The organism is Haloechinothrix aidingensis (assembly GCF_013450155.1).
GTDB lineage: Bacteria > Actinomycetota > Actinomycetes > Mycobacteriales > Pseudonocardiaceae > Haloechinothrix > Haloechinothrix aidingensis.
In genome coordinates this window covers 115344-170862 of sequence record NZ_JACCKD010000007.1, presented here as the reverse complement: position 1 = coordinate 170862, position 55519 = coordinate 115344, and the positions used below count along the sequence as shown (strand labels likewise).

Below are 55519 nucleotides of genomic sequence, written 5' to 3'. Positions count from 1 at the left end.
AGTGTGTCTGCTCGTTCTCCTCGAGAAGGGCACGACCGTGCGCGAGCACCACCGGGTCGTTGTCGATGTAGACCACACGCGCGTCCGGGTTGGTGCGCTGCACGGCCTGGTGGATGTTCTCGGCCGTCGGCAGGCCGGAGCCGCAGTCGAGGAACTGGTTGATGCCGGTCTGGCGCGCCAGGAAGCGGCAGACGCGAATCAGGAACGCCCGGTTGTCCACCGCGAGCTCCTGGGCTTCCGGGGCCTTGGCCTGTACGCCGTGGAAGACCTCACGGTCGATCTGGTAGTTGTCCTTGCCCCCCAGGAAGGCGTCGTAGACGCGCGCGATACTGGCTCGCGTCGGATCAACCCCTACCGGAACGCGCTCGTCGGACTGGGATGACGTGCTAGTCATCGAACACCTCGCTAGGCTTCGTCGTATCGCAGATCACACATAGGGTAGTGGTAAGCCTACGTGCAATGTGCACCCGTACGGGAGGCTTGTCGCACGGAACGACCAACGGTCTGTGATTGGTCCATTGCTCTGCGCGTAGTACACTCCGTGGGGTTATTAGCCTGACCTGCGACGACACGAGGGTGCTATATGACTTCTTCGGCGCGCGGTGCTTCTCCTGGGGGTTCCTCCGGCGGTTCGTCCGGGTCCGAGTCCGGTGGCGCTCCGACGGCCCGGCGCATGATTCTCGGTGCGTGGCTGCGCAAGCTACGCGAGGAGATGGGTATCACCCGTGCGGCCGCAGGCGAACAGATCCGCGGTTCCGAGTCCAAGATGAGCCGCCTCGAGCTGGGCCGTGTCGGCTTCAAGAAGCGAGATGTCCTCGACCTGCTCACCGTCTACGGGGTGCATGACCCGGACGAGCGCAAGATGTACGAGGACATGGTCGACCAGTGCAACCAGCCCGGGTGGTGGCAGGGCTACACCGAGGTCATCCCGTCGTGGTTCAGCGCATACGTCGGGCTGGAGGAAGTGGCCTCGCGTATCCAGAGTTTCGAGCTGCAGTTCGTGCCCGGCCTGCTGCAGACGGAGGACTACGCGCGGGCTGTCGTCGCCAACGCGCGTAGCGGTATGACCGAAGCGGAGATCGACGAGCGCGTCGCGCTGCGCGTGCGCCGCCAGAAACTGCTGGCGCGTCCGGACGCTCCCCGGTTCTGGTGCGTGATCGACGAGTCCGTGCTGCACCGGCCGATCGGCGGCCGTAAGGTACTGCGGGGTCAGCTCGACGCGTTGCTCGAGCTGACCACGATGCCGCACATCACGCTGCAGGTGTTGCCGTACGACCGCAGCGGGCAGGCCGTGGAGGGCGCGTTCTCGTTGCTGCGGTTCGCCGAGCCCGAGCTGCCGGACGTTGCCTACGTCGAGTACCTCACCGGGGCGCACTACATCGAGCGGCTCGACGAGCTCGAGGTCTACTCTCGAGCGCTGGACCGCCTCGCCGTCGACGCCGAGACCCCGGAGCAGAGTCGCCAGATGCTGTCGAAGGTCCGCGTGCAGACCTAGTGCCCCGGGTACCCGGGTGCCCGGTGTATCGGGTGCCCGATGGATCCGGTTGGTTCGCGTGGGGTCCGTGCGGTACGGCTGCCGGCTCGTTCACCGGTCGGGCTGCCCACCACGGTGGGGTGCGGGTGTTGCCATCGGTCCCGTCGATGTTGCCGCCCGGGGTCGTGTCGGACGGCGTCGTGTCGGCGCTGATTCGCGCGGCCCGGTTACCGTACGCGCCCGGTTACTCCGGTGGGGAGAAGTACAACCTCGATCGTTGTCACCCGTCTCAGTGATTGAGGATCAGCTGCCGATTCGGCGGCTGCATGTGCATTCACATTTGCATGATCGGCTGCTACGGTCCGGCTGCAATGGAACATGCACATGCAGATGCATCCTTACTATTCGGGGAAAGTGGGGTCGTCGATGACGGCGGTTGTCAACGGCATGTCAGCTCGGGAACTGGTGGGAGTCGAGTGGCGCAAGAGCGCACGGAGCGGCGCGCAGGGTAACTGCGTGGAGTTCGCCCGGCTCGGCTCGGGCGACTTCGCGGTACGAAACTCGCGTCATCCGGAGGGACCCGCGCTGGTCTACACCCGGGAGGAGATGGTCGCGTTCCTCGCGAGTGCCAAGGATGGTGAGTTCGATGACGTTCTCGGCTGAGACCACGGCCCCGCCCGCCGAGGCGCGGGGGATGGAAGAGCGCCTGCATGAGCTGATCTCGCGGGGGTACCAGTTCGTGCACCCGACGGACGCCGAAGGCGCCGTCGTGGCCGTGGTCGGGGTGCGCGTGCACGACGACGTCGTGGACGTGGTCAAGCTGCACGCCGAGAACGATGTGCATGCCGTCCGGATGCCGGGTGACGAAGCAGACATCATGGCGCCCGACACAGTGCTGTGGCAGTCCACCGGCACGGTGCACGAGGTGCTCGACAAGCTGATCGCGCTGCCGGACGAGTACCCCTCCGGCGCCCTGGCGAGCAGCGGAGCGTCCGCGGTCAACGGTTGCTGGGTCCCGGTCGGGACGGGCACCTCGACGTGGCTGCGCAGCTCCGGCGGCGACTCCGGCGGTCGTTCCGGCCCGTCCCGCTAGCCCCGTTACCGGGGCAGGCGCACGCGTCGCGGCCTTCTCCCGCGGGGCGGCGGATGCGAACGGCTACACTGATGGTGCACGTCCGTCGTTCTCGCGGGAGCCCTGAGGTGTCACAACCCGACCCTGACGATTTGACCGTTGACCACGGACCTCGTGAGGAGTGCGGGGTATTCGGCGCGTGGGCGCCCGGCGAGGAGGTCGCCAAGCTCACCTACTACGGCCTGTACGCCCTGCAGCACCGCGGCCAGGAAGCGGCGGGCATCTCCGTCTCGGACGGCTCGCAGATCGTGGTGTACAAGGATCTCGGCCTGGTCAGCCAGGTTTTCGACGAGCAGGTGCTGTGCTCGCTGAACGGTCACGTCGCGGTCGGCCACTGCCGGTACTCCACGACCGGGGGCGGCAACTGGCAGAACGCGCAACCGACGTTCTGCACCACCGATGCCGGAAGCGGCATCACACTCGCGCACAACGGCAACCTGGTGAACACCGCGGAGCTCGCCGACCATGCGCGCGACCTGGGGTTGTTCAGGAAGGACGCCGCCACGACCGACTCCGGGGTGCTCAGCGCGTTGCTGGCGCACGCGGCAACGGACAAGGGGGTCGAGGGGGCGGCCCAGGAGCTGTTCCCGACCGTGCGCGGTGCGTTCAGCCTGGTGTTCTCGGACGAGAACACGCTCTATGCGGCGCGCGACCCGCACGGTGTGCGGCCGCTCGTGCTCGGCAGGTTGGAGCGCGGCTGGGTGGTGGCAAGCGAGACCGCCGGGCTGGACATCGTCGGCGCCTCGTTCGTGCGCGAGGTCGAGCCCGGCGAGCTGCTGGCCATCGACGCCAGCGGCCTGCGCTCCTCGCGGTTCGCCAGCCCCGAGCCGAAGGGGTGCGTCTTCGAGTACGTCTATCTCGCGCGTCCGGATACGACCATCTCGGGGCGCAGCGTGCACGCTACCCGGGTGGACATCGGGCGCAGGCTGGCCGAGGAACATCCCGCCGACGGGGATGTGGTGATCCCCGTCCCGGAGTCCGGTACGCCGGCCGCGATCGGTTACGCGCAGGCCTCCGGCATCCCGTACGGCTCGGGCCTGGTGAAGAACGCCTATGTCGGCCGCACGTTCATCGAGCCGTCCCAGACGATCCGGCAGCTCGGTATCCGGCTCAAGCTGAACCCGTTGCGCGAGGTCATCCGGGGCAAGCGGCTGATCGTGGTGGACGACTCGATCGTGCGCGGCAACACGCAGCGCGCCCTGGTGCGGATGCTGCGGGAAGCGGGCGCGGTTGAGGTGCACGTGCGGATCGCGTCCCCGCCGGTGCGCTGGCCGTGCTTCTACGGCATCGATTTCGCCTCGCGCGCGGAGCTCATCGGCAACGGTCTGGACAACGAGGGGATCCGCCGTTCGATCGGGGCCGACTCGCTCGGTTACGTTTCTCTCGAGGAGCTCATCGCCGCATCGGAGCAGCCCCGTTCCCGGCTGTGCGCGGCGTGCTTCGACGGTGAGTACCCCATCGAGATCCCCGAGGACGAGCTCATCGGCAAGCACGTGCTGGAAGGGCTCGACCCCGAGGTGGCCGACCAGGGGTCGTCGCCGGCCGCCACGCAGCAGGGCTATGGTGCGCACGACGCTGTGCAGCGTCCCTAGCGTGTCGTTGAACGGAACGGAGCATCGTGACCACCCCGCCGAACAAGGCAACGTATGCAGCAGCAGGCGTCGACATCCAGGCCGGTGACGACGCCGTTGAACTGATCAAGACACATGCGGCCCGTGCCACGCGACCGGAGGTGCACGGCGGGGTCGGCGGTTTCGCCGGCCTGTTCTCGCTCAAGCTCGACCGGTGGACCGAGCCTGTGCTGGCCTCCTCCACGGACGGGGTGGGTACCAAGATCATGGTCGCGAAGGCGATGGACAAGCACGACACGATCGGCATCGATCTCGTCGCCATGGTCGCCGACGACCTCGTCGTCACGGGTGCCGAACCGCTGTTCCTGCAGGACTACATCGCGGTCGGCAAGGTGGTACCCGGAAGGGTGGCCGACATCGTCGCCGGTATCTCCGAGGGATGCGTGCAGGCGGGATGCGCGTTGCTCGGCGGGGAGACGGCCGAGCATCCCGGGATGATGGCCGAGGACGACTACGACATCTCGGCCACCGGCGTCGGTGTGGTGGAGGCCGCGGACGTCCTCGGGCCGGATCGGGTGCGTCCCGGCGACGTCGCCATCGGGCTCGGCTCGTCCGGCCTGCACTCGAACGGGTACTCGCTGGCACGCAAGGTGCTGCTGGAGGACGCCCGCATGCCGCTGGACGGCCATGTCGAGGAGCTCGGCCGCACGCTGGGCGAGGAGCTGCTCGAGCCGACCAAGGTGTACGCGCGGGAGTGCCTTTCGCTGATCGCGGAGACGAACGTGCGCACGTTCGCGCACGTCACCGGTGGTGGCCTGGCAGCCAACCTGGCACGGGTCATGCCGAAAGGCCTGGTCGCCATCCTGGAGAGGGACAGCTGGACCCCGCAGCCGGTCTTCGGGATGATCGCGCAGCGTGGCCGCATCGATCCCGAGGAGATGGAACGCACCTTCAACATGGGGGTGGGGATGGTCGCGGTGATCGCCGCGGAGGATGTCGACCGCGCCCTCGCCGTGCTCACCGCACGGCACATCCCGGCCTGGGTGCTCGGCGACATCCGCCCCACCGAGAACTCCGACAGCGAACGCGCGGTTCTGCGCGGCGACCACCCCCGCTTCTGACCCCGTCAGGTGGGAGCCGAATGTCACGTTCGGCTCCTTCTATGGAGCGGAGGCCACCTTCGGCTCGCACATCGGTGGCGGACTTCTCGACATCACACGTGTTCCGGGGCTAACCTACTATCAGTATGTTACTGGTGGTTAGCCCGATGAGCCCCTGATGAGCGGAGCGCCGATGCCGAGCACGCAACTGGACTTCTCGGAGCGTGACCTCGAGCGGTTTCGCGAGGTGCAGCAGCTCGCGTACCGGTGTGCTGAAGAGACCGCCGCCTGGCTGGAGCCCGGTGTCACCGAGCGGCAGGCCGCAGCGGAACTGCGCCGCAGACTGATCGCAGGCGGCGTCGAGGACTTCTTCCACGTCCCGTTCGCGTGGTTCGGCGACCGCACCGCGTTTCGCGGCTTCCGGGTGCCGTTCCAGTTCTTCCCCAGCAACAGGGTGCTGCGCGAGGGCATGCCGTTCGTGCTCGACTGCGCGCCCATCATCGACGGCTACACCGCCGACATCGGCTACGGGGGCAGGGTCGGCGAGAACCGGATCTGGGACCGGCTCTGCGCCGACCTGCGTGAGTACCGCGAGCTCATCCTGCGGCTGGTGCGGGAGGGTCACGCGCTCGACGAGATCTACAAGCAGGTCGATGCCCTGATCGCGCGGCACGGTTTCGACAACCGTCACCAGGTCTACCCGGGCCGGGTGATCGGTCATCAGGTCACCCGGCAGCACGCCATCGGCCCGAAGGGTGTCACCCTGTTCGGTTTCGGTATCCGGACGCTGCAGACACTCGGACGCGAGCTGATCTCCGAGCGGCTGCACGGCCGGTCGCCGTTGTGGGCGGACAAGCACGCCTCGGCACACGCACCCACGCCGGGGTTGTGGGCGGTCGAGCCGCACATCGGTTTCCGCGATGTCGGGATCAAGTACGAGGAGCTGCTCGTGGTCACGGGAGACCCCGCCAACCCGGCCTACTGGCTCGACGACGATCTGCCGCACGTGCGGCGCTGGCAGGCGATGGAGGCCGCATGAGTAGAGGGGACCCCGGCCGTGTGGAGGCGGACCGGATCGTCGAGTCGGCCGGTGTCCGGCTCGCGGTATACGAGCACGGTGATCCGGGCAACGAGACGGTACTGCTGGTGCACGGCTACCCGGACACGCACTCGGTGTGGGACGGGGTGGCGGCGCTGCTGGCGGAGTCGTTCCACGTCGTCACCTACGACGTGCGCGGCGCGGGGCAGTCCTCGGCGCCGCGAGCGGTTCGCGACTACCGGCTGGACCTGCTGGCCGCCGACCTGTTCGCGGTGGCCGACGCGGTGAGCCCGGACGAACCGGTACATGTCGTCGCGCACGACTGGGGATCGATCCAGTCCTGGGAGGCGGTCACCGATCCCGGTGCCGAACGGCGCATCGCCTCGTTCACCTCGATCTCCGGACCGTGCCTCGACCACGTGGGCCACCAGGTGCGGCAGCGGCTGTCCCGCCCGACCCCGGGGAACCTGCGCAAGCTGGCGGGTCAGCTACTCCACTCCTGGTACATCCTGATCTTCCAGCTACCGCTACTGGCACCGGCCGTGTGGCGGCTGTGGCTGGCGCGCCGCTGGGCACGCGTGCTGGAGAAGGTGGAGGGGGTTCCGCCGACGGCCGGGCATCCGGCACCGACGCTGCGCTCGGACGCGGTCCGGGGCATCGCGCTGTACCGGGCGAACATGCTGGGACGGGTCGGTCGCGGTGCACGGGAGCGCGCGACCGGGCTTCCCGTGCAGCTCATCCAGCCGTCCGGGGACCACTACGTCACCGAGGCGCTCACCGAAGGCGTCGAACGCTGGGCGCCCCGGCTGTGGCGGCGCACGGTGCAGGCCGGGCACTGGGTCCCGCTGACGCATCCCGCGGCGATCGCGCGGATGGCCACGGAGTTCATCAGGCACATCGGCGGCGAGCCCGCGTCCAGGACCTTACGGCGCTCCCAGGTCGGTGTACGCCGGGCGCGGTTCGCCGACCACCTCGTCGTGGTGACCGGTGCGGGTAGCGGCATCGGCAGGGAAACCGCACTGTCCTTCGCCGAGGCCGGCGCCGAGGTCGTCGCCTCCGATATCGACGAGGGGGCCGCGCGGCGCACGGCCGAGCTGGTCGGGGTGCTCGGCTCCCGCGGTTACGGCTACGGCCTCGACGTGACGGACGAGAGCGCGGTGCGGGACTTCGCGGCGGAAGTGACAGCGCGGCACGGGGTGCCCGACATCGTGGTGAACAACGCCGGTATCGGGCACGGCGGCCCGTTCCTGGAGACCACCACGAAGGACTGGCACCGCGTACTCGATGTGAACCTGTGGGGCGTGATCCACGGCTGCCGGGCGTTCGGCGAACGGATGGTCGAGCGTGGCGAGGGCGGCTACATCGTCAACGTCGCATCGATGGCCGCCTACCTGCCGACGAGGGATTTGCCCGCCTACGCGACCAGCAAGGCCGCCGTGTACATGCTTTCCGACTGCCTGCGCGGCGAGCTGGACGGGCACGCGATCGGGGTGTCCACCATCTGCCCCGGCGTCGTCAGCACCAACATCACCCGTACAGCTACGTTCGCCGGAGCCGGCGAGGCGGAGCAGGGGCGCAAGCGCGACCGTGCCACCGGCCTGTACGCGCGGCGGAACTTCACACCGCGGCGGGTCGCCACCGAGATCGTGCGCGCTGTGGAGCGTGGCAAGCCGGTCGTGCCGGTGACCCCGGAGGCGAAGGTGACATACCTGCTGTCGCGGGTCTCGCCCGCGACACTGCGCGCCGCTGCCAAGCTCGAGGTCGCGTAGCCGGACGGCATAACCGGAAACCACGAAGCGGCGGACGCCGCCACCGTGGACCCCGCACGGGAGAGGGCCGCGCGGGGCCCACGCGAGCGGATCCCGTCAGCCGCCGGCAGGGAGCCCGGCCAGCGACTGTTCGAGGTCGGACTCGGACAGCTCGTTGTCGGTCATCGCGCCGGACAGGTAGGCACCGTAGGCAGGTAGGTCCAGGTGCGCGTGCCCGCACAGCGCGGTGAGAATGGCCTTGGACTCGCCGGTCTCCTTGCAGCGCAGGGCCTCCTGGATGGAGGCGGCCAGCGCATGGGTGGGTTCCGGAGCGGGGATGACCCCCTCGGTCCGGGCGAACTGCACCCCCGCCGCGAAGCATTCCCGCTGCCCGATCGCTTGCGCGCCGATCAACCCGAGCTCGTAGATGTGCGAGAGCAGCGGGGCCATGCCGTGGTAGCGCAGGCCCCCGGCGTGGATCGGGTCCGGGATGAACTCGTGACCAAGGGTGTGCATCTTGAGCAGCGGCGTGAGTCCCGCTGTGTCGCCGAAGTCGTAGGCGTAGGTCCCCCTGGTCAATGTCGGGCAGGCCGCGGGCTCGACGGCGCGGATGTCGACTCCGGACCGCCCGGCCAGCTTCTCGCGCAGGAACGGGAACGCCAGCCCGCCGAAGTTCGAGCCGCCTCCGGTGCAGCCGATGAGCACATCCGGGGTGTCCTCGGCGAGCTCGAACTGCCGCAGCGCCTCCTCCCCGATCACCGTCTGGTGCATCAGTACGTGGTTGAGCACGCTGCCGAGCGCGTACCGGGCGCCCTGGTCGGCGGCTGCCATCTCCACCGCCTCGCTGATCGCGATCCCGAGACTGCCCGTGGAGTCGGGATGTTCGGCGAGTACGGCGCGCCCCGCCCCGGTCAGCTCGGAGGGGCTGGGGTGCAGAGTCGCGCCGTAGGTCTCCATCATCAGCTTGCGGTAGGGCTTCTGGTCGTAGGACGCCCGTACCTGCCACACCTCGCAGTCCAGCCCGTAGGTGGCGCAGGCGAAGGCGAGCGCGCTGCCCCACTGCCCGGCGCCGGTCTCGGTGGTGAGCCGCGTGATGCCCTCTGCGGCGTTGTAGTACGCCTGCGGGACAGCCGTGTTGGGTTTGTGCGACCCGACGGGGCTGACCCCCTCGTACTTGTAGTAGATCCGGGCAGGCGTGCCGAGCGCCTTCTCCAGCCTGCGGGCACGGAACAGCGGGGAGGGGCGCCACAGCCGGTACACGTCGAGCACCGCACCCGGGATGTCGACGTAGCTCTGGTCGCTGACCTCCTGGGCGATGAGCTCCTGCGGGAACAGTGGCGCCAGGTCGTCCGGGCCGGCAGGCTCACCGGTCCCCGGGTGCAACGGGGGCGGCGGAGGCTCCGGCAGATCCGGGGCGATGTTGTACCACTGGGTCGGCATGTCGGTCTCGTCCAGCAGGTACTTCGTGCGACCAGGCATCGGACCTCCTCCAAATTCCGCGATCGGGTGCGAACACGGTAGCGCGTGGGGCCGTGCTGCCCAGCGAACCGTGCGGGTGCGGCTCGCGAGGGGTGCCGGCAGGGCGTTGTGTGCCGACCCCCGCCCGCACTGCGCGGCCCCGCGCTACGCTGGACACCGATGAACAGGGGGGCGCAGCGGACGCTGCCACCGGTGCACGAGTCCTGGCTGCCGCGCCAGCACGTGCTGTACCGGCCACGGCACGCGACCAGGCAGTGGCTGGCCCTTGTCTGTGCCGCCGTGTTCTTCGCCGCCCCGGTCGTGACCTACGGGCTCGGCGCCCGTGCCGCCGAGATCGAGAACCGGGAGCTGACCCCGTTCCCGAGCCCGTCGGCCGGCTGGGGATTCTTCACCGGTATGGCGCCGTGGGCGGTCGACCACCTGCCGTTCCGGGACGGGGCCATCACGGTGGCCGATACGGTCAGCAGGGGGCTGTTCGGAGAGCCACCCCCGCTCGGCGACGGATCCGAGGGCGTGCCGCTGCCCGGCGACCAGCGGCCGGACGAGGACGCGGCCGGTGAGGACGCGGCCGGGAACGAGACCGGTGGTCATGCCGCGCCCCGGGTGGTGGAAGGCACGGACGGTTGGCTCTACCTGGGACTCGAGATCGACAGCAGGTGCGATGAGCAGCACGATTTCGACGAGATGCGTGCGCGGTTGCGCCGGCTCCGCGACGGGGTCGAGGCCAGCGGCCGTGACTTCGCGCTCGTCGTCGCCCCGGACAAGCTCACCGTCGTGCCCGACCACCTGCCGGATTCCTACGCGGAGCGGGACTGTGTCACCGACGTGAACCAGGAGTTCTGGCGCCGGATCGAGGCCGAGGACTACCTTCTCGACCTGCGCGCGGAACTCGAACGGTGGGGAGAGGTTCTCGGCGTACCGGTTTACCCGCGTCTGGACTCGCACTGGGGCGACGAAGGGGGTGTGGCGATGGCGCGGGCGTTGGCCGAGGCCGTCGAACCGGGCATCAGCAGGCAATGGGAGATCGGGGTCGACGGTGGCTGGAGCGGACCGGCCGACCTGCCTCCGATGATCGGTCGCAGTGGCGAGGTGGAAGGTCGCAGCTATCGTCTCGAACCGGACGGCGAGGGTGACCGTACCCGCGAGGTCGGCGAGGATTTCCGCACGCCGCTCGACATCGGTTCCACGGCCGTGCCGGGAATGGTCGACCGGCCCGCGATGCTGCTCGGCGACTCCTTCACCATCCGTGCCCTGCCCTATCTGGCGGCCTCGTTCGCGGACCTGACCGTGCTCCATCACGACAACCTGCGCGAGGACGGCGGGCAGGCCGTCGCCGACATGCTGGTGGACAAGGAGATCGTCGCCGTGCAGATCGCCGAACGCACACTGGTCCCGGACGATCACGCGATCGTCGATCCCGACATCATCGATACCGTCACGAAGACGCTCGCAGACAACCCGATCGAATGAGTTGCGCTGTACCGGCCGCCTCCTCATCCGGATTCGGCGTTACGATCCCGTGCGCTGCGGAAGTCTCGTGAGAACCAGTCGCGGCAGCGGCTCTGCGGCATGTCATCTCCGCTCCCGGTTGTTGCGGTTCGTAACCCATTCTGTCGGGATCGTCGCCTGATGGGGTGGGAAAATACGTGTATACATCCGTTCTGTTAGTGTGCGCTCGTGCTTGCGAACCCTGGGGTGTAATACACGCTTTCACGGCTATCTGGGGGTATCGCGAGGGCACTTCATCGAAGTGCGAAACGGGGACGTTCGTCTTCGAGGATCAGCGATGACCACGAGAGGATCAGCATCAATGAGGAAACGAACGATCGCGGGTGGCAGCGCGTTGGGCGCTTCGGTCGCCGTGGCGGCGCTCGTCGTCGGCGCTGCGACGGGGTCAGCTGCCGTGGACAGGGGGACCTCGCTGGCTTTCGGCGTGCACGCGGCGCTTTCCGGCATCGATGAGCCGAGTCCGTTCGCCATCTCCACTGATGGCGGCAAGGACTCGGCGGGTGCTGAGGAGATCCCGCTGGGCGACAGCGGCGAGGTTCACGTCGAAGGCGTCATGGCAGGCGAGAACGAGGCCGCTTCCGAGGTGAGCTATGCCGAGTACGACTTCGGTGAGTCCGGCTCCATCTCGGTGACGAACCTCAAGGTCGAGTGCGCCGGTCCGGACAGCACAGCGACGGCAGACAGCTTGACGATCAATGGTGCGGACGTCGAGCTTCCTGCTCCGGGTGAGCTGAAGTACTTCACCGATCTGGAGCCGGAGTACGGGGTCGTCTTCCACGAGCAGGGCCAGGTCGCCGAGGGCGTCGACGCCGCCAACGGGCTGGCCGTCTACGACTCCGAGATGAACTACGTGTTCGCCATCGGCGGTGTCGCGTGCGGTGGGCCGGCCGAGCAGGACGATTCGGACGACGAGGACGAGTCCGACGAGCCCGATGAGCCGGAGGATGTGGTCGACCCGGAGAAGCCGCTGGACCCGAGTAAGCCGGATCCCGAGGACTCCGGGAAGCCGGAGAACACCGAGCGGACGACGGCTACCCAGCCGGTCCCGACCGAGACGAAGCTGCCCGTGACGGGCTGACGACTCGGCACCTTCAGAACTCGGGCCCGGCCGATGGACCTCGCGGCCGGGCCCGAGGTGTGTCGCCGGCCGCAGCCGGACTAGCCGGTCGGTCCGGGGCCGGAACCGGCGTCCGCCGGAACGGGCGCGCGCGGCTTCTCCCGTGCACGCACCCACCGGTCGATGGGCATCTCGAACCACCTGTGCGCCGCTTCGACGACCGCGACGAGCACGACCAACGCGACGGCGAGCGCGGCTTCGGCGCCGATCACGGGAACCAGCTGGTCGAGTACCGGGTACAGGCACAACGGGTGGAGTAAGTAGGTCGTGTAGGTACGCCGTGCCCAGGCCTTGATCACGGGTGAGGTGCTCAGCCGGTCGTGGACGCCGAGCACGAGCACGACGAGAATGATCATCAGCGCGACCAGCCTCGGGTGCGCGTCGCCGGTGTGCAGGTGTTCGCCGATGCGGTCGGCCCAGACGAAGAGCATGAAGTGCACCGTGCCGAGCGCGGTTCCCGCCACCGGACGCACCTTTCCCTGGTGAACGAGCCCGATCAGCGCCCCGATGCAGAGTACCGGCAGGTACGCGGCGATCAGCCCGAGCCGGTGGATCGCGACGTCTCCCGAACCGGTCCCCAGGGACAACCCTGCCGTCGTGATGGCCGCTGCGATCGCGAACGGCATCCATGGATGCGTACGCAGCAGCGGGGCGGTGACTCCGATGTAGAGATAGAAGACCACCTGGATCAGCAGTGTCCATGCCAGGCCGAGCAGAACGACCTCGGGTGTGGTGAAGAATCCGAACAGGGTGGCGGCGAGGATCAGGTCGGCGAGGTTCACGCTGTCCTGCCCACTCTCCGGGACGTACAGGCCGAGGTTGATCAAGCACCATGCGGCGAACGTCGTCGCGAACAGCAGCGGCAGGATCCGGCTCGCCCTGCGGCGGAGGAACAGCGGACCGGACTCCCTGCCCGCGACATGCGTGATGACGAGCCCGCTGATCAGGAAGAACGCGGCGACACCGACGAACGACAGCCGAGGGTTGAGGTTCAGCGGTGCGGTAACGTACCGGTCCACTCCTGTCGACAACCACCAGTCGTGGCCGCGGGTAGCGAACCAGTTCGCGGTGTGCGTGTAGACCACCATGAGGGACGCGAGGACGCGCAGCAGGTCCAGACCGTACATCCGGCCTCGATCGGCACCGTTCATGTTCGCACCGCCGTCATCAACCGGAACAGTCCTTCGGCCGCCGCCACGGTTCCCGCGACCGCCAGCGGAAGTGCCACCGCGAAGGCGACATCGTCGAAGGCGAACAGGATCGGGTACCCGACCACACCGATCAGCAGGAAGAGAGGGTATGTACGGTCCGCGGCCCAGCCGACGATCGTGGAACGTCCCGGCCCGGCTCCCCTCGCCAGGGACAGCAGCAGGATCAGGACCGCGTACACCGTGGTCAGCGCGTACAGCCAGCCGGCGAGCTCCGGGTAGATGCGTTCGCCCGCGATGACGACGGCGAGGCAGCCGAGGCCGGCCGGGGCGGCGGCCCATCCCGGTACGCCGCGTTCGCGGACGGTCCAGATCAGCTCGCCGAGCAGTGGGAACGACAGGTAGACGGACAGCTGCCCCAGCTCGGCGACCCAGCCCCCTGCCGTCCCGCCGGCGACGACCGCGGTGACGGCCACCGCGAGCTGGACCGCGGTGGCCGCCAGCGGAACCCGGGTCAACAACGCCGCCGTGGCCAGAACCAGCAGGCAGAACAGGGTCCCGACCACGATGACCCAGCCGAGCCCGAACAGCGTCTGCTCGCCGAGCAGGCCGTCGACCAGTGCCAGGTTGCTCAGGTACGCGCTGATCGACAGCTGCCCCGGCGCACCGTCCGTGAACGGCCGCGCACCGGCCAGGAGCAACAGCCAGCTCAACGTCGCGGCGAACGCGAAGGGAAGGTAGCCGCGCACGAGCAGCGTGGCACACGCGCGTCGTGTGCCGAGCCGCGAAACCGCGTCGGCGGCCGTGTAGCCCAGCGACAGCAGTAGTAGCGCGACGCCGAGCATGCCGAAGTCCTCGCCGATGCCGAGCGGGAAGTTCAGCCATTCACGAGCCAGCACGACCGGCCGGGGCGTCACCTGGTACCGGGACGGCCAGAGCGCGACGAGATAGCTGTAACCGACCAGCACGATCCCGAGCGCCAGCGTCAGCCGGACTCCCGGCACCGTGACGGGTGAACCGGAAACGGCCGTGCCGGACCGGCGTGCTGCTACGTCACCGGTCATGGGGCGGCAGCACCTCCATCTGGGCCGTCAGCACCTCGACGAACTTCTCCCGGGTGGCCGCGCTGTCATCACCGCGGAAGCCCACCCGCACGAGCGCGTTCCCGCTGGCGTAGTGCGCGCGACCGCCCGGCCGGGCTTCCGCCGACTCCGGCAGTACGCCTGCCATCACCTCGGCCCCGGCGTCGACGGGTACGTCGAAACCGTAGCCGCGTTGCAGCTCCCCGAGCGCGTGCGCGCCCGCGCCCGCTCGTGCCGCGTCGGGCATCCTCGCGAGCAGAACGGTCGCCTTGCCCTGGTCGAAGTTCGCCACGACCAGCCTCACTCGCTCGGCGCCCGCGCGCGCGTACTCGCGCTCTTCCTCGTCGGTGAGCATGCCGACCCCGTGCAGGTCCTCGACCGTTCGTACGCGTTCGAGGTTCTCCTGGGCGCCGCCGATCTCGGCCACCGCGAGCGGGTCGGACGGGTAGCGTCCCGCCTCCCCGGAGGACTGCGTGCCGGCGCTGCCCGCGAGCGGTAGATGCCGCCCGGATACGCACCACGAACCCAGCCCGAGCACGACGATCGCGACGAGCACGAGAACGTACGCCAGCACCGTCCGCATCGTGCCGAGCCTGTCCCCCGATACCTGCACCGTCACCCCATCGCCGGTATCAGCTCGGTCTCAACCACAGGGTGTGGAATCCGGTGGTCGCCGTCCGCGCGGTCCGGACCAGCTCCTCGTCGCTCGAGTCGACCGCGACCGGCCCGGCTTCGCTGACCACGAGCGGCGTGTACCCGAGGTCGCGGTACCCGGTGAGTACAGTGGACGGGTCGTCGCCGAGCTCGATGATCGCTTCGGGACTGAACTCGCACACGATGTCCGGGCGGTCCCGGCGCACGATGCCGGACAGCCCGGCGATCGCGCGGTGGTCCCGGCCTTGCAGGTCGAGCTTGACCAGGCTGACCGGCGCGCCGTGCACATCCTGCCTGCCGTCGAGCCGCGCGGCGGGTACGTGCGGCCGCTCCCGGCCGCCGGGCTCCTGGTCGGGTGGGTGAACCCGGTGGTCACCGCTGTTGGCTTCCGCCCCACGTACCAGCTCGACCTCCCCGTCGGCGTCCCATGCGGCGAGGTGCAGCGCCTGTACCCGTGCGGCTGTCGCATCGGGGAGGTTGACCGCGATGTTGCGCCTCAGCAACGCGAAGTTGTCCCGGTCCGCCTCGACGGCGATGACGCCGACCGCGTCGGAGCAACTCTGCAGGAGCTTGAGCGTGTGATACCCGACATGCGCGCCGATGTCCAGGAAGGCGCCGGGACGTTCCTGGATGAGCCGAGCCATCAGCTCGGCTTCGCGGACTTCCCAACTGCGGTGGTGCGTGATCCATTCCCACATCACCTCGTCACGGGGTAGCAGCAGTGCACCGGCGTCGCACACCACGACGTCGGCGCCGTCCGGTACGGGCGCGTGTACCGATCTGACGGCATCGTGTACGGCGGTGACGTCCTGCTCGACCCGCGCGAGCGTGCGTTCTTCCTGGTCCGAGCGGGTGTCGCGCTCCTGGAACATCCGGTGGGTGAGCCGCTCGTGGTCTTCCAGCCGGGCAGCGAGGCCGGTGATCGCCGGGCTCTCCGGAAGCCGGTCCAGTGTGGAGCGCAGCTCCGCGAGGTCCGACCGGAGGTCGGCGAGCGCGCGTTCGGTGTGCGGGCGCCATTCGTCCACGGCACGATGGAGCTCGCCCAGCTCGGCACGGGTGCGCGCGGAGTCCTGCAGCTCCGGCCGCATCGCCCGGGCGACCTCGTCACGGACGAGGGCCGTGAGGTCGCCGGTCCGGGTCTGGTCGGCCTCGATGACTTCGATCCTGGCCAGCAGCTCCGAGGCGGTGTTCTCGACGCCGTCGACGAGTGCGGACATCACGGTTCGCTGGTGCACATCGTAGTGGTCGATCGCGCGGATGACGGCCTTGCGCATGGCCGGTGCCAGCGGAGTGCGGGACGGGGCCGATGTGTCCGGACGCCAGTGCAGCGCTGCCTTGCCAGCACGGAGCGGGTGGAGCGGGTCGGTCGGCGCGGTGGGTGCCGTGCTGCGCTTCCGCTCGCGCCACGTCCGGTACGCGCGTTCGAGCTCGGTGCGCAGCCACTCCGCGGCGGCGGCCGGCGGGCGGGAACGCAGGATGTGCTCGCGGGCGACCTGCCCCTTCTCCCGTGCCGCGGCGGGGTCGTCCGCGACCGCGCGCATCGCCGCCGCCGCGGTGTCGAGATCGGGTTCGGCCCAGAGGGCATCGGCATGGTAGGGAAAGTTCCCCTCCCCGACACGCACCAGGCGGTACGGGACCAACCATCCCGAGCTCTCGTCGACGAACTCGGACGTTCCCGAGTAGTCGGTCGAGATCACCGGCAGGCCGTGTGCCATCGACTCGGCGAGCGTGAGCCCGAACCCTTCACTGCGGTGCAGCGAGACATAGCAGTCGCTGTCGCGGTACAGCTCGTCCATCTCGGCCCTGCTGAGGTAGCGCTCGATCAGGTCGATCCGGTGATCCTCGGCGGTCAGGACGCGAAGCCGTTCGGCGCTGTGCGGGTTGATGTCCCCGTTGATCGCCTTGATGACCAGGCGCACGTCATCGCGGTCCCGGAAGGCGCGGCCGAACGCCGAGACGACGCCCCAGGGGTTCTTCCGCTCTCCGACGCTGTTGAAGTCGAACGTGAACAGGAACGTGGTCGGCTCGCCAGGATCCCGTTCCTTCCTGGCCGGTGTGCCAGGGTCGCGCACCGGGACGGGAATCGTCCTGACCGGCACGGGTGAGTGCGCCGCGATCGCGTCCGCGCAGAACCGGCTGATCGTCCAGACCTCGTCGACCCGTTCGAAGGCGGAGTGTTGCCAGGCAGGGAAATCCTCGAGCTCCCATGCCCAGAGGCCGATGGTGTAGCGGTCGTGCTCGAGCTCGGGGTAGTTGCTCAGCAGCACCGGAGTCTGGTCCGCGTTCACCGCGAGCAGGCTGACCGGGAAGCGTGGGTGGTCGACCGTGCCGGTGTGCGTCGCCCGCGTCCGGTTCGACAGGGCGCGCTCCTCGACGACGGAGACGGACTCGACCCCCGCCGCGCTGATGGCGTCGTGCACGATCCGGCCCATCTCGCCGAGGCCGAGCTCCGCCGTGAGGTATCCGGCGATGTTCACCCCGAACGTGTCCTCGGGCGCGGCGAGATTCCGCGGTTCACCCGGCGTGGCCCACTCGGGCAGCGCGTTCTCGGCGACCCCGGACGTGGCGCACCAGGAACGGAACGCCTCCGCGTCCTGCCCGTTCGGATGCGGGAAGGCCAGCTGAAGATCGGTTCTGGACCGCCAGACGGACAGCGCGAGCCGGTGTGTGCCCGCGGCGGCTTGCGCGTTGTCCTCCGGTGAGGTCAGCCAGTGACGTAGCGCGGAGCCGGAGTCGTTGTCGAAGGCGTGCGGTGGGGGCTTCTCACCGGTGCGGTCCGCCGCGATCCAGCCCGTGCGGAAGAGCCTGCGCACTTCCGGGGTGATCGGGCTACCATCGGCGAACTCCGCGAAGCCGTACGGGACGTCTTCGCCGCTCGCCGCGTACCCGGCCCGGCGCAGCGCCCGAGCGTAGCCGTCGCACAGTTCCCGCACCACCGGGTGTTCGGAGAGCAGGACCCGTGGCCTGCGCGCGCAGTGAGCGGACAGTTGCCACGGACGATCCGGCCGGTACCCGCTGAAGTGGAAGAACCGCAGCGGGCTTCCACCCGCTGTGATGCCCTCCTCCCGGGAACGCGTCAGCGGGCGTTCGTGCAGGTTCCAGTACGCGACGTTGTATCCGGGGTCGCGGAGCACGGTGTGTGTGAACAGGGCGGGTACCTGGTCCACCCAGCGCTGGTCGGTGAACAGCTGGCGCTCGGGAGCGACGATGGCGTCGTGCCGCAGCCGCTCGGCCCAGAAGTCGAGGAAGTCCTCCGAGCCGTGTCCGGTCGCGATGAAGCCGAGGTTGAACACGCCCGTACCCATGATGACGGTCTCGTCCGGTTCCTTACCGTCCCTGGGCAGCGGGTTGACGAAGTGCGGCGTGAGCACCAGCCGGTGCCCGGCGGCGAGCCGGGCGACCTCCGGCATCGGCGCGTACACCTCGATGTCCGGGTCGAGGTAGATCACCACATCGGCCGCGCGGCACGTGGCGCGCAGCTCGCGAAGGAAGAACGGCTTCACTGCCGTGGCGAGCTCGGTCACCGAGTAGGCCGTGGCCATCCTCAGGTAGTCCTGCTCGCCGATGCCGAGGTGTTCGGGCCCGACTACCCGGTAGCCGTCCGCGCTGCGCTCACCCGCGGCCGGGTCGTGGGGCGCGAACCGGTCGATGACGGCGATGACGAACTCGTGTCCGGGGTGGTGCGCGAGGTAGGAGCGCGCGAGAACCCGTGCCGCGGGAAGGTAGTTCCGGGCCACAACGGTGCATGCCGTGACCCCGGGTGAGTGGTCCAGCGGTTCAGGCATCGGCGGGCATGGCTTCCAGGGCCGCGTCCAGCGTGTCCTCGTAGTCGTCGCGTGCGGTGGACGCGCCTTCCGTGGTCACGACCTCCAGCCGCACGATGACGTCCTCGCTGGCATAGTGGGCACGGATCTGGTTCTTGTCGTCATCGCCGTACTCGGTGGTCAGGATGCCTTCCGGCTGGTCGTCCACCTCCTCGGCGCCGTTGCCGACCTGGATCTCGCGCAGGGCCTCGGCCGCTTCGGCCGCGTCCTCCTCGCCGGCGGACTCCACGAGCAGCACGATCGCCGTACTGTCGCTCGGGAGGTGCTGGACGTTGAACCTGACGTCGCGCGCGCCCGCTTCCTCGTAGATCTCGAGCTCGTCGTCGAGCAGGTAGTTCAGCTCGGGGAGGTCGCCGAAGCCTTCGATATGGGAGTGATCCTCCGCGGAACCCGCCAGCTCGGGCAGGGCGAGCTTCTCCGGTTCCTCGGGTGGCTCCTCTGCGGGCGGTTCCGGGTCGGCGGTTCCGGCCGGACCCTCCTCGTCGCCGCCGTTACCGAGGAGGAAGAACGCGCCGATCCCGATGCCGGCGAGTACGAGCAGTGCCAGGGCGCCTGCGAGGACCGTGCCTGCGTGGCTCTTACCGTTGCCCTTGCCCGACCCCTGGAACAGCTCGGGCCCTTGCCTGACCCAGTCGGCGTCCGAGGAGGGTGCTACGGGTGGGAACTCCGAGCCACCCCATGGCGGGCTGGAGTCGTCGTCCGGAGCGTTCCACGGCGGTTGCTGTGGTGCGTACGGCTGCTGCTGGGCGTGCGGCTGGGCGAAGCCGCCGGGCGGTGAGGGCGGTTGCTGCAGCTGCCCCTGCGAGACGAACTGGGTGCGCTCGGCGCTGCTGTCCGGGGGCGGTACCGCTCGGGTCGCCTCCTGCGAGGCTTCCTTGTCCGGCTGCGGCGTCTGCCCCTGCTGCTGGGGTGTGCCGTGCGGGGATGACGCAGGGGCCTGGAACACCTGGGTCGCGTCGGACGGCGCGTCGGGGCCTGCCTGAGCCTGGTCGGTGCCGGACGGGTTCACCCCGGCCTGCTGCCCCGCGCTCGCGTGGTCGTCCTCCGGGGGCTGCGCCGCGGTCTGGGACTGCGCGGTCTGCTGCTCCCCGGTGCCGCGTGTGACCGCGGAATACAGGACCTGCTCGCGCCGCTTGGTGTAGTCGTCAGCCGAGAGTTTGCCCGACGAGTAGTCCTCGTCGAGTTTGCGCAGCTCCTCCTGCCAGGTCACGCCCTGGCACCCCCCTTCGGGATACGTAGTCCGCGGCGATGCTCCGCGCCGGTGCCGCGGCGCGAGCTGTCGCCATTGCTCATGGCGCGGCTCGGCAGGGGGTCATGCGGTCGGCCCCCACGCACGGCGTCATGAGCGGGCCCAGCACATTGTGCACCGTACGCTCCCCGGTCGTGTCGCGGAGTACCAGCTGGTAGCACGTCGGGTATCTACCCTCCTGCGCGGACTAGGACTTTCGTGTATGTTATCGGCGTTCCCGACATACGTGACCCCCGGTGTGGTCCCTGTGTGCCTCCGGGGCACACCAGCGGGAAGCCCCAGTCTGCCTGGGGTGATGAAGCACGGCGATCACGTAGCCGTAACGGTCGCCGGGCCGGTGGGGCCGGTACTGCCTGCCGGGGTGGCCGTCGCACACGACGGTGCTGCCTGCCCGGATGGTCGCCGGGTACCGCGCGAGCCGTCCCTCCGCCCGCCGGTATCATCGCCGATCTGGACTCGAAGGCTCGCGACGACCCTCCGTCACCGGCATGGTCGCCGCGCCCGCGTCGCACGTGTACGACGCACCGGCGACGGGCGTGCCGGGTGCGGGGCCGGTGGTCACCTGGCGAGGGAGGGCACGGCGTGAGCGGCACGATGACTCGTGGGGGGATCGGGAATTGAGTGGGCCGTTACCTGACGCCAGGGGGCGCATCGCGTTCATCGACATCGGCCGGACCATCGCGGCATTGCTGATCTTCTACGTGCACGTGGACGGTTTCTATGTTCGCGAGGTGTACGGTTCGACGTTGCTCGACCGGGCCCTGCAAAGCACGTTCGCGGAGCCGTTCGGCTTCGAGGAATACGACTTCGCCGCCGCGGGCCTGGGGTTCTTCTTCCTGGCCAGTGGGTTCGTGGTTACTCCGATCGTGCTGAAGATGGGTGGGGCCCGGTTCGTCTTGAATCGCGTCTTCCGCCTCTACCCGCTCATCGTCGTCACGGTCCTGCTGAGTGCGGCACTGACCGCGTTCGGCATCCGCGTCATGCTGACCGGATCGGTTCCCGACGTCACCGTGGGAACGGTTCTGCGCAATATCGCGCTCGTCAACTTCTCGACAGCACCGTACGAGCCGCTGGTCGCCGTCGCCTGGTCGCTCGCGATCGAGATCCTCTTCTACGCGACTCTGGTGCTCGTGCTTCCCGTGTTGCGACGGTGGCTCTGGTTGGCGATCGCGGTGCAGCTCGAGCTGGTGTTCATAGCCGTCCTGCTGCACAACCAACTCGGGGAAGGCTACGTGTACTTCGCCTCGCAGATGGCCTACGTGCTGGTGCCGATCATGGGGCAGGTCATCTGGGCCGGGTGGACCCGGAAGATCCCGGCCTGGGGCGCGCTCGCCTATCTCGGTGTGTCGTGGGTCCTGTACGTATGGGCGGACCCTGTCGGGAACATGCACATGAACTACGGCCTCCGTACCGAGCCGGTCGCCATCGCGGTTCTGGCGTTCCTGGTCGGGCTCGGGTTCGAGAGGCACCTACGGCAACGCCGGTTCTGGGCCGAGGGCTCCGAGCGTGTCTACTCGCTGTACCTGATCCACGGGGTCGTCGCGATATCGGTGATGCACACCCTGCACGGGACCATGCCGGTATGGCTGGTCTTCCTGGTGGGCGTGCTGGTGACGTTCGCCGCGGTCGAGGTCTCGCACCGGCTTGTCGAGCGACCCAGCCACAACCTGGGGCGCAGGCTGTCCGGCAGGCCCACGTACGGCGACCGGCGGGCCCGTGGTGGCCGGAACCGCGTGACCGGTCGGCACTCGGCAGGCGAGGTGGAGCCGGCGCGGTCACCGGACTCCGCGGCACCCGCGGAGTCCCTGCCGGGTTCGCCGGCGAACGGGACCCAGCCGGAGGCACCAGGGACACCGGAGTCGCCGCAGGCGGCACGCCACGATCACGAGGTGGACCCGACGCGCGGGTGACCGTGAGGCCGGATCGGCAGGTTATCGGCAGGTCGCTGCCCGGCCGTGCCGCGGACCGGCGGCTCGCCGCCCTACCCGAACCCTGCCTGGCGCAGGGCGTCGGCCATGCTTCCCTTGGGCGTGTCCTCTCGCCGGCCGCCCCGGCGCTGTTTGCCCCGCTGCCCGTCCTTGCCGGAGCCGCCTTGCTTTCCGCCGCCCTGCTTGCCGGGCTGCTTGCCGCTGCCCCCTCGGGATGCGGGCTTGCCGCCTGCCTCGTCGTCGAGTCGCATGGTCAGTGAGATGCGGTTGCGCGTGGTATCCACCTCGGTGACCTTGACCCGGACGACATCGCCGGACTTGACGACCTCGCGCGGGTCGGAGACGAACTCGGTGGACATCGCCGAGATGTGTACCAGCCCGTCCTGGTGCACGCCGACGTCGACGAACGCACCGAACTTGGCGACGTTGGTGACCGCCCCCTCCAGGACCATGCCCGGCTCGAGGTCGGAGATCTTCTCGACCCCTTCGGCGAACCGGGCCGTGGTGAACGCGGGCCGGGGGTCGCGTCCCGGCTTGTTCAGCTCGGTCAGGATATCGGTGACGGTGGGCAGCCCGAACCGCTCGTCGACGAACCGGTTCGGGTCGAGCGAGTTCACTGTGGACTCGTCCCCGATCAGCTCCTGGATACCGACGCCGACGGCATCCAGGATGCGGTGCACGACCGGGTAGGCCTCGGGGTGCACGCTCGACGCGTCCAGCGGGTTGTCGCCACCCGCGATGCGCAGGAAGCCCGCGCACTGCTCGAAGGCCTTCGGCCCGAGGCGGGGGACATTGGTCAGCTCCTGCCGGGAGCGGAACCGCCCTTGCTGGTTGCGGTGCTCGACGATGTTCTCGGCCAGCGAGGACCCGATTCCCGAGACGCGGGCCAGCAGCGGGGCCGAGGCGGTGTTGAGGTCGACGCCCACCGCGTTCACGCAGTCCTCCACCACGGCGTCCAGCGACCGCGACAGCGAGGACTCCGGCAGGTCGTGCTGGTACTGGCCGACACCGATGGACTTCGGCTCGATCTTGACCAGCTCGGCGAGCGGGTCCTGCAGCCTGCGCGCGATGGATGCCGCCCCGCGCAGCGAGACGTCGAGCTGACCGAGCTCGGCGGCGGCGATCGCGGACGCCGAGTACACCGATGCTCCCGCCTCGGAGACCATCGCCTTGGTCAGCCCGCGCTCGGGGTGGCGCTTGATCAGGTCGGCGGCCAGCCGGTCGGTCTCGCGGGAGGCGGTGCCGTTGCCGATGGCGACCAGCTCGACCTCGTGCGTGCGTGCCAGGCGTTCCAGCGTGGCGATCGCCTCGTCCCAGTGGTTCTGCGGCTGATGCGGGTAGATCGTGTCCGTGTCGACGACCTTGCCCGTCGGGTCGATCACCGCGACCTTCACGCCGGTGCGGTAGCCGGGGTCGAGGCCGATGGTGGCGCGCGTGCCCGCGGGTGCGGCGAGTAGCAGGTCGCGCAGGTTGCCTGCGAAAACCCGCACGGCCTCCTCCTCGGCTGCCTGCCGCAGCCGCGCGCGCAGGTCGATGCCGAGGTGCAGCAGGATCTTGGTGCGCCACGCCCAGCGCACCGTGTCGGTCAGCCACCGGTCGGCGGGCCGCCCGCGGTCGTCGATGCCGGCGCGGGCGGCGATGCGCAGCTCGTAGTCGCTCGGGCCGTCCGGTTCCTCGCCGGGCGCCTGCGGCGCCATGGTGAGGTCGAGTACGTCCTCCTTCTCCCCGCGCAGCAGTGCGAGAGTCCGGTGCGAAGGCAGCTTGGTGAAGGCCTCGGAGTACTCGAAGTAGTCGGCGAACTTCGCGCCGGACTCCTGCTTGCCCTCGCGCACCCGCGAGACCAGGTGGCCGTCCGCCCACATGCGCTCGCGCAGCTCGCCGATCAGATCGGCGTCCTCGGCGAAGCGCTCGACCAGGATGGCCCGCGCGCCGTCGAGCGCGGCCTTGGTGTCGGCGACACCCGCCTCGGCGTCCACGTAGTCCTGCGCGGTGACCTCGGGGTCGTGGCCCGGGTCACCGAGCAGGGTGTCGGCGAGCGGCTCGAGGCCCGCTTCCCGCGCGATCTGTCCCTTCGTGCGGCGCTTGGGCTTGTACGGCAGGTAGATGTCCTCCAGCCGGGCCTTGGTCTCGGCCGCGCGGATGCGCGCCTCCAGCTCGTCGTCGAGCTTGCCCTGCTCACGGATGGAGTCGAGGATCGTCGTGCGGCGGTCTTCCAGCTCACGCAGGTAACGCAGCCGCTCGTCGAGGGTGCGCAGCTGGGTGTCGTCCAGCGACCCGGTGACCTCCTTGCGGTAGCGGGCGACGAACGGGACGGTCGCCCCGTCGTCGAGCAACCCGGCCGCCGCGGCGACCTGGCGCTCGGCCACCCCCAGTTCCTCGGCGATCCGCTGGTGTATCGACGGTGTGCCCACGGTCGTCATCGATCCTCTCGCAGTCCTTCTCGCGGTCCGGCTCGCACAGGCGCGCGTTCGCGGCCGGGAACGGTATTCTCGCCGAGACCCGCACCGCCCTGTCACCTGGCCCGGCGGTTGGCGGACCGGATTCAATTGACTTAGTGACAATAAGTCGGCATCGTGTGTGTCATGAGCTACACCGAAGTCGCGTACTCCGTCGCGGACCGGGTCGCCACTATCGCGCTGAACCGTCCACAGGCACGCAACGGCTACACGATCACGATGTCCGATGAGCTGGAGGACGCCTTCAGCCGCGCCGACGCCGACCCCGACGTGCGTGTCGTCGTGTTCACCGGGGAAGGTACCGACTTCTGTGTCGGTGCCGACCTGTCCGCGGGCTCGCTCGAGGTCGCCGGCGATGACACCGGCGGCGGTGCGGCCGGTGGCGAGCAGTCCTGGCAGGAACCGGCCGGGCGCTGCTCGAGACGGATCTTCGCGAGCAACAAGCCGGTCATCGCGGCCATCCGTGGTGCGGCGGTCGGAGCGGGCTCGACGATCATCCTGCCGGCCGACTACCGCCTGGCCGCGACGGACGCGCGGTTCGGTTTCGTGTTCTCCCGCAGGGGTATCTACCCGGAAGGCGCGTCGACCTGGTTCCTGCCCCGGCTCGTCGGGCTCGGCACCGCGCTGGACTGGATGGTCTCTGGCCGGGTGTTCGGCGCCGAGGAAGCCGCCCGTGCGGGGCTGGTGCACCAGCTGCACGAGCCGGAGGATGTGCTCGACAAGGCTTACGAGCTGGCACGCGACCTCGCGGACAACACGGCCCCGGTATCGGTCGCCGTGATCAGGCAGATGCTGTACCGGATGAGCCCGCTGGACTCCCCTGGCCCGGTGCACGAGGTCGACTCCCGGCTGATCGCCGAGTGCGCGAGTGACCCGGACGCCGTGGAGGGGATCATGGCGTTCCTGCAGCGGAGGGCGCCCGAGTTCAGTGGGACCGTGGACAAGGACATCCCGGCGTGGCTGCCCTGGCGCGAGGAGCCGTGAGGTCGACGATGCGGCAAAATGGCATCTCATGAGTACCGAGACGGTCCCGCGGTGGCGGCGGCTCGAGCCGGACGAGCGGCGCGAGCAGATTCTCGAGTGCGCTATCCGCCAGTTCGGGGAGCGCCCGTACGCGGCGGTGTCCACCAGTGACGTCGCCCGTGAGGCAGGGGTGGCGCGCGGGTTGATCAACCACTACTTCGGCTCCAAGCGCGGCCTCTACCTGGAGGTGGTGCGCCGGATGGTGATCGTCTCCGACGAGCACGTGCCGAGGCTGCCTGCGGGCTCGCTGGAGGAGCAGGTCGACGCGGCCGTGGACTGGCTGCTCGGGGCGATCGGCGTGCACGGCAAGACGTGGATCGCCGTGATCGGCGCGGAAGGGGTCGGGGACGATCCCGAGGTCGAGCGGATCCTGGCCGAGGCCGACGAGCGCGCCGCGGAGTACGTGGTGCAGATGGTCGGGCTGGACGACGTGACTTCACACGGCGCGGAGCTACGGGCGCTGATCCGCGCGTTCGGCGGGATGGTCAAGGCCGCAGGCAGGGAGTGGATCAGCAAGGGCACGCTGAGCAGGGAGCAGGTGCACTTCCTGCTCAGCCAGCAGCTCGTCCATCTGACACGGGAGCTCTTCCCGCGTCTGCGTGAGCTGGGCTGAACGCCCGGCCCTACAGCCGCTCGCCCGCGCGAGCCAGCTTGCCCGCCAGGTTCGCGATCATCGCGCGCAGCAGGCGCGCCGTCAGCGCACCGGTACCCGGCAGGCGTTCGGTGAAGCTGCCGGTCCACGTGATGTCGGTTCCACCGTCGGCGCGCGGGGACAGCTGCACGTCACCGCGGTAGTCCCGCATCGGGGACGGGGTGAGGAGCACGTACCCGTGCAGCTTGTCCTGCTCGTGCGCGACGGTCTGCTCCCGCAGGCCGAGCGGCCCCAGCCCGAGCTTGCGGATGGCGCCGACACCACCTGGCGCGGGGTCGCCCTGGGTGACCAGCGATGACGTGGGCACGATCGGCTTGGCCCACTCTGACCATCGCGAACCGTCGCTGAGCAGGCCGAACAGGGTGGCCGGATCGGCACTGCTCGTGCGTCGCACCTCGTAGGTGAATGTTCGCCCAGCCATCGGGATCCTCCCGTGCTCGAATCGTGCCGTGCTTCTCGCCGGCCACCCTACGACGTACCCGCGCCGGGGTAACCGGCAGCCGGCTCCCAGCGTGCTGCCGAGGTGCGCACCTGCCGTGTGAGGATGGGACCGTGCCCACCCCGCGCGACCTACCCGCCCCGCTGTGGCTGGTGCAGTTGCTCCGTGGGAGCTCCGTTCCGGTGCCGTGGGGCCGCGCGTTACGGGCCGCGCTGGCACTGGCCGTGCCGCTGGCCGTCGCGTTCGCCGCGGACCGGCCCGAGTACGGGGTGCTCGTCTCGGTGGGCGCGCTACCGGCCGTGCTCGCCGATCGGGGCGGCTCGTACCGGCAGCGCGCGTTCCGGCTCGGGTCGGCGTCGCTCGCGGCCACGTTCGGTTTCGCTCTCGGGCTGCTGACCAAGGACGCCCCGCTGGTCTCCGCGGGGGTGGTCGTGCTGGTGGCCGCGCTGTCGGTACTTGTCAGCTCGGTCGGCGACACCGTGTCCATCGCGGGTCTGATGATGCTCGTGTTCACGGTGCTCGGCGCCGGCCAGTACCTGGAGGGAGTGGGGATACCGGCGATACTCGGCTCCTTCCTCGTGGGCATCGTCTGGAGCCTGGTGATCGGTCTGGCGGGTTGGGCGGTGCGCGGGACCAGCCCGGAACGGGCCGCGGTCGCGCAGGTGTTCGTGGAGCTGTCCGTGTTGCTGTCCGTGCGGGACGCGGCCACGGCACGGGCGGCACGGCACCAGCTCACGGTCGCCATGAACAGCGCGTACGACCAGCTGCTGTCCGCGAGGGCGCGGCTACCGCGCAGGGACGCGGCCTACCGCAGGCTGCTGACGCTGCTGTCCGAGGCGACGCCGCTCGTGGAGGCCGCGGTGGCGATGGTTGGCTCGGGTCGGCGCGCGCCTCGCCCGGTGATCGATCATCTGATGGACGTCGCGGCAGCGGTGCTCGGCGGTACCCGGCTGCCCGAGCGCCCTCCCGTGGAGGAGGGCCCGAGCCCCTCGGTAGCGGTCGGCGCGCTGTACGCGGGCCTGGCGCGGCTCGGGCACGGCGATGAGCGCGCACCCCGCCCGCCGGCCTCGCCGCGCGTGTGGCTTCGCGAGCAGCTGGCCGGTCTCACCGCCGACAGGGCCACGTGGCTCGGCGTCGCGCGGCTGGCGTTGTGCATGGCCATCGCCGAAGCACTGAGCCTGGTCATGCCGCTCGGGCACGCGCACTGGATCCCGCTGACGGTCGCGCTGGTGCTCAAGCCGGAACTGGGTTCGGTGTTCGGGCGGGCGGTGCTGCGCGGGATCGGCACGGTCGGCGGGGTCGGCCTCGGCGCGCTCGTGCTGCTCGCCTACCCGCACGGCTGGGTGCTCGCGGCGCTGGCCGCGCTGTTCGCCGCGGGCGTGGCCATCGGCAAGGCCTTCAACTACGGGATCCTCAGCGCGTGCATCACGCCGCTGATCATCATCCAGATGGACGTGCAGAACCTGGGTGAGCCCGCGCTGCTCGTCGAGCGGCTGACGCACACCCTGCTCGGCTGCGCGGTGGTGCTGGTCTTCGGGTACTGGCTGTGGCCGGGGGCGCGGCACCGGCACGCCGGGCCCGCGGCCGCCGATGCGATCGACGCGGTGCGGCGTTATGTCGACATCGGCTTGCGTAACGTCGGGCCGGATGCCGACCGGGTGGAGCGCAGGCGCGCGAGGCGGCAGGCCTACCGGGCGCTGGCGAACCTGCGCGCGGCGCTCGCGCACGTCCTGGTGGAACCGTCCCCTGCCGGGCGCCGGGCGATCGAGCTGTGGTCGGTGACCGTGGGGCTGGAGCGGGTGAGCGACGCCGTGACCGAGGTGTGTGTCAGTGCCGACCACGGCGGCGCGCGCCCGACAGAGGTCGAGATCGGCCGGCTGACCGCGGCGATCGCCGAGCTCGCCGCCGCGGTACGGCAGGGACGGGGTCCGGAACGGACGCCGTTGCCGGAGGCGCGGGAGGGCACCGCGCTCGCCGCGCTGAACCAGCAGGTCGATGCGGTACTCGACACGCTGCGGGGCGCTCACGCGTGAGCCGGGGCGTCCCGCGCGGGCAGCGCGGGTGCCGGGACGCTACACGGCAGCCGTGGCGACGGTGCCGTCCAGCGCGGTGACCCTGCCACCCTGCGCGCCGAGCGTGCGCAGGGCATGGGCGGCCTCAGGCCCGGCGAGGTCGATCCGAATCTCCGCTCGCTCGCGGGCCCGGTTCCGCGCCAGCTCGTTCGCGCCCTGGTGGCCGCTCATGATCGTCGCGCGTAGCGACCCGGTGGAGGCGAGTGCGCCACGAGCCGCGCCGAGCAGGCCGAGCGCCTCGTCGATGGCGGGTAACAGTGCCTCCCGGTTGCCTTCCGTCATCGCCGTGGTCAGCTCGGGCCGGCCGCCCGCGACCCGGGTGCCGTCGGTGTACGACCCCGCGGCCAGCGCCATCGCCAGTGGCCCGCCCTGCGCGCCGACGGTGGCCAGTACCGCGGACAGTACGTGTGGCAGGTGCGAGATGCGCGCCACCGCCGCGTCGTGTTCGGTCGCCGAGGTCGGGACCACGTGTGCGCCCGCGTCGAGGGCGAGCCGCGCGATCTCGGCCCACGGCGTGAGGTCACCGTCCGCTGTGCAGAGCACCCACGCGGCGCCGTCGAACAGCGCGGCGTCCCCTGCCGCCCAGCCGGAGCGCGTCGCCCCGGCCATCGGGTGGCCGCCGACGAACGCGGCGTCCGGCACCAGGCGGCTCACCCGCTCGGCCACCGGTCCCTTGACGCTGGTGACGTCGGTGAGCACGCAGCGTGGAGCATGCTCGGCCACCGCACCGAGTACCGCATCGATCGCTGTCAGCGGGACCGCGAGCACCACGATCGCGTCCCGCTCCGCGGCTCGCCGCAACGCCGCGTCGACGTCGGTGTGCACGTCGAACCCGTCGGCGGTGGCGGCCGCGACATCCTCGGGGGCCTCGGCCGCCCCCCACACCTTCCGGCCGGCCCGGGCTGCCGCGCGCAACACCGACCCGCCGATCAGCCCGAGCCCGACCACGCATACGTCTCGCACGCGCGTCATCCTGCCTTATACACGCGCGTCGAGCGCGAACGCCGCGTACATCGCCACGCCGTGCGGCAGCGCGGCCTCGTCGAACACCACACGGTTGGAGTGGTTCGCCGGAGCCGTGTCGAGCTCCGTTCCCGGTGGGCAGGCCCCGAGGAAGGCGAACGAGCCCGGTACGCGTTCCAGCACGTAGGAGAAGTCCTCCGCGCCCATCAGCGGCTGGGCCATCGGCTCGGCGTGCTCCGTGCCGAGTACCGCCTCCGCCAGCTCGAGGGTGCGGTCCGCCTCGGCGGAGGAGTTGACCGTCGGCGGGTAGCCGGTCTCCAACCGGACCTCGACCTCGCAGCCGTGCGCGGCGCCGACGTGCTCGCACACCCGGGCCAGCGTGTCGTGCAGCAGCTTCCTGTTGTCCGCCGAGAGGGTGCGGATCGTGCCCTCCAGCTCCGCGGACTCCGGGATGATGTTGGACGTGGTGCCTGCCGACACGCGCGTCACCGTCAGCACGGCGGGGTCGAACGGGTCGAGCTTCCTTGTCACATTCGCCTGCAGGGCGCCGACCATCTCGGCGGCCGCCGGTACCGGGTCACACGCGGCATGCGGGGCCGAGCCGTGCCCGCCCCTTCCGGTGACCAGCACCCGGAACTGGTCGGCGGCGGCGAGGATCGGGCCGGGCCGGGTGGATACCTGCCCTGACGGGGTATTGCCCTGGATGTGCAGGGCGAAGGCGCGTGCTACACGTTCTCCCGCCGCGTCGAGCACGCCGTCGTCGAGCATGTACCGCGCCCCGTGGTGCCCTTCCTCGCCTGGCTGGAACATCAGCACCACCGAGCCGGACAGCTCGTGGGAGTGCGCGGCGAGCAGCCGGGCCGCCGAGGTGAGCATCGCAACGTGGGTGTCGTGCCCGCAGGCGTGCATGGCTCCGTCGACGGTGGAGGCGAAATCCAGGTCGGTGTCCTCCCGCAGGGGTAGGGCGTCCATATCGGCACGCAGCAGGATCGCGGGCCCGGGGCGGGCTCCGCGCAGTACGGCTGTCACCCCGCTGGTGCTGTCGGCGCGGGTGATCTCCAGCGGTAGATCGGCCAGCTCGTCGAGCACGGTCTGCCGGGTGCGGGGGAGGTCGAGTCCCAGTTCGGGGCTGCGATGTATCGCGCGCCGTCCCGCGATCGTGCGATCCTGTAGTTCCACGGCTTCGCTGAGTAACCAGGCGAGGTCGCGCGGGGGGTGGGCGCGGTCGCCTTCGGAGTCTGCTCGGTCCATACGGAGTGATCTTGGCATGATTCTTGGTATTCCGGTATGCGTTCCGGCCTTGAGGGGAATACCGTGTGCGCATGGCGGAGCGAGAGCCGATCGCGGGGTTCGCGATCGCTGCCGTGCGGGAAGACGGTAACTGGCAGTGCAGCACGCTCGATCCGAGCGCGCTGACCGAACTGGACGCGGCGCTCACCGAGCTGCGCAAGGTCAGAACCAGCGGTGCCGTGCTCGGGCTACTCGCCGTCGATGACGAGTTCTTCGTCGTGATCCGCCCGTCGCCGAGCAAGATCTCCCTGTTGCTGTCCGACGCGGCTGCCGCGCTCGACTACGACATCGCGGCCGATGTGCTCGACGTGCTCCGCGTCCCGACGCCGGGAGAGGACGACGACGAGGTGTGGTCCGAGGGGGATCTGGACATCCTGGCCGACTTCGGCCTGCCCGCCGACGAGTTGGAGATGATCGCCGCCGAGATCGAGCTGTACCCGGACGAACAGCTGCAGATGATCGCCCAGCGGTGCGGGTTCGCCGACGCGCTCGGCGAGGTACTCGACCAGGACTGAGACGGGTGCGCGAGCGTGAGCACGCCGAGCTGGTGCGCGCGGCCATCGATGCCGCTCGCCAGGCTCGCCAGGAGGCCGACGTGCCGGTCGGGGCCGTGGTGTTCGCCCCGGACGGCACCGAGCTCGCTCGCGCGCGCAACGCCCGCGAGGCACTCGGCGACCCCACGGCGCACGCCGAGGTACTCGCGCTGCGCGCGGCGGCGGCGCGGTGGGGCGACGGGTGGCGGCTGAGCGGCTGCACGCTCGCGGTGACGGTCGAGCCCTGCACGATGTGTGCCGGTGCGCTGGTGCTCGCACGTGTCTCGCGGCTGGTCTTCGGGGCGTGGGAGCCCCGCACCGGGGCGGTCGGCTCTTTGTGGGACGTGGTGCGTGACCGGCGTCTCAATCACCGGCCCGAGGTCGTCGGCGGGGTGCTCGCCGGCGAGTGCTCGGCGCTGCTCGACGATTTCTTCGCTGCTCATCGGGGCGATCCCGCCACGGAGTGAAGATGTCCGTGGCGCCGTGAAATCCGTCGCTCGAGGCGCAATCGTGGAAGGTGGGCCCGAGCGGCAAGGACGCGGGCCCGTCCCAACGACAGGGAGACGCCATGGGCATCCTCGACAAGATCAGGAACAAGGCCGAGCAGGCCGCGGGCAGTGCCAAGGAGAAGGCGGGCGAGGTCGCGGGTGACGGCGACCTCGCCGACTCCGGCAAGGCGGACCGCCTCGAGGGCCAGGTGAGGGAAGCCGGCAACGAGTGGAAGGACAAGGCCGAGGACGTGGCCGGGCAAGCCAGGGACAAGGCAGGCGGTGCGGTTTCGGACGCCAAGGACAGGCTGGACGACAGGTTCGACGACGAGGACTGAACGCACCTGCAGGGGAAGCCGTTCACGCGCGAGGGGAGCCCCCCTTTCCGGAACCGGCTGAGGCGGGCAGGTAGCCTTGTCGGCGGTAGCGTGTCCGAGCGGCCTAAGGAGCTCGCCTCGAAAGCGAGTGACGGTTGACCCCGTCCGTGGGTTCGAATCCCACCGCTACCGCACGGTGAAACGCCGTCGCTCCGCACTCGTGGAGCGGCGGCGTTTTCTGCTGAGTTGATGTGGCGCTGGTCGCATCCCCCGGGGGATTGCCCTCGCGCCTGCGCGCAGGATGTAGAACGACGTTACGATCACAGGGTTATGTCGTTTCAGCGGTGAAAGCCCTCACACGCCATCGCGATACACACCGGAGTCGATGATCTGATGGAAAACAGCGAAGAAACTCGGGCCGCGCGTGGGCGTAAACCCCGGAGCACGGAAGTGACGGGTGGTTACGAGCGCACGCCCGCGCGAGCGATGCTGCGTGCGGTCGGGATGACCGACTCCGACTTCGAGAAGTCGCAGATCGGGATCGCGTCCTCGTGGAACCAGATCACGCCGTGCAACCTCTCGCTCGCCCGGCTGGCAGACGAGTCCAAGATCGGCGTGCGGGACGCGGGCGGCTTCCCGATGGAGTTCGGCACCATCTCGGTCTCCGACGGGATCTCCATGGGGCACGAGGGAATGCGCGCCTCGCTGGTGAGCCGGGAGGTGATCGCCGACTCGGTGGAATGCGTGGTGCATGCCGAGCGGCTGGACGGCACGATCCTGCTCGCCGGCTGCGACAAGTCGCTGCCGGGAATGCTGATGGCGGCCGCGCGGTTGGACCTGGCATCGGTGTTCCTCTACGCCGGTTCGACGTTGCCCGGGCACCTGGGGGACAACGACATCACCATCCAGGACGCGTTCGAAGGTGTCGGTGCCTGCGCGCTGGGCCGGATCAGCACCGATGAGCTGGAGGAGATCGAGCGGCACGCCTGCCCGGGTGAGGGAGCCTGCGGCGGGATGTTCACCGCGAACACCATGGCGGCAGCCGCCGAGGCGCTCGGTATGTCGCTGCCCGGCAGCGCGTCGCCGCCCGCCCCGGACAAGCGGCGGGACAGCTACGCGCAGAAGTCCGGCGAGGCCGTCATCGAGCTCATCAACAAGGGCATCACCGCTCGCCAGGTACTCACCAGGGAGGCCTTCGAGAACGCGATCACCGTGGTGACCGCGCTCGGCGGGTCCACGAACGCGGTCCTGCACCTGCTGGCGATCGCGCGCGAGGCGCGTGTGGACCTCGATATCGACGAGTTCAACCGGATCGGCGAGCGTACCCCGCTGCTGGCGGATGTGAAGCCCTTCGGGCGCTACGTGATGAGTGACATCGACAGCATCGGCGGTGTGCCGGTGGTGATGAAGGCGCTGCTGGACGCCGGCCTGCTGCACGGGGACGTGCTCACCGTGACGGGCAAGACGATGGCCGAGAACCTCGCGGAGATCGCCCCGCCCGACCCGGACGGCAAGATCATCGCCGCGGCGTCGTCCCCGCTGGCCGAGACGGGCGGGCTCACCATCCTGCGCGGCAGCCTCGCCCCGGAGGGGGCTGTGGTCAAGAGCGCCTCGCTGACCCAGGCTGTCACGGAGGGAACCGCGCGGGTCTTCGACGACGAGCAGGATGCCATGACGGCGGTGACCGCGGGACGGATCAACCCCGGGGACGCGGTCGTGATCCGCTACGAGGGGCCCGCGGGCGGTCCCGGGATGCGGGAGATGCTCGCGGTGACCGCGGCGATCAAGGGCGCCGGGTTGGGCTCGGACGTGCTGTTGATGACCGACGGCCGGTTCTCCGGAGCGACGCACGGGCCGTGCATCGGGCACGTGGCGCCCGAGGCCGCACACGGTGGGCCGATCGCACTGGTCGAGGACGGGGACCGCGTCCGGCTCGACCTGAACGAGCGTACGTTGGACGTGCTGGTCGACGCCGACGAGCTGGCACGGCGCAGGGAGAACTGGAAGCCGCGCGAGCCCCGCTACACCTCGGGAGTGCTTGCCAAGTACGCCAAGCTGGTTGGCTCGGCCGAGGACGGCGCCGTCTGCGGCTGACCCGCCGCGTCGGCCGTTTCGGCCCACTGTGTCGGCCCCCTCGACACCCCGAGTTGGGCCTCTCGGCACCCCGAGTGCGTTGTTCCGGCACGGCCGATGAGTTTCGTCCGGGTCCCCGGTCTATCCCTGCGAGCAAGCCGACACGGGCTTATCGCATGGGAGGATCGAGATGACTGTGACATACGACCGGGACCGCGCCGCGACGCCGCTGCTCGGCAAGCGCGCCAACATCGCGCTGTGGACCCTGCAAGTACTCGCCGCGGCGTTCTTCGCGCTGGCGGGTGCCTTCCCGAAGCTCACCGCGCATTCCTCGGCGGTCGAGGCCTTCGACCAGATCGGCCACGGTACGTGGTTCATGTACCTGGTCGGTTCCCTGGAACTGGCCGGTGCCGTCGCGCTGCTGCTCCCACTGCTGTGCGGGGTCGCGGCGCTGGCGTTCATCGGCCTGATGATCGGCGCGTTCACCTACGAGCTGGTCGTCTTCGGCGGGGGGAACGCCGTCTCGCCCCTCGTCGTGCTCGTGGTGATGGCGATCATCGCGTGGTGGCGCCGGGATCGCACCGCACGGTTGTTCGGCCTGCTCGCCGGGAGGGAAAGGGGCCGGGCGTAGCCCTCCGGTTCCCGGAGTGGCCGCCGCGACAGCGCGGCGGCGCGCCGCGCCACGCGGTACGGTCGGTACGATCGTCCAGTCACGAGCCGCGGGAGGTCAGGATGCCCGAACCGGTCGCTGCGGAGAGGACGCGCGAGATCGCCACGGTCGAGGAGTTCCTCGGTGCACTCGAGGACTTCGACCTGGAGCGCGCGCTGTCATACCTCGCCGAGGACGTGGTGTACCAGAACGTGCCGCTGCCGCCTGCCAGAGGCATCGGCGCCGTGACCAAGCAGCTGCGGCTGATGGCCCGGTACGGCACCGGATTCGAGGCGCACACGCACCGCATCGCCGCCAGCGGCGACACCGTGCTGACCGAGCGCACCGACGTGCTCATCGCGGGAAGGTGGCGCGCGCGGTTCTGGGTGTGCGGAACGTTCGAGCTGCGTGACGGGAAGATCGTGCTGTGGCGCGACTACTTCGACTGGGCCACGGTGCTGGCGTCCAGCGCGCGTGGCTGGGTCGGGGTGCTCGCGAGCGCGGTCCGTCGACGGGTGGCCAGCAGCCGCTCCTGAGGTGTCGCTCCGGCTTCTTCCCTCGTTCACCGGGGTACGCGAGGATGCGCCCAGGACGGTTGTCGAGGAAGGGACCGGGGTGTGAGCGTACGAGGTCGGCGCCTGGTGCTCGGCGGTATCGCGGTCGCGGTGCTCGCCGGCGGTGCGATCGCCCCCGCGTCCGGCAGCGTGGCCCGAGCGGGGCTGCTGACCGCCTGCTCGACGGGCGACACGGGAGTCGATCCCGGACAGGCGCGTATCGGAGACATCCAGGGAACCACCCGCCTCTCCCCGCTCGACGGTGAGCGGGCGGAGGGCGTGCCCGGCATCGTGACCGCGCGACGGTCGTTCGGCTCGAAACGCGGGTTCTGGTTCCAGGACCCGCACGGCAGCGACGACCCGCGTGCCAGCGACGGGCTGTTCGTGTTCACCGGCGACACGACTCCCGATGTGGAGCCCGGTGACGAGGTCATGGTCACCGGAACGGTGCAGGAGTACTACCCGCGGGGTGCCGACGACGGGCCGTACCCCTCGACGACCGAGCTGATCGACGCGGAATGGACGGTCGCCTCGTCCGGCAACGAGGTGCCCGAACCGGAGCTCGTCGAACCCGGCACGGTTCCGGAGGAGCTGGCGCCGGAACCGGGCGGCAACATCGAGGAGCTGGAGCTGGAACCGGACACCTACGCGCTGGACTTCTGGGAGTCCCGTGAGGGAATGCTCAGCGCCGTGCGGGACGTGCCCGTCGTGGGGCCGACGACCGAGCACGACGAGCTGTACGTCACCACGAAGCCCGAGCAGTACCCCAGCCCGCGCGGCGGGACCGTCTACACCGGCTACGACAACGACAACACGGGCGTGCTCAAGATCAAGCAGTTGATCCCGTTCAGCGAGCGGCCGTTCCCCGAGGTCGATACGGGCGACACGCTGGCAGGGGTTACCGCGGGACCGGTCAGCTACGACCGGTTCGGCGGCTACACGCTGCAGGCGACCGAGCTCGGCGAGGTGCGGCCCGGCGGGCTGGAACGGGAGGTCGCTCGTGAGCACGAAGCCGGGGAGCTCGCGGTGGCCAACTACAACGTCGAGAATTTGTCCGGAGTGGACGATCAGAAGCGCTTCGACGAGATCGCGCGGAGCGTGGTGGACAACCTCGCCACCCCGGACATCCTGACCCTCGAGGAGGTGCAGGACGACACCGGCGCGGAAGGCGAGGGGGACGGCGTCGTGGACGCGGATGTGACGCTCGGGCGTCTCGCCGACGCGATCTCCGATGCGGGTGGTCCCCGGTACCGGTGGCGGCAGATCAGCCCCGAGGAAGGCGAGGACGGCGGCCAGCCGGGCGGTAACATCCGGGTCGCGTTCCTGTACGACCCGGAACGCGTGACGTTCGTGGACCGACCCGGCGGTGACGCGACCACTCCGGTCGAGGTGGAGTCGAGCGAGGGGTCGCCGCGACTGTCGGTGTCACCGGGCCGGATCGATCCGCAGCACCAGGCATGGCGCGACAGTCGCAAGCCGCTGGTCGGCGAGTTCGATGTGGACGGTCGGACGGTCTTCGTGGTCGGTAATCACTTCAACTCCAAGCGCGCCGACCAGCCGGTTCACGGGCGGTTCCAGCCGCCGGAACGGGTGTCGGAGGAGCAGCGAGTCCAGCAGGCCGAGCTGGTCCGGGGTTTCGTCGACGAGGTGCTCGACGTGGCCGCGGATGCGAACGTGCTGGTAGCAGGCGACCTGAACGACTACGCGTTCTCCCCGGCCGTGGGTGCGCTGACGTCCGGCGTCGCGTTGGACGCGCTCATCGAGACCCTGCCCGAGAACGAGCGCTACACCACCGTGTTCGAGGGACGCTCCCAGGCACTGGATCACATGCTCCTCACCCCCGCGGCGCGCGGCGTGGACTTCGAGGTGATCCACATCAACGCGGAGTTCCGCGAGCAGTCCAGCGACCACGACCCCACGCTGGTGCGGTTCCGCCCGGCGGGCGGCGACTGACGGCGGGCTCGGTGCGGCACGCGGTACGGTGGCTGCCGGTGGCGAGGTGGCTTCTGACCGTGAGGAGTGGGCGGGAATGCCGGACGAGTTCTCGCTGGAGGCGTCCGCCGTCGAGGTGATCGCCGAGTGGCTCGGGCTGCCCCGTAGCTGGCAGCCGTTCGACATCCCGCATCGTGGCGTGACGGTGGACGAGCGGCGTGCCTATGTCGGCCACGTGTGGCAGCGGCTGCGCGAGGACGGGCTGACCGACGGCACGCGGCTCGACGGCGACGTCGAGGCCGCCCTGCGCGTGTGGACCGCGCCGGACCTGCTCGTCGTGGTACGAGCCGAGCAGGACTTCGACCCACCGCAGGTGCTGTACCGGGCGGCCGCGGGGCGCGAGCTGGGGGTGTTCTCCGAGCAGGTCGGTACGTCGATCCGGTTCGAGCTGGTGCCCGCTGAGCGGGTGATCGACCGCGTGACGGGCATGCTGCCGCCGCACAGGGCGCTGCCGGTCGAGCCGTGCTCGGTGCTGGTGGAGTCGGGCCGGCAGGTAGCGGGCGCCGAGGAGGACGCCGAGATGCCCACGGTGGCCGAGCAGGCCAGGCGGCACGACCGGCGGGACAGGGAAGGCGTGCGGGCGTTCTCCCAGTGGCCCGTGGTGCTGTGCGGCGGGTACGAGCTGTACCTGCGGGACCGCGGCAACCTCGACCGCGTCGGGACGATGCAGTTCTTCGACACCGACCACGGCCGGTACGTGATCGGTGTCGAACAGGCAGGGGACGGCACGATGCGGCTGAACTTCATCCCCTCGGACGGCTCGCACGTGGCGCGCTGGCTGCACGAGGAGGTCTCGTTCGCGCGGCGCGCCACGGGTTGACGAACCCCCGGACCGGGGCCGAGGTACCAGCCGCGAACCTGATCAGCTGCCGAAGGCGCCGACCAGCGCCTGGAGCATTCGCTCGGCGCCGTGCGGCGCGGAGACACGTAGCCGTACGGCGTCACCGGTGTCGCGGACGTCGAAGTCGAAGAACGAGCAGCAGCTCGATTCCTCCCGGACGAACTCGCGCACCAGGTGCTCGCTGCTGGGCGCGAAGGTCAGCACCGCGTGCCGGTCGTCCTCCCACTCGTATCGCGCCAGCTCGGCCACCAGCGCCCGGTCCGCTTCCTCGCGGCGCCTGGCGTCCTGCTCGCTCAGCTGGCACGTGAACGCTTCGTCGTTACTCATCCGGTGCTCCCTGTGCTGTCGTGGCGTTGCTTGTGCGGCGACGGTATTGTTTGAAGTGGACTTCAAGTCAAGGAGTGCTATGGCCGGGACGCTGTCGATCGGTGAGGTCGCCCGCCGTACCGGTGTCGCGGGTTCCGCGCTGCGCTACTACGAGCGGCTCGGGCTCATCACCGCGGAGGGACGCGACGGCAGGGGCCGGTTCTACCGGCCCGAGGTGCTCGTCCGGCTGCGGGTCATCGGCTACTTCCGGCAGGCCGGTTGCACGCTCGAGGAGATCTCCGAGCTGCTCTCCAGCGGCGACGGCTGGCATGCACTCGCGCACCGCAAGCGCGCCGACCTCGAAGCAGGGATCCGCGCGTTGCGGCAGGCACAAGAACTGATCGACGCGGCCCTGGAATGCGGCTGCGCGGACCTCGAAGGGTGCTCCGCGCATCACGATTCCACTTCCCATCCGGCGTGACGCCGCCGGCACGTGTGCGCGGCTCGGATTTGCCAAACCCGCAATGACGTTTGCTCAATTTGCGCGAGCTCCCGCATACTTCGCGTGTAGGTTGTCGCGAGGACCGGTCAGCGACGGGACTGCTGTGACGTGGTGGTGCGCGGTGGTGGCGCTGTGGGGTTGAGCGAGGCGCCGATGCCGGATCGGGAGCGGGGATGGTCATCGCGGCGCCCGGACCGGCAGAAGGGAGTCGTTGTGTCCGAACAGTTCGACCAGGCGTTCTGGGAAGAACGTTACCGCGGCCGTACCGTCGCCTGCGGTACGCAGCCCAATCCGCAGCTTGTGGCGGAAGCCGCCGAGCTGGTTCCCGGATCGGCACTCGACGCCGGCTGCGGCGAGGGAGCCGACGCCGTGTGGCTCGCGTCGCGCGGCTGGCAGGTGACCGCCGTGGACATCGCCGCTACCGCGCTGTGCCACGCGCGGGAGCACGCCGAGACCTTCGGCTTCGAGGTCACCAGCCGGATCGACTGGGTACAGGCCGATCTGACGAGTTGGACGCCCGCCGAGGAGTGCTTCGATCTCGTCTCCACCCACTACGTGCACGCGACGGCATCGCGCGGGGCGCTGTTCGACCGGCTGGCGGCATCGGTCGTACCGGGCGGAACGCTGCTCATCGTCGGCCATCACCCGTCGGATCCGACTACCGGATCGCATGCCGCCACGCCGGATGTGCACTTCACAGCCGAGGAGATCGTAGCCGAGCTCGACCCTGGTCGCTGGGACATCGTCGTCGCCGAGACCAGGACCCGATCAGCCACCGGGCACGACGGTCACGAGACGATCATTCGCGACGCCGTGCTCCGGGCGCGCAAGCGCCACCGGGATCAGTGGCCTTCGGGCTGAGCAACGAGAAGGCGCCGGGCGTCCCTGCGCGGGTTCCCGGCGCCTTCCCTGGTGAGGTGGCGGAGGATACGGGATTCGAACCCGTGAGGGTGTTACCCCTACACGATTTCCAATCGTGCGCCTTAGGCCGCTCGGCCAATCCTCCGCCGAACAGCGTACCGGAGCGGTTGAGTCGTAGGCGCAGCGGCCCGTACCCGCCGGTCGGCACAGTGGCATGCCGTGGCGGCTGGTGCGGGTGGCGACCGTTCCGCCCTGCGCCTTACGTGATGGGGGCGGCCGGGTGCTGCCACGTGGTCACCCGGCGCATGATGACGATGATCAGTGTCGCGGCGGCCAGCGTGCACGCGGCCGCGAGCGTGTCCGCCAGCGCGATCCTGCGGACGTGCTCGTCGTCCAGGTACTCCGGTACCCGTTCCAGGCTGAAGCTCAGCCGGTTGGCGAACCCCATGGCAAGGACGGAGAACCACCACCAGCCGATGATCGCGCTGCCGCCGAGTTGGGCGAGTCCTCCCCGGTGATCGTGCGGCGTAGTGGGGTCGCTTGCCCGCCACACGTCCCGGACTACCTGGTACGGGAACCACAGGTTCACGACCGGGACGAACCAGGAGCCGATGACCCAGCCGCGCGCTCGCCGATGCGTGGCCAGGCAGCGCTGTTCGGCGTTGGCGCGTGCCATCCACAACCACACGATGAACAGCACCGCTGCGGCGATGAAGGCGATGATGTACGGCACCGTGATCACCGCAAAGATCTTGTCGGCGGCTTCCAGGTCGCCGACGTCGACTCCGGCAACGTTGTCGTAGTAGTCGGCCCAGACCCGGTAGGAATTCCAGCTGGCGATGCTGTAGATGACGTCAATCAGCGCGACGATCCCGACCAGGGTCGCCGCGGCCACGAACAGCCTGCGCACGGGTCGCGGTGCAGTCGGACGTGTCGTCGTACTCGGCGGTGACGGGTGGTCGCCCGGTTCTGGCGGCATCGTTCCGGTCATAGCGTCTCCTCCCCTTCGGTACTGTTGCGAACGGCTGGAGACACTATGAGAAGCTTTTCCGAAATATGCTCACTTTTTCTGAAATGTGATGAGCATCCCCGTCTGCGCCCGTGCCGGCCATGGTGTCCCCGGTCATGCCTGCGCCAGGCGAGCAGGGTCGTGCCGCTCCTACGGGGCGGGAGACGCGTGCGCGTGATCGCTGGTCGCCACTCCTTCGCCGCCGGAGGCGGGCTTTCGTGCCGCGACCCCGAGGAACGTGCGGGCGGCGGGCCCGAGGGGCCCTGGCGTGTGGACGACCCCGAACGGTCGTGCCAGCCGCGGGGCGAACGACCGGACCTCGGCGCGCGCGCCGAACGTGCGGAACGTGCTCTCCCGGAAGCACAACAGCGACGCGATCCCGTCGAGCACGCTGGAGACCCACGTCACTCGCTCGTCGGTCTCCACGACCGGGAAGGGGTGTACCCCGGCCAGCGCGAACAGCCCGTCCAGCTCACTGCGGCGGGTGCTCCCCCTGGACGGTAGGACCATGGGCAGGCCGTCGAGAAGGGATAGCGACACCGGATCCGGGAGCGCGGTGCCCCGCGGCGACGTGAGCACGACCTCGAGGGAGCGGACGCGGTGTGCGGTGAGCCGGGGGTCGACCGGCAGGTCGACGATGCCGATATCGGCGTGCCCGGTGCGCAGCGTCTCGCTGAGCTCGTCCCGGTTGCCGCGATAGGTCACCTCGACGGGCGTTGCCGGATGGGTGCGGCGGAATCGGGGGATGACGCCGCCGATGACTGCCATGGCCAGCATCGGCGTGGCGACGACGCGCAGCGGCGGGCCGGTCGGGGTCGCGGGCTGTGCCGTCGTGCGGGGGATCGAGTCCACGGTCGCGAGCGCGGAACGGGCGAGCCGCACCACCCGGTGCCCTTCGTCGGTCAACGTGATCGTGCGTCCCGTGCGGGTGAACAGCGTGACGCGCAACTCCCGCTGGAGGGCGTGCACAGCCCGCGACAGCGCGGGCTGTGCGACGTAGACAGCAGCCGCGGCGGCGGTCATGGTGCCGTGGTCGGCGATCGCCACCAGGTACCGCAGCTGCTGCAGCGTCATAGCCGGACGATAGCGGATACGCGGCCTGCTCAGAAGAAGTGAACTATGTTCTACATGGAATCGTCAGCTGGTTCACGTTTAAGCAGCCGAGCTGCGTACTCTGATCGGTCCATCATGAATCATAAATAGATAACATGTTTCAGTTATGCGGCAGGTTCGGGCGCTCACTCCAGGCGTGCCAGCCGCAGGCGCAACCGGTAACGGTCCCGGTCGGACGCCGTCCAGTCGCCGTCCAGCGGCGTCACGGAGATGTAGTCGTCGGCGAGGGCGTTGTTGTCCGACCGGCGTACCGGGTCACGGTCGGTGTTCAGGTGCGGCAGCACCAGGTAGCAGTCCGCGCACAGGTCCGTGGCCTCGAACCGGGGCCGGACGAAGGCGGTACGGCCCGTTCGTGTGACCCGGGTTCCTTGGGGCTCGTCGGCAGCCGGGTAGTTGACGTTCAGCGTGACGTGTTCCGGCAGGAGCGCACCGTCGTCGGACGTGGCCTGGAGCCGCTCGATGAGCCGGGCGGTGTAGGCGGACGCCTCGCTGATCGAGCCGACGCTTGGCGGGCGGGTGGTCGGGTCGATCTCGACACTGGTCGCGATCGCGGGAATCGCGAGCTCGCTCGCCATCACCGTCGCCCCCACCGTGCCGGAGTGGTTGGTGACGGCCCCCGAGTTGTGCCCGGGGTTGACTCCGGAGACGACCAGGTCCGGCCGGCCGGAGTCGAACGCGTGCTGCACGCCGAACAGCACGGCATCTCCCGGGAAACCGCAGACTGCCCAGACATCGGGCTCGACCTCGCGTGCGGTGATCGTGTTGTCCTGTGTCGGTTCGCCACGGACGTAGTTGGTGGACTGCGCGGTGCCGGTGCCCGACTGCTCTTCGCAGGGCGCGACGACCGTGACGTTGTGACCCGCGCCGGCCAGAGCCTGCCGGAGCGCGTTCAGTGCCGGGTTCTGGTAGCCGTCGTCGTTGGTGAGCAGGATGTCGAGTGGTTCGTCGCTGGTGTACTCCGCGCCCGGTATGCGTTGCGTCGCGGTGTCGGCAGGGGCGGACATGGCGGGTACCGCCGGCGTCAGTGCGAGCGTCAGCAGCACGAGCATCACGAATGTCGAGCGGATTCGTCGGGTTCTCATCGCAGGGGCCTCCCAGTGTTGGTGCGGGATGGAGACGTCGTAGCGTTCATCGGATCCCGCTGTGCCCCTGCCGGTCCAAGACCGGCTCGGTATGGCGTTATGCCCGATCGGCATACCCGGCGGTCACGCGCGGCGCCCCGGTCGCACGCCGTCGCGGCGGGAGGAACGTGATATGCGGCCGGGCGCTCTCCGGCTCGTGTGTGACCGCGCAGTCGACGTCGTATACGCGCCGGACGAGGTCCTCGGTGAGTACGTCCCCCGGCGAGCCGTTCGCGACGACTTCCCCGCCGGACAGCACGAGCACGGCGTCACAGAACATCGCGGCCAGATTGAGATCGTGCAGTGCCACGACACTGGTCAGGGGTAGGTGGCTCACCAGGTCGAGCAGCTCGAGCTGGTGAGCGACGTCCAGATGGTTGGTCGGCTCGTCGAGCAGCAGCTCGGACGGTTCCTGGGCGAGCGCCCGCGCGATCTGGGTGCGCTGCCGTTCACCGCCGGACAGGCTGTGCCAACGGCGGTGTCGCAGCTCGACCAGCCCTGCGCACCGGAGCGCGTGGTCGATCGCCGGCCCGTCACCGTCCCGGGAGCCGCCCCAGGCGCTGCGGTGCGGGGTGCGTCCGAGTGCTACGACGTCCGTGACGGTCAGGTCCACCTCGGTGGAGACCTCCTGCTCGACGAACGCCACCCGCCTGGCGAGGTCACGCCTGCTGAGCCCGTTGATGTTCCGCCCGTCGAGCAGCACCGCTCCCTCGGAGGGCGCGCGCAGTCCCGCGATCAGGCGCAGCAGCGAGGACTTGCCGGAGCCGTTCGGCCCGATGAGCCCGAGCATGCCGCTGACGGGCACCTCCAGGCTCACCCGGTTCACGATCCGCGAGCCGCCCGCCCACCAGGACGCGCCGTGCACCTGGATGCTCATGAGGCCACCTTCCGTCGCGCGAGGATCGCGATGAACACGGGGACACCGACCAGTGCGGTGCCCACCCCGACCGGGATCTCCTCCGGTTCTGCCACCGTCCGCGCGAGCGTGTCCACCCATACCAGGAGCACGGCGCCGAGCACGGCGGTCACCGGCAGGAGAGCCCGGTGACCCGGACCCACGAGCATGCGGGCGGCGTGTGGCAGGACGAGCCCGACGAACCCGATCACACCGGATACTGCCACCAGCGTGGCGGTGAGCAGCGCTGTGACGGTGAGCAGCAGCCAGCGCAGGGCGCGCACGTTCACGCCCAGCGAGGCAGCGGAGTCCTGCCCGAACGCGAACGCGTCGAGCGAGCCGGCTCGCGAGAGGCAGATGACCAGCCCCACCAGGGACACGAGGCCGCTGATCGCCACATCGTCCCAGCGTGCGCCGGAGAGCGAGCCGAGCAGCCAGTACAGCACGCCCCGTGTCTGTTCCGCGTCGGCCGAGGTGATCACGATGAACGAGGTGAGGGCCGAGAACAGCTGGGTACCCGCTACACCCGCCAGGATCACCCGGCTCGTGCCGCCGCCGGACACCGTGGCCAGCACCATCACGAGCGCGAACGCGATGATCGCGCCGAGGAACGCGCCCGCGGCCAGGCCGAGCGTTCCCGCGCCCAGCCCGAGCACGATCACCAGCACGGCGCCTGTGGACGCCCCTCCGGAGATACCGAGCAGGAACGGGTCGGCCAGCGGGTTGCGCAGCAACGACTGCAGTACCGCTCCGCAGACGCCGAGCCCCGCCCCGCAGATGGCAGCCAGCAGGATGCGGGGTAACCGCAGGTCCATGACGATTCCCGTGCCGATCCGCGAGACGTCGGCGCTTCCGACCCCGAACTGCTCGCCAAGGATCGCGGCGACGTCGGCGACGGTGAGCCCTGCCGGGCCGATCGTGGCCACCACCATCATCGACAGCACGAGAGCGGGAATCCCGATGGCCACGATCCCGGCCGCCCGGCGGGTGTGTACGGCTGTGCCGTTTCCCATGGCCGGCTACCCCGGCTCAGCCGTGCAGCTCGACGAGGGTGTCCGCCAGTGACTCGATCCCGTCGACGGTGCGGATCGTGATGTTCAGCTCGGAGCCCGTCATCGGCATCCACCGCTGATCGTCCACGACGGACAGCTCGGAGACGGCGGGGTCGTTCTCCAGGAAGTCGGTTTTCGACTGGAGAGTCTGGCCCTCCCCGTCGCGGGTCAGGTCACCGAGTACGAGCAGGTCCGGGTCGCGGTCGAGAACGTCCTCCCAGTTCACCTGCGGCCACATCGAGTCGACGTCGCCGTAGGAGTTGCTGACACCGAGTTCTCTGGTCATCGCGGCAGGCGAGCCGGTGGCACCGGCCATGTACGGGGCGTCGGTCTGGGCGAACCAGAACATCACCGACGTCGACTCGGGCACGTCGGCGCGCCGGACACGGTCGACGGCATCGTCGACCCGCTGGCGTAGCTCGTCGATGAGGTCCTCGCCGCGCTCGGGAACGCCGAATATCTCGGCGACGTCGGCGATTTCGCCGTAAAGGTCCTCGAGCTCGACGGGCTCGTCCAGCTCGGCGGCCTCCGGTTCGCAGCTCGACGGGGACAGGTACGTGGGGACGCCGAGCTCTTCGAACCGCTCGCGCGGGGCGACGCGCCCGTCGGTGAACATCGCTTGGTAGGCGCCGATCACGAAGTCGGGTTCGGTGTCGAGGACGCTCTCGAACGACGGGGTGTCGTCGGCCAGCCGGGGGACCTGCTCGTTGGCCTCGGCCAGGTCCTCGCGTATCGGGTCGGTCCACGTGGCCGTGCCGACCATGCGGTCCTCCAGACCGAGGGCGAGCATGAGCTCGGTGGTTCCCTGGTTGAGGCTGACGGCGCGCTCGGGAGGCTCGTCCACGGTGACCTGCCGGTCACAGTTGCTCAGCGTGACCGGGTCGGCGCCGTTACCCGGGTCGGCTGTGCCGTCCGACGCGGTCTGGCCGGAGCAGCCCGCAAGCGTCAGGGCCGCGGTGAGCAGGGCGGCGATCGGAGCCGCCGTACGGTGGGTGCCAGGCACGCGCGTGCCTGCGCGGGCAGGAATGGGTGACATGGTGTCCTCGCTCAGGGCCCGTACGCGGGGCCCGGTCGGTGGCGGTCCGGGGCGCGGGCATGGTCCGCCCCGGGAGCCAGCAGGTCTTCGGGCTCGGGCTCATCCGGGCGAGGAACCTTCCCGGGCACGTTGTGCCCAGTGGTGCGGGTCGGACGTGCCGACCTCCTCGCCCGTTACCCCTACCGCTGCGCGTCAGCTCCGGACTTCGACCGGATTCCCTGCCCCGGTAGCGGGGGCGACTGGCTCGTGGAGGGATCCTAGTGGCCAGCCGGGTCTCGCGAGTACCCGCTGTGCCCGATGCCACGCGCTGCGGACAGCAGTACGGTGCTGTCCATGCCGGTGTCGCGGCGGGGTACTACGCTGCGCGAGTCCGGGCGGCACCGGGTGTCACGGGGGCGCCCGGCTCACGAGCCGAACCCAGGGTGGGGAGTGGTGTGGCCGAGGAACACGCATTCGTGGTCGACGACGTCGTGCTCCGGAGGGGAGATACGACCGTGCTCGACCGGGTCGCACTCCGCGTGCCCCTTGGCCGTTGCACCGCGCTGGTGGGGCGGAGCGGCTCGGGTAAGTCCACCCTGCTGCGTGTGCTGACCCGGCTGGCGGAGCCGGACACGGGCGCGGTGTATTACCGCGGCGTGCCGGTGGCCGAGTGGGACGTCCTGGAGCTGCGCAGGCGGGTGCAGCTGGTGGCACAGAACCCGGCGTTGCTCGCGGGCACCGTCGCCGAGGAGGTAACGGTCGGGGCCGGTGGGCTCGGCGAGGAGCGGATCGCGGAGCTGCTGACCCGGGTCGGTCTGGACGCCGGCCTGGCCGGCCGGGAGACGGCGGCCCTGTCCGGCGGGGAGGCGCAGCGCCTGGCGTTGGCGAGGTCGCTCGCACTGGAGCCCGATGTGCTGTTGCTGGACGAACCCACGGCGGCGCTGGACTCCGAGAGCGCGACGGCGATCGAGAACGCCGTGCTGTCTCTCGTGCGTAGCGGCGTCACCGTCCTGCTCGTCAGCCACGCCACCGAGCAGGTGCGTCGGCTCGCCGACCACGCGGCGGTGCTCGTGGCAGGCAGGGTCGCCGCCGACGGCCCACCGGGCGAGTTGACGTACCTGGAGGAGACAGCGTGAACGGGGCGGAGTTGGGCTGGGTCGAGGTGGGCACCTCGGTGCTCCTGGTGGCTGTCGCGGTGCTCGTGGCAGCGCACCAGCGACTCGGCCTGAGCAAGGACGTTCTCCTCGCCGCGCTGCGCGCCTTCGTGCAGCTCATCGCGGTGGGCATGGTCCTCGTCGTGATCTTCGAGCATGGCGGTGCGCTCGGTGCGCTCGGCTGGGTCGTGCTCATGGTGTTCATCGCCGGGCAGGTCGCCGGGCGTCGCGGCAAGGGGGTGCCGCGCGCGAGGATCATCGCGACGGTCTCGGTGGCCTCGGGCGCGGGTGTGGCGCTGGCGCTGCTGTTGCTGCTGGACGTGTTCCCCAGCAGGCCGTCGGTGATCGTGCCGATCGGCGGGATGATCGTGGCGAACTCGATGCAGGCGGTCGGGCTCGTGTTGCTGCGGCTGGCCGAGCACGTCGATTCCTCCCGCGCGGCGATCGAGGCGCGGCTGTCGTTGGGGATGGACTCGGCGGAGGCGTTCGGCCCGCATCGCCGCTCGTCCGCCCGCGCGGCGTTGCTCCCCGCGATCGACGCGACCAAGGTGGTGGGATTGATCAGCCTGCCGGGCGCGATGACCGGGTTGATCCTGGCCGGCGTGGACCCGCTGACCGCGATCCGCTATCAGATCGTGGTCATGTACATGATCCTCGGCGCGGCCGCGCTGGCCGCCGCGGTGGCCGTGCACCTCGGGCAGCGACGCCTGTTCGACCAGGCCCAGCGGCTGCGCGTGTAGCGAGGGTGTGCGGCGCCACTGGCCGCGTACCCGCCGGGAGGCTGTCCCATATGCTCGGTAGTCATGAGCAAGCACTTCGACGTCGTGGTCCTCGGAGCGGGACCCGGTGGGTATGTAGCGGCGATCCGGGCGGCGCAGCTGGGGCAGTCTGTGGCCGTCATCGAGGAGAAGTACTGGGGAGGGGTGTGCCTCAACGTCGGATGTATCCCGTCGAAGGCGCTGCTGCGCAACGCCGAGCTGGTGCACCTGTTCCAGCACGAGGCGAGCACGTTCGGGATCTCGGTGGACGGCTCCGTCCGGGTGGACTACTCGGTCGCCTACCAGCGCAGCCGCACCGTCGCCGACGGGCGGGTCAAGGGCGTGCACTACCTGATGAAGAAGAACAAGATCACGCAGTTCGAGGGCTGGGGCCGGTTTACCGGCGCGAACACGATCGAGGTCGCCACCGCCGACAGCGGTAGCGAGACGGTCTCCTTCGACAACTGCATCATCGCGACCGGAGCGGCGACGAAGCTGCTTCCCGGCACGCAGCTGTCCGAACGCGTGGTCACCTACGAGGAGCAGATCCTGGCCGAGGAGCTGCCGGAGAGCATCGTCATCGCGGGTGCGGGCGCGATCGGAGTGGAGTTCGCGTACGTGCTGCACAACTACGGCGTGCAGGTGACGATCGTGGAGTTCCTCGACCGGATGGTGCCGCTGGAGGATCCGGACGTCTCCAAGGAGCTGGCAAGGCGCTACAAGCGCATGGGTATCGAGGTGCTCACCGGAACCCGGGTGGACTCGATCGACGACTCCGGCGCGAAGGTGACGGTCACGGTCTCGCAGGACGGGCAACAGCGCACTCTCGAGACGGACAAGGTGCTGCAGGCGATCGGGTTCCAGCCCAGAGTGGACGGTTACGGGCTGGACACGCTCGGGGTGCGGCTGAGCGAGCGCGGCGCGATCGAGGTGGACGACGAGTGCCGGACCTCGGTCCCGAACATCTTCGCCATCGGTGACGTGACGGCGAAACTGATGCTGGCGCACACCGCAGAGGCGATGGGGATCGTCGCGGCCGAGACGATCGGGGGCGCCGAGACGATGGCGCTGGACTACGACATGATCCCGCGGGCCACCTACTGCCAGCCGCAGATCGCCAGCTTCGGCTACTCCGAGCAGGAGGCCCGCGAGCGCGGGCACGACATCGAGGTGGCGAAGTTCCCGTTCATGGCCAACGGCAAGGCGCACGGGCTCGGCGACACCACCGGTTTCGTGAAGCTGATCAGCGACAAGCGCCACGGCGAGCTGCTCGGCGGGCACCTGATCGGGCCGGAGGTCACCGAGTTGCTGCCGGAGCTGACCCTGGCGCAGCAGTGGGATCTGACGGTGCACGAGGTCGCGCGCAACGTGCACGCGCACCCGAGCCTGAGCGAGTCGGTGAAGGAAGCCGTCCACGGCCTGGCAGGCCACATGATCAATATGTAATTGGGCATGCCAGCCGTGTCTGGCGCGTGCATGCCGTGTTGGGCGTGCGAGCAGCCCGGGTTGGGCGTGTGGGTACGCCGTGGTGGGCTTCCGCGCCCGTAGGTACGCCCCGCCGGTCACGCTCGCCCGAAGATCGTTTCGAGTGCCTCGGGTGCCCCCTCGAAGTGCCGTGCGGTGCGGATGGCGTCGGCGACGCGCACGTGCCCGGCCGCCAGCCCGAGTACCGTCGCCGCGTCACTCGCCAGGCGCGCCTGCGCCGCTGCCGACGGCCCGAGGGTCACGGACAGCTCGTCCGTGGCCGCGTGGATGGTGATGACCTCCCCGTCCACCTCGATCTCCACGCACGCGGGCCCGCCCGAGGCGGGGCGCCTCAGTAGTGCGCGCAGGGCGACGAGGAGCCAGGACGCGTGGAACGCGTCGTCGCCGCGCCCCGCGGCCATGAGCGGTGTGCTCCAGCGGACCAGCGCCTCCACGGGTTCGCGGAGGCCGTGGCCGAAGTCGGTGAGCGCGTAGACGACGGCATCGGGGGACAGCCTGCGTTCGAGGACCCCGTGCCCTTCCAGCTCCCGCAGGCGTCGCGCGAGCAGGTTGGTGGCGATTCCCGGCAACCCGGCCCGCAGGTCGCTGTACCGGGCGGGTCCGACGAGAAGCTCCCGCACGATCAGCAGGCTCCACCGGTCACCGACGAGATCGAGCGCCCGGGCGAGGCCGCAGAACTGGCCGTAGCGTTTCGTGCTCACCCGGATCACACTACACTTGACTTTCTCAACCGAAGTTGCTTGTATCAAGCTATGGACGACCACCCCGTTGGTCCGGACAGACGCCCTCCGTGGGTCGATGCCGAGCTGTTCCCCTTCACGAGCAGATTCGTCGACGTGCAGGGCCACACCGTGCACTACATCGACGAGGGCGCGGGACCGACGTTGCTCATGCTGCACGGCAACCCGACATGGTCCTTCGTCTACCGCGAGGTGATCAGCAGGCTGTCGGATCGGTTCCGGTGCGTGGCTTGTGACTATCCCGGCTTCGGGCTCTCGACGGCCGCAAGCGGGTACGGGTACCGCCCCGAAGAGCACGCGCGCGTGGTCGCGGAGCTGATCGAGCGGCTGGATCTGCGGGACGTGACGCTGGTGATGCAGGACTGGGGAGGGCCGATCGGCGTGCATGCCGCTGCCGCGCATCCGGACCGCGTCACCGCGCTCGTCGTCGCGAACACCTGGGCATGGCCGGTCAACGGGGACGCGCACTTCGAGATCTTCTCGCGCGTGATGGGCGGCCCTGTGGGGCGCCTGGCCATCCGGCACCTGAACCTGTTCGTCAATGCCATGCTCCCTGCCGGGCACAAGCTGCGGAAGCTCTCCGGCGCGGAGATGGCCCACTACCGGGCGGCGTTGCCCGATCCCCCGGCCCGGCACGCGAGTGCCGTATTCCCCCGTGCCATCACCGCCGCGCGGGACTTCCTCGGCGCGGTCGACTCCGAGCTGACCGCGCTGCGGCATCTACCGTCGCTCGTGCTGTGGGCCGAGCGCGACATCGCGTTCCGAGCCGCGGAACGCGAGCGGTGGGAACGACGGTTGCCGAACCACACCACGGTCACGATTCCCGGTGCCGGTCACTACGTGCAGTCGGACGCACCCGGGCCGTTCGCCGACGCGATCGCCGGATGGTTCGACGGCGAGAGCCGCCGTGCCCGGTAGCGCCCGTGCACGTGCCGGGCTCACCGGTGCCGAGGAGTCAGGGACGTAGCCGATGGCGTGCACGGTTGTGGTCGGCGACTTATCGTAACCCTGTGGCGGAACACACCAATCCGACCGACCAGCGACGGCGCACGTTGCCATGGCGGCACAGCCTCCTGAACCGGAGTGTGGCGAGCGTGGCGCTCGGCCTGCTCGGCCTGATCTGGGTAGTGGCCGGCGCGTCGGCTCTGGTGACGGTTCCGCTGGCGCTGGCCGCGGTCGCCTGCGGCGTGCTCGGCTGGAGAAGCGCGCGCCAGCAGCGCTCGACCGGGCGTCGCGACGTGGCTGTCTTCGGGGCGGCCCTGGGTGTGTTGACATTGCTGTCCGTGACCTTGACCGGAACGGGCGGTTCCGAGACGGGCGATGCCGGTACCGACCCGGCCCGGCACGGGGACACGGTCCGGGTGGGCGATGTGGATGTCGCCGTCACCGACGTCGGTCCCGCCCCGGAGGAGCTGCCTGCGCCGTCGGGCTCGGACTCGAGCGTGTATCAGGTCGTAAGTTACGAGCTGACCAACTCGACCGGCAGCGAGCAGGTGTTCGACAAGAGCGTGCAATCCGTGTACGCCAACGGTGACCGGTACTCCGCCAGTACGCGGGGCACGAGCGAGCTGAACGACTCCGCGACCATGCTGACCACAGTCGAGCCCGGTGTCACCATCGAGAGCAAGGTCGCTTTCGAACTGCCCGAGACCGTGACGGTGACCGAGGTCGGGCTGTGCGACACGGTCGGCAAGGAGTGGCTCGTCGCCGTGCCGTGAGCGGTGAGCACCACAGCGGGAGTGGTTCACCACCGCGGGTCTGTGACGCTACGCGCGGACGCGACTTTCCTCCGGGACCGGGCCGGTTGATGTCCGCTTGCTCAGCTGGTCGAGCAGGGCGTTCATGCGGCGTTCGGCTCGTGCGGTTCCGGCCGTGTCGTTGACGCTGCGGGCACACCTGAGGTCGTGCCGGGCGCGCTGGATCAGCCGGTGGAGATGCGGGGTCGATACGGGAAGGTGACGGGTGGTGCTCATGCGACGCACCCCTGCGACGGGATCCGTGCCGTTGGGTTCCGGTCCCGCCGAGCGGCCTCGATGCTCGCTCGGCAGGACCGGAGGAACTGGCGGTTCGCGGCGGTGTCGGGTGACGTGTGGCAACGGGAGCAGCTCAGCGCGACCGAGCCGGTGAGCTCGTCCACCGCGATGTTCACCGGGGCGTCGCAGGATCGGCACCAGCGGTGACCCGTCACCCGGATCGCGTGCGTCGGTGACGACGCGCAGCTGTGCAGCCACCGCCGATGCAGCGGGCACGTGATGCGGTCGTGCGATGACAGTCCGGATTCCTCCTCGGCGGCGTCCTCGCGGTCCAGCGTCGTGGTCAAGCTGTCCCCGGGCAACGCGGCGAAGCGCCCGTCATGCCGCCTCGGTGGCGGGACGAGGCTGAGAGGTGGGCTGTCAGGCATGCCATGAGTCTTGCCGATTCGCGCTTACCGGGAATCCGCGATGGTACGGAGATCCCTACGTACTCTCGTCCCGGATTCGGCCTCTCGACGGCCGCGGGCGGGTACGGGTGCCGGGCGAAGAGCATGCGCGTGTGGTCATGGATCTGATCGAGTGGCTGGATCCGCGGGATGTGATGCCGGTGACGCGGGATTGGGCAAGGCCGGTTAGTGTGCATGCCGCTGCCGCGCATCCGGACCCCGTCGCCGCGCTCGCTGCCGTGGCGGTAGCGCTCCCGTGATCAGCCGGACGGGTGGGCCTCCCGGTCAGTGCTCGCCTGCCAGCGAAGTGCCCGGTCGAGCTGCTCGGGGGTCAGGCCCGCGAGACGGGCGAAGTGACTGATCGTCAGGCGCGACTGCGACCAGCGCTCGGCTGCTCGACGAGCCTTCGCCGTCCACAGCTGTTCGTCCACCCACTCCTGCCTGCCCTGCTCGACGAGCTCATCCGCGTGCTGGGGTGAGCAGGCGCAAGCGATACGGACCCCGTCCTGGGTGGGGTCGGTGGGATGAGCGCGACTGGAGTCGGGAACGGCGCGGACGTACAGGTCAGCCGGTTTCGCTTGGTGCCCGCAGCATTCGCAGCGACTCGTGTCCGGGCCGGCTTCGGTTCGCGTGTGTTCGTGAACGGTCATGATGGCGGCTCCCGGGTGCCGGATGCGGTTCGGCAGTGTCCGCCGGGGTCTGGAGCGGCCGTGACCAACGCGCGGGGAACCGAGGAACATTCCCCGCTGCGACGGCCCGTAGCCCCGATGATAGGCAGTGCGGACCGGTTTCGCACATACCGTAGCGAATGCGTGATCGAGCACTACCCGGTGCGACCGGCGAGTGTGCCGGAGGTGCACCGCGGGCGTGGGCCGCGGCCGGGGTCAGTGCTGCACGCGCTCGTGCGGCAACCTCGTGAGGGTTCCGTCGATGACCTGGTTGGCGACGGCGATGAGCTTGCTGTTGGTGCTGCGTGCGTGGGACCGCAAGGCCGCGAAGGCCACTTCCACCGAGACGCCGTTGCGTTCGGCGTACACCCCTTTCGCCTGCTCGATCAGCACCCGGCTGTCCAGCGCGGTCTGCAGTTGCTCGACCAGGACGTCACGCCGGTGGGTGGCGCGTTCGTGCAGGATCCCGATGGTCGCGGTGCTGGCGAGGGCCTGCCCGAGCTCGAGCGTGTCGGAGTCCATCCCGCCGACGCTGGTGTTGAACAGGTTGACCGCCCCGATAACGTCCTCGCGCAACCGCATGGGCAGGGCTTCGACCGCGGAGAACCCCGCGTCGCGCGCGGCAGGCGCGAAGGTGGGCCACAACGCGTCGGCTTCGCCGAGGTCCGCGCACTGCACGGGAGCGCCGCCGCGGTAGCAGTCCAGGCACGGGCCTTCCTCGTTCTGCGACTCCAGCAGCTCGAGCAGTCGTGTCTGCTCGGTGGAGGCCGCTACCGCGTTCAACGTGTCGTTGTGGTTGACGAGCACGACGCCACACGCGGTGATGTCGAGCAGTTCGGTTGTCCGGAGTGCCAACGTGTTCAGGAACTCCATGATGTCGAAGTCGACGACGAACGTGTCCGCGAGCTCGACGAAGGTGTTCCGGACGGCACGGTCTGAAGGGCTCATGGGTCTCGCTCGTCCTCTCTCGGGTCACCGCACCCAGCAGATCCGGTGGGGTCATTGTCCCGCGGCGGATGGAGTCGGCCCACCTCGCTGTCCGGCGGGAAGGCGAAGCGACGCGACACGATCCCCGCCGCCACCTCGGCGAGCAGCAGGTCCCGGGCGAACGCCTCCGCACGCAGCCTGGCCAAGGCGTCGGTCATGCTCACTCCGAGCTGCACGCTTGCCATGCCGGTCGCCTGGTGAATCCCGGCGTTCCAGCCGGTCGGTGGCTCCGGGCCGGAATCCCCGTTGCCGTCGGATGCCGCTGCCCCCTCGCCGAGCGCCAGCTGTAACGCGATGTCCGCGTACACCAGTGCGTCAGCCAGCGAGTCGTCGTCGAGTGTCCCCGCGACATCCCGGTAGATGCCGAGTACCCCGAGGCGGACAGCGCCGGCCTGGATGGGGAACGCGAACATCGCCCCGAACCCGCGTCGCGTCGCCTCGGGGGCGAGCATCGGCCAGCGTGCCAGGATGCTGTCAGCGGCGAGGTCCGGTGCGAGTACCGGCCACGGTCCGTGCAGCGCCTCGATGCCGGGTCCCTCGCCCAGCGTGGCCTGCAGCTCCTCCATCTCGGCGATGCGCGCGTCCGTCATGAACAGGCCCTCGTGCAGCGTGGCGGTGCGCCCGCTGACCGACACGGCGACGCCGCTTGCCCGCGAGGCATCCATGCAGGCCAGGCAGGCGTGGCGTAGCGAGGGCGTGGCGTCCTCGTCCCGGGCACGCGAGGAGATCGCTGCCCAGGCTCGTGCGTGGCGGCCGTCAGCCACGGGCGAATGACTCCGAGTTCCGCGCGGGGTGTCGAGAGGGCCGGGTGTCTGGCCGTGCTTGCCGGGACAGGCGCTTGGTGCGCCCGTTGGCTCGGCGCGGTGTAGCTGGCACGGTCGGCTCCGTCCGGGATCGGCCTCTGCGTCGACCGTAGCACCGTCGCGGCCGGTGTCGCTGGTCATGCACAGGTGACTCGCAGGGGATCCTGTGCCAGGCTCGCGGTATGGGCATTCCTTCAACAGCTACTGAGATCCACTTGGCATCCCGACCGGTCGG

At 69.8% G+C, this 55519-nt stretch carries 53 protein-coding genes, 2 tRNA genes and 1 riboswitch (2 of these 56 only partly in view); of the genes, 31 read left to right on the top strand and 24 right to left on the bottom strand.

Translation table 11 applies throughout. The features are described 5' to 3' along the window. Nucleotides 1–394, bottom strand: the 5' portion of a protein-coding gene (locus H0B56_RS18395) for an SAM-dependent methyltransferase (protein ID WP_180894338.1). The gene continues 443 nt to the left of window position 1, outside the view; the window shows 394 of its 837 coding nt (coding positions 1–394); it begins with the start codon at nt 392–394; its stop codon lies off the left edge, out of view. A gap of 279 nt (nt 395–673) precedes the next feature. Between H0B56_RS18395 and H0B56_RS18390 the strand changes: the two genes are divergently transcribed. From H0B56_RS18390 to H0B56_RS18360, 7 genes are all read left to right on the top strand, one after another. Then, a complete protein-coding gene (locus H0B56_RS18390) occupies nt 674–1495 on the top strand; it encodes a helix-turn-helix domain-containing protein (RefSeq protein ID WP_246361309.1) in 822 nt (273 codons plus the stop codon). Between the two features lie 405 nt (nt 1496–1900). Beyond that, nucleotides 1901–2137, top strand: coding sequence for a DUF397 domain-containing protein (locus H0B56_RS18385; protein ID WP_180894336.1), 237 nt, complete (start codon nt 1901–1903; stop codon nt 2135–2137). Beyond that, a complete protein-coding gene (locus tag H0B56_RS18380; RefSeq protein WP_180894335.1) occupies nt 2121–2567 on the top strand; it encodes a hypothetical protein in 447 nt (148 codons plus the stop codon). The genes H0B56_RS18385 and H0B56_RS18380 overlap by 17 nt, the downstream gene beginning before the upstream one ends. Before the next feature lie 71 nt (nt 2568–2638). Next, nucleotides 2639–4198 (top strand): amidophosphoribosyltransferase, encoded by a 1560-nt coding sequence (gene purF / locus H0B56_RS18375; RefSeq protein ID WP_219632922.1) that lies wholly within the window; start codon nt 2639–2641, stop codon nt 4196–4198. A 26-nt stretch (nt 4199–4224) separates the two neighbouring features. Next, nucleotides 4225–5298, top strand: coding sequence for a phosphoribosylformylglycinamidine cyclo-ligase (gene purM, locus H0B56_RS18370; protein WP_180894333.1), 1074 nt, complete (start codon nt 4225–4227; stop codon nt 5296–5298). Nucleotides 5299–5455: 157 nt separating this feature from the next. Then, nucleotides 5456–6316 (top strand): M24 family metallopeptidase, encoded by an 861-nt coding sequence (locus H0B56_RS18365; RefSeq protein WP_180894332.1) that lies wholly within the window; start codon nt 5456–5458, stop codon nt 6314–6316. Next, entirely contained in the window at nt 6313–8085 is a 1773-nt protein-coding gene (locus H0B56_RS18360) for an SDR family oxidoreductase (RefSeq protein WP_180894331.1), read from the top strand. Before H0B56_RS18365 ends, H0B56_RS18360 begins: the two co-directional genes overlap by 4 nt. Nucleotides 8086–8181: 96 nt before the next feature. Here H0B56_RS18360 and H0B56_RS18355 read toward each other — a convergent pair whose 3' ends face one another. Further along, entirely contained in the window at nt 8182–9543 is a 1362-nt protein-coding gene (locus H0B56_RS18355) for a TrpB-like pyridoxal phosphate-dependent enzyme (protein ID WP_180894330.1), read from the bottom strand. A gap of 159 nt (nt 9544–9702) precedes the next feature. On the opposite strand from H0B56_RS18355, the gene H0B56_RS18350 reads away from it, so the two are divergent. Together H0B56_RS18350 and H0B56_RS18345 are read left to right on the top strand one after the other, a co-directional pair. Beyond that, nucleotides 9703–11013 carry an alginate O-acetyltransferase AlgX-related protein gene (locus tag H0B56_RS18350; RefSeq protein WP_180894329.1) on the top strand — a complete coding sequence of 437 codons (1311 nt, stop codon included), beginning with the start codon at nt 9703–9705 and terminating at the stop codon, nt 11011–11013. Between the two features lie 340 nt (nt 11014–11353). Continuing rightward, nucleotides 11354–12130, top strand: a complete 777-nt coding sequence (locus H0B56_RS18345) for a hypothetical protein (protein WP_180894328.1) — start codon at nt 11354–11356, stop codon at nt 12128–12130. Nucleotides 12131–12210: 80 nt separating this feature from the next. Here H0B56_RS18345 and H0B56_RS18340 read toward each other — a convergent pair whose 3' ends face one another. The 5 genes from H0B56_RS18340 to H0B56_RS18320 are packed head-to-tail and all read right to left on the bottom strand — an operon-like array spanning nt 12211 to nt 20087. Continuing rightward, nucleotides 12211–13320 (bottom strand): acyltransferase family protein, encoded by a 1110-nt coding sequence (locus tag H0B56_RS18340; RefSeq protein WP_180894327.1) that lies wholly within the window; start codon nt 13318–13320, stop codon nt 12211–12213. Further along, entirely contained in the window at nt 13317–14381 is a 1065-nt protein-coding gene (locus H0B56_RS18335; RefSeq protein ID WP_180894326.1) for a hypothetical protein, read from the bottom strand. The genes H0B56_RS18340 and H0B56_RS18335 overlap by 4 nt, the downstream gene beginning before the upstream one ends. Continuing rightward, on the bottom strand, nt 14371–15018 hold the full coding sequence (locus H0B56_RS18330; RefSeq protein ID WP_180894325.1) for a hypothetical protein: 648 nt from the start codon (nt 15016–15018) through the stop codon (nt 14371–14373). The genes H0B56_RS18335 and H0B56_RS18330 overlap by 11 nt, the downstream gene beginning before the upstream one ends. A 13-nt stretch (nt 15019–15031) precedes the next feature. Further along, nucleotides 15032–18838 (bottom strand): FkbM family methyltransferase, encoded by a 3807-nt coding sequence (locus H0B56_RS18325; RefSeq protein WP_180894324.1) that lies wholly within the window; start codon nt 18836–18838, stop codon nt 15032–15034. Next, nucleotides 18831–20087, bottom strand: coding sequence for a hypothetical protein (locus H0B56_RS18320; protein WP_180894323.1), 1257 nt, complete (start codon nt 20085–20087; stop codon nt 18831–18833). Before H0B56_RS18320 ends, H0B56_RS18325 begins: the two co-directional genes overlap by 8 nt. A 656-nt stretch (nt 20088–20743) precedes the next feature. Here H0B56_RS18320 and H0B56_RS18315 point away from each other — a divergent pair. Beyond that, a complete protein-coding gene (locus H0B56_RS18315; RefSeq protein ID WP_180894322.1) occupies nt 20744–22036 on the top strand; it encodes an acyltransferase family protein in 1293 nt (430 codons plus the stop codon). 71 nt (nt 22037–22107) lie between these two features. Here H0B56_RS18315 and H0B56_RS18310 read toward each other — a convergent pair whose 3' ends face one another. After that, nucleotides 22108–24474 carry a Tex family protein gene (locus H0B56_RS18310; RefSeq protein WP_180894321.1) on the bottom strand — a complete coding sequence of 789 codons (2367 nt, stop codon included), beginning with the start codon at nt 24472–24474 and terminating at the stop codon, nt 22108–22110. A gap of 162 nt (nt 24475–24636) precedes the next feature. Here H0B56_RS18310 and H0B56_RS18305 point away from each other — a divergent pair, with 162 nt between their 5' ends. Both H0B56_RS18305 and H0B56_RS18300 read left to right on the top strand, forming a co-directional pair. Further along, nucleotides 24637–25494: an enoyl-CoA hydratase-related protein gene (locus H0B56_RS18305; protein WP_180894320.1), complete on the top strand. Its 858-nt coding sequence runs from the start codon at nt 24637–24639 to the stop codon at nt 25492–25494. A gap of 28 nt (nt 25495–25522) precedes the next feature. Beyond that, the gene (locus H0B56_RS18300; RefSeq protein WP_180894319.1) at nt 25523–26146 is read left to right on the top strand and encodes a TetR/AcrR family transcriptional regulator; all 624 of its coding nucleotides are present in this window, start codon (nt 25523–25525) and stop codon (nt 26144–26146) included. 10 nt (nt 26147–26156) lie between these two features. Here the strand turns inward: H0B56_RS18300 and H0B56_RS18295 are convergent, their stop codons facing one another. Further along, nucleotides 26157–26606 (bottom strand): SRPBCC family protein, encoded by a 450-nt coding sequence (locus H0B56_RS18295; RefSeq protein WP_180894318.1) that lies wholly within the window; start codon nt 26604–26606, stop codon nt 26157–26159. A gap of 131 nt (nt 26607–26737) precedes the next feature. Here H0B56_RS18295 and H0B56_RS23540 point away from each other — a divergent pair, with 131 nt between their 5' ends. Further along, nucleotides 26738–28657: an FUSC family protein gene (locus H0B56_RS23540; protein ID WP_180894317.1), complete on the top strand. Its 1920-nt coding sequence runs from the start codon at nt 26738–26740 to the stop codon at nt 28655–28657. Between the two features lie 39 nt (nt 28658–28696). Here H0B56_RS23540 and H0B56_RS18285 read toward each other — a convergent pair whose 3' ends face one another. Together H0B56_RS18285 and H0B56_RS18280 are read right to left on the bottom strand one after the other, a co-directional pair. Then, complete coding sequence (locus H0B56_RS18285; protein ID WP_425484548.1) at nt 28697–29644, bottom strand: prephenate dehydrogenase; 948 nt, start codon at nt 29642–29644, stop codon at nt 28697–28699. A gap of 30 nt (nt 29645–29674) precedes the next feature. Next, nucleotides 29675–30910: a M20 metallopeptidase family protein gene (locus tag H0B56_RS18280; RefSeq protein ID WP_180894315.1), complete on the bottom strand. Its 1236-nt coding sequence runs from the start codon at nt 30908–30910 to the stop codon at nt 29675–29677. A 71-nt stretch (nt 30911–30981) separates the two neighbouring features. Here H0B56_RS18280 and H0B56_RS18275 point away from each other — a divergent pair, with 71 nt between their 5' ends. From H0B56_RS18275 to H0B56_RS18235, 9 genes are all read left to right on the top strand, one after another. Beyond that, nucleotides 30982–31464 (top strand): tRNA adenosine deaminase-associated protein, encoded by a 483-nt coding sequence (locus tag H0B56_RS18275; protein ID WP_180894314.1) that lies wholly within the window; start codon nt 30982–30984, stop codon nt 31462–31464. Nucleotides 31465–31469: 5 nt separating this feature from the next. Next, a complete protein-coding gene (locus H0B56_RS18270) occupies nt 31470–31949 on the top strand; it encodes a deaminase (RefSeq protein WP_180894313.1) in 480 nt (159 codons plus the stop codon). A 101-nt stretch (nt 31950–32050) separates the two neighbouring features. Continuing rightward, a complete protein-coding gene (locus tag H0B56_RS18265) occupies nt 32051–32308 on the top strand; it encodes a CsbD family protein (protein ID WP_180894312.1) in 258 nt (85 codons plus the stop codon). Nucleotides 32309–32392: 84 nt separating this feature from the next. Beyond that, a tRNA-Ser gene (locus H0B56_RS18260) sits at nt 32393–32479 on the top strand. 201 nt (nt 32480–32680) lie between these two features. Continuing rightward, on the top strand, nt 32681–34381 hold the full coding sequence (ilvD, locus tag H0B56_RS18255) for a dihydroxy-acid dehydratase (RefSeq protein WP_180894311.1): 1701 nt from the start codon (nt 32681–32683) through the stop codon (nt 34379–34381). 169 nt (nt 34382–34550) lie between these two features. Further along, nucleotides 34551–34991: a DoxX family protein gene (locus H0B56_RS18250; RefSeq protein WP_180894310.1), complete on the top strand. Its 441-nt coding sequence runs from the start codon at nt 34551–34553 to the stop codon at nt 34989–34991. A gap of 101 nt (nt 34992–35092) precedes the next feature. After that, nucleotides 35093–35545 carry a limonene-1,2-epoxide hydrolase family protein gene (locus tag H0B56_RS18245; protein ID WP_180894309.1) on the top strand — a complete coding sequence of 151 codons (453 nt, stop codon included), beginning with the start codon at nt 35093–35095 and terminating at the stop codon, nt 35543–35545. Nucleotides 35546–35626: 81 nt separating this feature from the next. Further along, complete coding sequence (locus tag H0B56_RS18240; RefSeq protein WP_180894308.1) at nt 35627–37516, top strand: endonuclease/exonuclease/phosphatase family protein; 1890 nt, start codon at nt 35627–35629, stop codon at nt 37514–37516. Between the two features lie 46 nt (nt 37517–37562). Further along, nucleotides 37563–38375 carry an ESX secretion-associated protein EspG gene (locus H0B56_RS18235; protein ID WP_180894307.1) on the top strand — a complete coding sequence of 271 codons (813 nt, stop codon included), beginning with the start codon at nt 37563–37565 and terminating at the stop codon, nt 38373–38375. A 42-nt stretch (nt 38376–38417) separates the two neighbouring features. Here H0B56_RS18235 and H0B56_RS18230 read toward each other — a convergent pair whose 3' ends face one another. Beyond that, nucleotides 38418–38723 carry a hypothetical protein gene (locus H0B56_RS18230; protein ID WP_180894306.1) on the bottom strand — a complete coding sequence of 102 codons (306 nt, stop codon included), beginning with the start codon at nt 38721–38723 and terminating at the stop codon, nt 38418–38420. Between the two features lie 79 nt (nt 38724–38802). Between H0B56_RS18230 and H0B56_RS18225 the strand changes: the two genes are divergently transcribed. Beyond that, complete coding sequence (locus tag H0B56_RS18225; protein ID WP_180894305.1) at nt 38803–39183, top strand: MerR family transcriptional regulator; 381 nt, start codon at nt 38803–38805, stop codon at nt 39181–39183. A gap of 234 nt (nt 39184–39417) precedes the next feature. Then, nucleotides 39418–40065 carry a class I SAM-dependent methyltransferase gene (locus tag H0B56_RS18220; RefSeq protein WP_219632889.1) on the top strand — a complete coding sequence of 216 codons (648 nt, stop codon included), beginning with the start codon at nt 39418–39420 and terminating at the stop codon, nt 40063–40065. 57 nt (nt 40066–40122) lie between these two features. Here the strand turns inward: H0B56_RS18220 and H0B56_RS18215 are convergent. The 7 genes from H0B56_RS18215 to H0B56_RS18185 form a co-directional block, all read right to left on the bottom strand. After that, nucleotides 40123–40210, bottom strand: a tRNA-Ser gene (locus H0B56_RS18215). A 114-nt stretch (nt 40211–40324) separates the two neighbouring features. Next, nucleotides 40325–41056, bottom strand: coding sequence for a DUF4328 domain-containing protein (locus tag H0B56_RS18210; protein WP_180894303.1), 732 nt, complete (start codon nt 41054–41056; stop codon nt 40325–40327). Nucleotides 41057–41224: 168 nt separating this feature from the next. Continuing rightward, a complete protein-coding gene (locus H0B56_RS18205; protein ID WP_180894302.1) occupies nt 41225–42148 on the bottom strand; it encodes a LysR family transcriptional regulator in 924 nt (307 codons plus the stop codon). Nucleotides 42149–42312: 164 nt separating this feature from the next. Then, nucleotides 42313–43269 (bottom strand): 5'/3'-nucleotidase SurE, encoded by a 957-nt coding sequence (surE, locus tag H0B56_RS18200; RefSeq protein WP_180894301.1) that lies wholly within the window; start codon nt 43267–43269, stop codon nt 42313–42315. 97 nt (nt 43270–43366) lie between these two features. Beyond that, entirely contained in the window at nt 43367–44185 is an 819-nt protein-coding gene (locus H0B56_RS18195; protein WP_180894300.1) for an ABC transporter ATP-binding protein, read from the bottom strand. After that, nucleotides 44182–45216, bottom strand: a complete 1035-nt coding sequence (locus tag H0B56_RS18190; protein ID WP_180894299.1) for a FecCD family ABC transporter permease — start codon at nt 45214–45216, stop codon at nt 44182–44184. Before H0B56_RS18190 ends, H0B56_RS18195 begins: the two co-directional genes overlap by 4 nt. 16 nt (nt 45217–45232) lie before the next feature. Further along, a complete protein-coding gene (locus tag H0B56_RS18185) occupies nt 45233–46291 on the bottom strand; it encodes an ABC transporter substrate-binding protein (protein ID WP_246361308.1) in 1059 nt (352 codons plus the stop codon). A 61-nt stretch (nt 46292–46352) separates the two neighbouring features. Then, nucleotides 46353–46550: riboswitch (cobalamin riboswitch) on the bottom strand. A 175-nt stretch (nt 46551–46725) separates the two neighbouring features. Between H0B56_RS18185 and H0B56_RS18180 the strand changes: the two genes are divergently transcribed. The 3 genes from H0B56_RS18180 to lpdA all read left to right on the top strand — a co-directional run bounded on the left by H0B56_RS18180 (nt 46726) and on the right by lpdA (nt 49628). Next, nucleotides 46726–47406, top strand: a complete 681-nt coding sequence (locus H0B56_RS18180; protein WP_180894298.1) for an ATP-binding cassette domain-containing protein — start codon at nt 46726–46728, stop codon at nt 47404–47406. After that, a complete protein-coding gene (locus H0B56_RS18175) occupies nt 47403–48164 on the top strand; it encodes an ABC transporter permease (RefSeq protein WP_180894297.1) in 762 nt (253 codons plus the stop codon). Before H0B56_RS18180 ends, H0B56_RS18175 begins: the two co-directional genes overlap by 4 nt. A 63-nt stretch (nt 48165–48227) precedes the next feature. After that, nucleotides 48228–49628, top strand: coding sequence for a dihydrolipoyl dehydrogenase (gene lpdA / locus H0B56_RS18170; protein WP_180894296.1), 1401 nt, complete (start codon nt 48228–48230; stop codon nt 49626–49628). A 116-nt stretch (nt 49629–49744) separates the two neighbouring features. Here the strand turns inward: lpdA and H0B56_RS18165 are convergent, their stop codons facing one another. After that, nucleotides 49745–50368 (bottom strand): winged helix-turn-helix transcriptional regulator, encoded by a 624-nt coding sequence (locus H0B56_RS18165; protein WP_343063947.1) that lies wholly within the window; start codon nt 50366–50368, stop codon nt 49745–49747. Nucleotides 50369–50419: 51 nt separating this feature from the next. Between H0B56_RS18165 and H0B56_RS18160 the strand changes: the two genes are divergently transcribed. Next, on the top strand, nt 50420–51325 hold the full coding sequence (locus tag H0B56_RS18160; protein ID WP_180894294.1) for an alpha/beta fold hydrolase: 906 nt from the start codon (nt 50420–50422) through the stop codon (nt 51323–51325). A 92-nt stretch (nt 51326–51417) separates the two neighbouring features. Beyond that, the gene (locus H0B56_RS18155) at nt 51418–52125 is read left to right on the top strand and encodes a DUF4352 domain-containing protein (protein ID WP_180894293.1); all 708 of its coding nucleotides are present in this window, start codon (nt 51418–51420) and stop codon (nt 52123–52125) included. Between the two features lie 48 nt (nt 52126–52173). On the opposite strand, the gene H0B56_RS18150 is transcribed toward H0B56_RS18155, so the two are convergent. Continuing rightward, on the bottom strand, nt 52174–52380 hold the full coding sequence (locus H0B56_RS18150) for a hypothetical protein (protein ID WP_180894292.1): 207 nt from the start codon (nt 52378–52380) through the stop codon (nt 52174–52176). 60 nt (nt 52381–52440) lie between these two features. Between H0B56_RS18150 and H0B56_RS18145 the strand changes: the two genes are divergently transcribed. Next, nucleotides 52441–52587, top strand: coding sequence for a hypothetical protein (locus tag H0B56_RS18145; RefSeq protein WP_180894291.1), 147 nt, complete (start codon nt 52441–52443; stop codon nt 52585–52587). A 499-nt stretch (nt 52588–53086) separates the two neighbouring features. On the opposite strand, the gene H0B56_RS18140 is transcribed toward H0B56_RS18145, so the two are convergent. The 3 genes from H0B56_RS18140 to H0B56_RS18130 form a co-directional block, all read right to left on the bottom strand. Then, nucleotides 53087–53476, bottom strand: a complete 390-nt coding sequence (locus H0B56_RS18140) for a hypothetical protein (RefSeq protein WP_180894290.1) — start codon at nt 53474–53476, stop codon at nt 53087–53089. 234 nt (nt 53477–53710) lie between these two features. After that, nucleotides 53711–54442: a GAF and ANTAR domain-containing protein gene (locus tag H0B56_RS18135; RefSeq protein ID WP_180894289.1), complete on the bottom strand. Its 732-nt coding sequence runs from the start codon at nt 54440–54442 to the stop codon at nt 53711–53713. Then, nucleotides 54439–55245, bottom strand: a complete 807-nt coding sequence (locus H0B56_RS18130; protein WP_180894288.1) for an ANTAR domain-containing protein — start codon at nt 55243–55245, stop codon at nt 54439–54441. Before H0B56_RS18130 ends, H0B56_RS18135 begins: the two co-directional genes overlap by 4 nt. Before the next feature lie 221 nt (nt 55246–55466). Here H0B56_RS18130 and H0B56_RS18125 point away from each other — a divergent pair, with 221 nt between their 5' ends. Beyond that, nucleotides 55467–55519, top strand: the beginning of a protein-coding gene (locus H0B56_RS18125) for an NADP-dependent oxidoreductase (protein ID WP_219632887.1). It continues 970 nt past the right edge of the window; the window shows 53 of its 1023 coding nt (coding positions 1–53); it begins with the start codon at nt 55467–55469; its stop codon lies beyond the right edge, outside the window.

What these genes read in the sequence shown, in the direction of transcription:
- H0B56_RS18390 (WP_246361309.1), top strand. Translation starts at nt 674, where the DNA reads ATGATTCTCGGTGCGTGGCTGCGCAAGCTACGCGAGGAGATGGGTATC.
- H0B56_RS18385 (WP_180894336.1), top strand. Translation starts at nt 1,901, where the DNA reads ATGACGGCGGTTGTCAACGGCATGTCAGCTCGGGAACTGGTGGGAGTC.
- H0B56_RS18380 (WP_180894335.1), top strand. Translation starts at nt 2,121, where the DNA reads ATGACGTTCTCGGCTGAGACCACGGCCCCGCCCGCCGAGGCGCGGGGG.
- purF (WP_219632922.1), top strand. Translation starts at nt 2,639, where the DNA reads ATGGTGCACGTCCGTCGTTCTCGCGGGAGCCCTGAGGTGTCACAACCC.
- H0B56_RS18365 (WP_180894332.1), top strand. Translation starts at nt 5,456, where the DNA reads ATGAGCGGAGCGCCGATGCCGAGCACGCAACTGGACTTCTCGGAGCGT.
- H0B56_RS18360 (WP_180894331.1), top strand. Translation starts at nt 6,313, where the DNA reads ATGAGTAGAGGGGACCCCGGCCGTGTGGAGGCGGACCGGATCGTCGAG.
- H0B56_RS18355 (WP_180894330.1), bottom strand. Translation starts at nt 9,543, where the DNA reads ATGCCTGGTCGCACGAAGTACCTGCTGGACGAGACCGACATGCCGACC.
- H0B56_RS18350 (WP_180894329.1), top strand. Translation starts at nt 9,703, where the DNA reads ATGAACAGGGGGGCGCAGCGGACGCTGCCACCGGTGCACGAGTCCTGG.
- H0B56_RS18345 (WP_180894328.1), top strand. Translation starts at nt 11,354, where the DNA reads ATGAGGAAACGAACGATCGCGGGTGGCAGCGCGTTGGGCGCTTCGGTC.
- H0B56_RS18340 (WP_180894327.1), bottom strand. Translation starts at nt 13,320, where the DNA reads ATGAACGGTGCCGATCGAGGCCGGATGTACGGTCTGGACCTGCTGCGC.
- H0B56_RS18335 (WP_180894326.1), bottom strand. Translation starts at nt 14,381, where the DNA reads ATGACCGGTGACGTAGCAGCACGCCGGTCCGGCACGGCCGTTTCCGGT.
- H0B56_RS18325 (WP_180894324.1), bottom strand. Translation starts at nt 18,838, where the DNA reads ATGCCTGAACCGCTGGACCACTCACCCGGGGTCACGGCATGCACCGTT.
- H0B56_RS18310 (WP_180894321.1), bottom strand. Translation starts at nt 24,474, where the DNA reads ATGACGACCGTGGGCACACCGTCGATACACCAGCGGATCGCCGAGGAA.
- H0B56_RS18305 (WP_180894320.1), top strand. Translation starts at nt 24,637, where the DNA reads ATGAGCTACACCGAAGTCGCGTACTCCGTCGCGGACCGGGTCGCCACT.
- H0B56_RS18300 (WP_180894319.1), top strand. Translation starts at nt 25,523, where the DNA reads ATGAGTACCGAGACGGTCCCGCGGTGGCGGCGGCTCGAGCCGGACGAG.
- H0B56_RS18295 (WP_180894318.1), bottom strand. Translation starts at nt 26,606, where the DNA reads ATGGCTGGGCGAACATTCACCTACGAGGTGCGACGCACGAGCAGTGCC.
- H0B56_RS18280 (WP_180894315.1), bottom strand. Translation starts at nt 30,910, where the DNA reads ATGGACCGAGCAGACTCCGAAGGCGACCGCGCCCACCCCCCGCGCGAC.
- H0B56_RS18275 (WP_180894314.1), top strand. Translation starts at nt 30,982, where the DNA reads ATGGCGGAGCGAGAGCCGATCGCGGGGTTCGCGATCGCTGCCGTGCGG.
- H0B56_RS18265 (WP_180894312.1), top strand. Translation starts at nt 32,051, where the DNA reads ATGGGCATCCTCGACAAGATCAGGAACAAGGCCGAGCAGGCCGCGGGC.
- ilvD (WP_180894311.1), top strand. Translation starts at nt 32,681, where the DNA reads ATGGAAAACAGCGAAGAAACTCGGGCCGCGCGTGGGCGTAAACCCCGG.
- H0B56_RS18250 (WP_180894310.1), top strand. Translation starts at nt 34,551, where the DNA reads ATGACTGTGACATACGACCGGGACCGCGCCGCGACGCCGCTGCTCGGC.
- H0B56_RS18245 (WP_180894309.1), top strand. Translation starts at nt 35,093, where the DNA reads ATGCCCGAACCGGTCGCTGCGGAGAGGACGCGCGAGATCGCCACGGTC.
- H0B56_RS18230 (WP_180894306.1), bottom strand. Translation starts at nt 38,723, where the DNA reads ATGAGTAACGACGAAGCGTTCACGTGCCAGCTGAGCGAGCAGGACGCC.
- H0B56_RS18225 (WP_180894305.1), top strand. Translation starts at nt 38,803, where the DNA reads ATGGCCGGGACGCTGTCGATCGGTGAGGTCGCCCGCCGTACCGGTGTC.
- H0B56_RS18210 (WP_180894303.1), bottom strand. Translation starts at nt 41,056, where the DNA reads ATGACCGGAACGATGCCGCCAGAACCGGGCGACCACCCGTCACCGCCG.
- H0B56_RS18205 (WP_180894302.1), bottom strand. Translation starts at nt 42,148, where the DNA reads ATGACGCTGCAGCAGCTGCGGTACCTGGTGGCGATCGCCGACCACGGC.
- surE (WP_180894301.1), bottom strand. Translation starts at nt 43,269, where the DNA reads ATGAGAACCCGACGAATCCGCTCGACATTCGTGATGCTCGTGCTGCTG.
- H0B56_RS18195 (WP_180894300.1), bottom strand. Translation starts at nt 44,185, where the DNA reads ATGAGCATCCAGGTGCACGGCGCGTCCTGGTGGGCGGGCGGCTCGCGG.
- H0B56_RS18190 (WP_180894299.1), bottom strand. Translation starts at nt 45,216, where the DNA reads ATGGGAAACGGCACAGCCGTACACACCCGCCGGGCGGCCGGGATCGTG.
- H0B56_RS18185 (WP_246361308.1), bottom strand. Translation starts at nt 46,291, where the DNA reads ATGTCACCCATTCCTGCCCGCGCAGGCACGCGCGTGCCTGGCACCCAC.
- lpdA (WP_180894296.1), top strand. Translation starts at nt 48,228, where the DNA reads ATGAGCAAGCACTTCGACGTCGTGGTCCTCGGAGCGGGACCCGGTGGG.
- H0B56_RS18160 (WP_180894294.1), top strand. Translation starts at nt 50,420, where the DNA reads ATGGACGACCACCCCGTTGGTCCGGACAGACGCCCTCCGTGGGTCGAT.
- H0B56_RS18150 (WP_180894292.1), bottom strand. Translation starts at nt 52,380, where the DNA reads ATGAGCACCACCCGTCACCTTCCCGTATCGACCCCGCATCTCCACCGG.
- H0B56_RS18145 (WP_180894291.1), top strand. Translation starts at nt 52,441, where the DNA reads ATGCTCGCTCGGCAGGACCGGAGGAACTGGCGGTTCGCGGCGGTGTCG.
- H0B56_RS18140 (WP_180894290.1), bottom strand. Translation starts at nt 53,476, where the DNA reads ATGACCGTTCACGAACACACGCGAACCGAAGCCGGCCCGGACACGAGT.
- H0B56_RS18135 (WP_180894289.1), bottom strand. Translation starts at nt 54,442, where the DNA reads ATGAGCCCTTCAGACCGTGCCGTCCGGAACACCTTCGTCGAGCTCGCG.